Annotated in this window: 62 protein-coding genes and 4 tRNA genes (1 of these 66 cut by a window edge); 57 read left to right on the forward strand and 9 right to left on the reverse strand. The window is 66.4% G+C overall.

Going from position 1 to position 56,662, the window contains the following annotated elements; genetic code table 11:
- The 3 genes from NBW77_RS07435 to NBW77_RS07445 all read left to right on the forward strand — a co-directional run.
- Positions 1-988 (forward strand): NADH-quinone oxidoreductase subunit M (locus NBW77_RS07435; RefSeq protein ID WP_250279483.1); only part of this gene is annotated, 988 nt, incomplete at its 5' end.
- 20 nt (positions 989-1,008) lie between these two features.
- Complete coding sequence (gene nuoN, locus NBW77_RS07440; protein WP_131748648.1) at positions 1,009-2,580, forward strand: NADH-quinone oxidoreductase subunit NuoN; 1,572 nt, start codon at positions 1,009-1,011, stop codon at positions 2,578-2,580.
- 7 nt (positions 2,581-2,587) lie between these two features.
- A complete protein-coding gene (locus NBW77_RS07445; RefSeq protein WP_131748604.1) occupies positions 2,588-3,589 on the forward strand; it encodes a polyprenyl synthetase family protein in 1,002 nt (333 codons plus the stop codon).
- Positions 3,590-3,759: 170 nt separating this feature from the next.
- Here the strand turns inward: NBW77_RS07445 and NBW77_RS07450 are convergent, their stop codons facing one another.
- From NBW77_RS07450 to NBW77_RS07460, 3 genes are all read right to left on the reverse strand, one after another.
- Entirely contained in the window at positions 3,760-4,488 is a 729-nt protein-coding gene (locus NBW77_RS07450) for a hypothetical protein (protein WP_165486287.1), read from the reverse strand.
- A gap of 951 nt (positions 4,489-5,439) precedes the next feature.
- Positions 5,440-6,501 carry a 2-oxoacid:ferredoxin oxidoreductase subunit beta gene (locus NBW77_RS07455; protein ID WP_250279484.1) on the reverse strand — a complete coding sequence of 354 codons (1,062 nt, stop codon included), beginning with the start codon at positions 6,499-6,501 and terminating at the stop codon, positions 5,440-5,442.
- Positions 6,498-8,384, reverse strand: a complete 1,887-nt coding sequence (locus tag NBW77_RS07460; RefSeq protein WP_131748600.1) for a 2-oxoacid:acceptor oxidoreductase subunit alpha — start codon at positions 8,382-8,384, stop codon at positions 6,498-6,500. The genes NBW77_RS07455 and NBW77_RS07460 overlap by 4 nt, the downstream gene beginning before the upstream one ends.
- A 414-nt stretch (positions 8,385-8,798) precedes the next feature.
- Here NBW77_RS07460 and NBW77_RS07465 point away from each other — a divergent pair, with 414 nt between their 5' ends.
- Both NBW77_RS07465 and htpX read left to right on the forward strand, forming a co-directional pair.
- The gene (locus tag NBW77_RS07465) at positions 8,799-9,683 is read left to right on the forward strand and encodes a Rossmann-like and DUF2520 domain-containing protein (RefSeq protein ID WP_250279485.1); all 885 of its coding nucleotides are present in this window, start codon (positions 8,799-8,801) and stop codon (positions 9,681-9,683) included.
- A 202-nt stretch (positions 9,684-9,885) separates the two neighbouring features.
- Complete coding sequence (gene htpX, locus NBW77_RS07470) at positions 9,886-10,767, forward strand: zinc metalloprotease HtpX (protein ID WP_250279486.1); 882 nt, start codon at positions 9,886-9,888, stop codon at positions 10,765-10,767.
- A gap of 162 nt (positions 10,768-10,929) precedes the next feature.
- On the opposite strand, the gene NBW77_RS07475 is transcribed toward htpX, so the two are convergent.
- Complete coding sequence (locus tag NBW77_RS07475) at positions 10,930-11,418, reverse strand: YajQ family cyclic di-GMP-binding protein (RefSeq protein ID WP_131748596.1); 489 nt, start codon at positions 11,416-11,418, stop codon at positions 10,930-10,932.
- A 198-nt stretch (positions 11,419-11,616) separates the two neighbouring features.
- Here NBW77_RS07475 and NBW77_RS07480 point away from each other — a divergent pair.
- Positions 11,617-11,698, forward strand: a tRNA-Tyr gene (locus tag NBW77_RS07480).
- Between the two features lie 159 nt (positions 11,699-11,857).
- A complete protein-coding gene (pyrE, locus tag NBW77_RS07485) occupies positions 11,858-12,385 on the forward strand; it encodes an orotate phosphoribosyltransferase (protein ID WP_131748594.1) in 528 nt (175 codons plus the stop codon).
- 111 nt (positions 12,386-12,496) lie between these two features.
- On the opposite strand, the gene NBW77_RS07490 is transcribed toward pyrE, so the two are convergent.
- Positions 12,497-13,003, reverse strand: a complete 507-nt coding sequence (locus NBW77_RS07490) for a DUF7144 family membrane protein (RefSeq protein ID WP_131748592.1) — start codon at positions 13,001-13,003, stop codon at positions 12,497-12,499.
- 142 nt (positions 13,004-13,145) lie between these two features.
- Complete coding sequence (locus tag NBW77_RS07495) at positions 13,146-14,633, reverse strand: GH25 family lysozyme (protein WP_242606075.1); 1,488 nt, start codon at positions 14,631-14,633, stop codon at positions 13,146-13,148.
- 214 nt (positions 14,634-14,847) lie between these two features.
- Here NBW77_RS07495 and NBW77_RS07500 point away from each other — a divergent pair, with 214 nt between their 5' ends.
- The 6 genes from NBW77_RS07500 (at position 14,848) to NBW77_RS07525 (ending at position 16,755) form a co-directional block, all read left to right on the forward strand.
- Positions 14,848-15,054, forward strand: coding sequence for a hypothetical protein (locus NBW77_RS07500; RefSeq protein WP_165486285.1), 207 nt, complete (start codon positions 14,848-14,850; stop codon positions 15,052-15,054).
- A gap of 39 nt (positions 15,055-15,093) precedes the next feature.
- Positions 15,094-15,166 (forward strand) — tRNA-Thr (locus NBW77_RS07505).
- Between the two features lie 141 nt (positions 15,167-15,307).
- Positions 15,308-15,381 (forward strand) — tRNA-Met (locus NBW77_RS07510).
- A gap of 97 nt (positions 15,382-15,478) precedes the next feature.
- Positions 15,479-15,643 (forward strand): 50S ribosomal protein L33, encoded by a 165-nt coding sequence (gene rpmG, locus NBW77_RS07515; RefSeq protein ID WP_131748588.1) that lies wholly within the window; start codon positions 15,479-15,481, stop codon positions 15,641-15,643.
- A gap of 206 nt (positions 15,644-15,849) precedes the next feature.
- The gene (locus tag NBW77_RS07520) at positions 15,850-16,317 is read left to right on the forward strand and encodes an FAS1-like dehydratase domain-containing protein (protein WP_165486284.1); all 468 of its coding nucleotides are present in this window, start codon (positions 15,850-15,852) and stop codon (positions 16,315-16,317) included.
- 9 nt (positions 16,318-16,326) lie between these two features.
- Positions 16,327-16,755: a MaoC/PaaZ C-terminal domain-containing protein gene (locus NBW77_RS07525; protein ID WP_165486283.1), complete on the forward strand. Its 429-nt coding sequence runs from the start codon at positions 16,327-16,329 to the stop codon at positions 16,753-16,755.
- Positions 16,756-16,921: 166 nt separating this feature from the next.
- Here NBW77_RS07525 and NBW77_RS07530 read toward each other — a convergent pair whose 3' ends face one another.
- Positions 16,922-18,130: a pyridoxal phosphate-dependent aminotransferase gene (locus NBW77_RS07530; RefSeq protein ID WP_131748586.1), complete on the reverse strand. Its 1,209-nt coding sequence runs from the start codon at positions 18,128-18,130 to the stop codon at positions 16,922-16,924.
- A gap of 317 nt (positions 18,131-18,447) precedes the next feature.
- On the opposite strand from NBW77_RS07530, the gene NBW77_RS07535 reads away from it, so the two are divergent.
- From NBW77_RS07535 to NBW77_RS07575, 9 genes are all read left to right on the forward strand, one after another.
- A tRNA-Trp gene (locus NBW77_RS07535) sits at positions 18,448-18,520 on the forward strand.
- A gap of 40 nt (positions 18,521-18,560) precedes the next feature.
- Positions 18,561-18,809, forward strand: coding sequence for a preprotein translocase subunit SecE (gene secE, locus NBW77_RS07540; RefSeq protein WP_131748585.1), 249 nt, complete (start codon positions 18,561-18,563; stop codon positions 18,807-18,809).
- 81 nt (positions 18,810-18,890) lie between these two features.
- A complete protein-coding gene (gene nusG, locus NBW77_RS07545; protein ID WP_131748583.1) occupies positions 18,891-19,691 on the forward strand; it encodes a transcription termination/antitermination protein NusG in 801 nt (266 codons plus the stop codon).
- Between the two features lie 91 nt (positions 19,692-19,782).
- Positions 19,783-20,214 (forward strand): 50S ribosomal protein L11, encoded by a 432-nt coding sequence (rplK, locus tag NBW77_RS07550; RefSeq protein WP_131748581.1) that lies wholly within the window; start codon positions 19,783-19,785, stop codon positions 20,212-20,214.
- A gap of 130 nt (positions 20,215-20,344) precedes the next feature.
- Positions 20,345-21,058, forward strand: a complete 714-nt coding sequence (gene rplA / locus NBW77_RS07555; RefSeq protein WP_131748579.1) for a 50S ribosomal protein L1 — start codon at positions 20,345-20,347, stop codon at positions 21,056-21,058.
- 371 nt (positions 21,059-21,429) lie between these two features.
- Positions 21,430-22,014 (forward strand): 50S ribosomal protein L10, encoded by a 585-nt coding sequence (gene rplJ, locus NBW77_RS07560; protein WP_131748577.1) that lies wholly within the window; start codon positions 21,430-21,432, stop codon positions 22,012-22,014.
- Positions 22,015-22,181: 167 nt separating this feature from the next.
- Positions 22,182-22,571: a 50S ribosomal protein L7/L12 gene (rplL, locus tag NBW77_RS07565; RefSeq protein ID WP_131748575.1), complete on the forward strand. Its 390-nt coding sequence runs from the start codon at positions 22,182-22,184 to the stop codon at positions 22,569-22,571.
- Positions 22,572-23,283: 712 nt separating this feature from the next.
- A complete protein-coding gene (gene rpoB, locus NBW77_RS07570) occupies positions 23,284-26,706 on the forward strand; it encodes a DNA-directed RNA polymerase subunit beta (protein WP_131748573.1) in 3,423 nt (1,140 codons plus the stop codon).
- Positions 26,707-26,925: 219 nt separating this feature from the next.
- Positions 26,926-30,825 (forward strand): DNA-directed RNA polymerase subunit beta', encoded by a 3,900-nt coding sequence (locus NBW77_RS07575; RefSeq protein ID WP_131748571.1) that lies wholly within the window; start codon positions 26,926-26,928, stop codon positions 30,823-30,825.
- 293 nt (positions 30,826-31,118) lie between these two features.
- Here NBW77_RS07575 and NBW77_RS07580 read toward each other — a convergent pair whose 3' ends face one another.
- Positions 31,119-33,071, reverse strand: coding sequence for an ABC transporter ATP-binding protein (locus NBW77_RS07580; protein WP_165486282.1), 1,953 nt, complete (start codon positions 33,069-33,071; stop codon positions 31,119-31,121).
- 109 nt (positions 33,072-33,180) lie between these two features.
- The gene (locus NBW77_RS07585; protein ID WP_131748567.1) at positions 33,181-33,471 is read right to left on the reverse strand and encodes a hypothetical protein; all 291 of its coding nucleotides are present in this window, start codon (positions 33,469-33,471) and stop codon (positions 33,181-33,183) included.
- Positions 33,472-33,874: 403 nt separating this feature from the next.
- Here NBW77_RS07585 and NBW77_RS07590 point away from each other — a divergent pair, with 403 nt between their 5' ends.
- From NBW77_RS07590 to NBW77_RS07760, 35 genes are all read left to right on the forward strand, one after another.
- A complete protein-coding gene (locus NBW77_RS07590; RefSeq protein WP_131748565.1) occupies positions 33,875-34,774 on the forward strand; it encodes an RsmB/NOP family class I SAM-dependent RNA methyltransferase in 900 nt (299 codons plus the stop codon).
- 341 nt (positions 34,775-35,115) lie between these two features.
- The gene (gene rpsL / locus NBW77_RS07595; RefSeq protein ID WP_131748563.1) at positions 35,116-35,490 is read left to right on the forward strand and encodes a 30S ribosomal protein S12; all 375 of its coding nucleotides are present in this window, start codon (positions 35,116-35,118) and stop codon (positions 35,488-35,490) included.
- The gene (gene rpsG, locus NBW77_RS07600; RefSeq protein ID WP_131748561.1) at positions 35,490-35,960 is read left to right on the forward strand and encodes a 30S ribosomal protein S7; all 471 of its coding nucleotides are present in this window, start codon (positions 35,490-35,492) and stop codon (positions 35,958-35,960) included. Before rpsL ends, rpsG begins: the two co-directional genes overlap by 1 nt.
- Before the next feature lie 5 nt (positions 35,961-35,965).
- Positions 35,966-38,062 (forward strand): elongation factor G, encoded by a 2,097-nt coding sequence (gene fusA / locus NBW77_RS07605; RefSeq protein WP_250279487.1) that lies wholly within the window; start codon positions 35,966-35,968, stop codon positions 38,060-38,062.
- Positions 38,063-38,172: 110 nt separating this feature from the next.
- The gene (gene tuf / locus NBW77_RS07610) at positions 38,173-39,366 is read left to right on the forward strand and encodes an elongation factor Tu (protein ID WP_131748559.1); all 1,194 of its coding nucleotides are present in this window, start codon (positions 38,173-38,175) and stop codon (positions 39,364-39,366) included.
- Between the two features lie 163 nt (positions 39,367-39,529).
- Entirely contained in the window at positions 39,530-39,838 is a 309-nt protein-coding gene (gene rpsJ / locus NBW77_RS07615; RefSeq protein WP_013875113.1) for a 30S ribosomal protein S10, read from the forward strand.
- Between the two features lie 16 nt (positions 39,839-39,854).
- Entirely contained in the window at positions 39,855-40,589 is a 735-nt protein-coding gene (rplC, locus tag NBW77_RS07620) for a 50S ribosomal protein L3 (protein ID WP_131748557.1), read from the forward strand.
- Positions 40,586-41,398 (forward strand): 50S ribosomal protein L4, encoded by an 813-nt coding sequence (gene rplD, locus NBW77_RS07625; protein WP_131748555.1) that lies wholly within the window; start codon positions 40,586-40,588, stop codon positions 41,396-41,398. Before rplC ends, rplD begins: the two co-directional genes overlap by 4 nt.
- Positions 41,395-41,691, forward strand: coding sequence for a 50S ribosomal protein L23 (gene rplW / locus NBW77_RS07630; protein ID WP_131748553.1), 297 nt, complete (start codon positions 41,395-41,397; stop codon positions 41,689-41,691). The genes rplD and rplW overlap by 4 nt, the downstream gene beginning before the upstream one ends.
- A gap of 145 nt (positions 41,692-41,836) precedes the next feature.
- A complete protein-coding gene (rplB, locus tag NBW77_RS07635) occupies positions 41,837-42,670 on the forward strand; it encodes a 50S ribosomal protein L2 (protein WP_131748551.1) in 834 nt (277 codons plus the stop codon).
- 73 nt (positions 42,671-42,743) lie between these two features.
- Positions 42,744-43,025 (forward strand): 30S ribosomal protein S19, encoded by a 282-nt coding sequence (rpsS, locus tag NBW77_RS07640; RefSeq protein ID WP_131748549.1) that lies wholly within the window; start codon positions 42,744-42,746, stop codon positions 43,023-43,025.
- Positions 43,018-43,428 carry a 50S ribosomal protein L22 gene (rplV, locus tag NBW77_RS07645; protein WP_131748547.1) on the forward strand — a complete coding sequence of 137 codons (411 nt, stop codon included), beginning with the start codon at positions 43,018-43,020 and terminating at the stop codon, positions 43,426-43,428. Before rpsS ends, rplV begins: the two co-directional genes overlap by 8 nt.
- Positions 43,428-44,387 carry a 30S ribosomal protein S3 gene (rpsC, locus tag NBW77_RS07650; RefSeq protein ID WP_250279488.1) on the forward strand — a complete coding sequence of 320 codons (960 nt, stop codon included), beginning with the start codon at positions 43,428-43,430 and terminating at the stop codon, positions 44,385-44,387. The genes rplV and rpsC overlap by 1 nt, the downstream gene beginning before the upstream one ends.
- Positions 44,388-44,391: 4 nt before the next feature.
- Positions 44,392-44,808 carry a 50S ribosomal protein L16 gene (gene rplP / locus NBW77_RS07655; RefSeq protein WP_131748539.1) on the forward strand — a complete coding sequence of 139 codons (417 nt, stop codon included), beginning with the start codon at positions 44,392-44,394 and terminating at the stop codon, positions 44,806-44,808.
- Complete coding sequence (gene rpmC / locus NBW77_RS07660) at positions 44,808-45,092, forward strand: 50S ribosomal protein L29 (RefSeq protein ID WP_131748538.1); 285 nt, start codon at positions 44,808-44,810, stop codon at positions 45,090-45,092. Before rplP ends, rpmC begins: the two co-directional genes overlap by 1 nt.
- A gap of 5 nt (positions 45,093-45,097) precedes the next feature.
- A complete protein-coding gene (rpsQ, locus tag NBW77_RS07665) occupies positions 45,098-45,406 on the forward strand; it encodes a 30S ribosomal protein S17 (RefSeq protein WP_242606072.1) in 309 nt (102 codons plus the stop codon).
- Between the two features lie 183 nt (positions 45,407-45,589).
- The gene (gene rplN / locus NBW77_RS07670) at positions 45,590-45,958 is read left to right on the forward strand and encodes a 50S ribosomal protein L14 (protein ID WP_131748536.1); all 369 of its coding nucleotides are present in this window, start codon (positions 45,590-45,592) and stop codon (positions 45,956-45,958) included.
- Between the two features lie 2 nt (positions 45,959-45,960).
- The gene (rplX, locus tag NBW77_RS07675) at positions 45,961-46,287 is read left to right on the forward strand and encodes a 50S ribosomal protein L24 (RefSeq protein WP_131748541.1); all 327 of its coding nucleotides are present in this window, start codon (positions 45,961-45,963) and stop codon (positions 46,285-46,287) included.
- An 8-nt stretch (positions 46,288-46,295) separates the two neighbouring features.
- Positions 46,296-46,865, forward strand: a complete 570-nt coding sequence (rplE, locus tag NBW77_RS07680; protein WP_131748534.1) for a 50S ribosomal protein L5 — start codon at positions 46,296-46,298, stop codon at positions 46,863-46,865.
- Positions 46,866-46,923: 58 nt separating this feature from the next.
- Positions 46,924-47,109, forward strand: coding sequence for a type Z 30S ribosomal protein S14 (locus tag NBW77_RS07685; RefSeq protein ID WP_131748532.1), 186 nt, complete (start codon positions 46,924-46,926; stop codon positions 47,107-47,109).
- A 150-nt stretch (positions 47,110-47,259) separates the two neighbouring features.
- Positions 47,260-47,667 (forward strand): 30S ribosomal protein S8, encoded by a 408-nt coding sequence (gene rpsH / locus NBW77_RS07690; RefSeq protein WP_131748530.1) that lies wholly within the window; start codon positions 47,260-47,262, stop codon positions 47,665-47,667.
- A gap of 10 nt (positions 47,668-47,677) precedes the next feature.
- A complete protein-coding gene (gene rplF, locus NBW77_RS07695; protein WP_250279490.1) occupies positions 47,678-48,214 on the forward strand; it encodes a 50S ribosomal protein L6 in 537 nt (178 codons plus the stop codon).
- Positions 48,215-48,225: 11 nt separating this feature from the next.
- Complete coding sequence (rplR, locus tag NBW77_RS07700; protein ID WP_250279491.1) at positions 48,226-48,594, forward strand: 50S ribosomal protein L18; 369 nt, start codon at positions 48,226-48,228, stop codon at positions 48,592-48,594.
- Positions 48,595-48,643: 49 nt separating this feature from the next.
- Positions 48,644-49,252, forward strand: a complete 609-nt coding sequence (rpsE, locus tag NBW77_RS07705) for a 30S ribosomal protein S5 (protein ID WP_250279492.1) — start codon at positions 48,644-48,646, stop codon at positions 49,250-49,252.
- Positions 49,252-49,437, forward strand: a complete 186-nt coding sequence (gene rpmD / locus NBW77_RS07710; protein WP_131748477.1) for a 50S ribosomal protein L30 — start codon at positions 49,252-49,254, stop codon at positions 49,435-49,437. The genes rpsE and rpmD overlap by 1 nt, the downstream gene beginning before the upstream one ends.
- Positions 49,434-49,928: a 50S ribosomal protein L15 gene (gene rplO / locus NBW77_RS07715; RefSeq protein WP_131748475.1), complete on the forward strand. Its 495-nt coding sequence runs from the start codon at positions 49,434-49,436 to the stop codon at positions 49,926-49,928. The genes rpmD and rplO overlap by 4 nt, the downstream gene beginning before the upstream one ends.
- A 263-nt stretch (positions 49,929-50,191) precedes the next feature.
- Entirely contained in the window at positions 50,192-51,484 is a 1,293-nt protein-coding gene (gene secY, locus NBW77_RS07720; RefSeq protein ID WP_250279493.1) for a preprotein translocase subunit SecY, read from the forward strand.
- On the forward strand, positions 51,484-52,137 hold the full coding sequence (locus NBW77_RS07725; RefSeq protein WP_131748473.1) for an adenylate kinase: 654 nt from the start codon (positions 51,484-51,486) through the stop codon (positions 52,135-52,137). The genes secY and NBW77_RS07725 overlap by 1 nt, the downstream gene beginning before the upstream one ends.
- 156 nt (positions 52,138-52,293) lie before the next feature.
- On the forward strand, positions 52,294-53,127 hold the full coding sequence (gene map, locus NBW77_RS07730) for a type I methionyl aminopeptidase (RefSeq protein ID WP_131748471.1): 834 nt from the start codon (positions 52,294-52,296) through the stop codon (positions 53,125-53,127).
- A gap of 179 nt (positions 53,128-53,306) precedes the next feature.
- The gene (gene infA / locus NBW77_RS07735; protein ID WP_006541558.1) at positions 53,307-53,528 is read left to right on the forward strand and encodes a translation initiation factor IF-1; all 222 of its coding nucleotides are present in this window, start codon (positions 53,307-53,309) and stop codon (positions 53,526-53,528) included.
- A gap of 105 nt (positions 53,529-53,633) precedes the next feature.
- Positions 53,634-53,747 (forward strand): 50S ribosomal protein L36, encoded by a 114-nt coding sequence (gene rpmJ / locus NBW77_RS07740; protein ID WP_003956441.1) that lies wholly within the window; start codon positions 53,634-53,636, stop codon positions 53,745-53,747.
- 190 nt (positions 53,748-53,937) lie between these two features.
- Positions 53,938-54,318 carry a 30S ribosomal protein S13 gene (gene rpsM / locus NBW77_RS07745; RefSeq protein WP_131748469.1) on the forward strand — a complete coding sequence of 127 codons (381 nt, stop codon included), beginning with the start codon at positions 53,938-53,940 and terminating at the stop codon, positions 54,316-54,318.
- 87 nt (positions 54,319-54,405) lie between these two features.
- Positions 54,406-54,810: a 30S ribosomal protein S11 gene (rpsK, locus tag NBW77_RS07750; protein ID WP_020463463.1), complete on the forward strand. Its 405-nt coding sequence runs from the start codon at positions 54,406-54,408 to the stop codon at positions 54,808-54,810.
- 136 nt (positions 54,811-54,946) lie between these two features.
- The gene (gene rpsD, locus NBW77_RS07755; RefSeq protein WP_131748467.1) at positions 54,947-55,573 is read left to right on the forward strand and encodes a 30S ribosomal protein S4; all 627 of its coding nucleotides are present in this window, start codon (positions 54,947-54,949) and stop codon (positions 55,571-55,573) included.
- 123 nt (positions 55,574-55,696) lie between these two features.
- Positions 55,697-56,662, forward strand: the 5' portion of a protein-coding gene (locus tag NBW77_RS07760; protein WP_131748465.1) for a DNA-directed RNA polymerase subunit alpha. It continues 84 nt past the right edge of the window; 966 of the gene's 1,050 nt are visible here — the first part of the coding sequence; its start codon is at positions 55,697-55,699; its stop codon lies off the right edge, out of view.

Raw genomic sequence — 56,662 nt, forward strand, 5'->3', positions numbered from 1 at the left:
CCTGTATGTGATCTCAGCCGATCAGCTCGGTACCGGGACCTTCGACTTCGCCACTCTTCGCCAGCTTGAGATCACCCCGGGCGTCCAGAAGCTGCTGTTCCTGGGCTTCTTCGTCGCGTTCGCCATCAAGGCGCCGCTGTTCCCGTTCCACACGTGGTTGCCGGACGCGGGCGCGCAGTCGCCGACCGGCGGCGCGATCCTGCTGGTGGGCGTTCTGGACAAGGTCGGAACCTTCGGGCTGATCCGGTACTGCATCCCGCTGTTCCCGAAGGCCTCGTCGTACTTCGCGCCCATGGTTCTCGCGCTGGCAGTGATCGGAATCTTCTACGGCGCTCTGCTGGCCATCGGCCAGCGAGATATGAAACGCCTGGTTGCCTACACATCGTTGGCGCACTTCGGCTTCATCGCGCTGGGAACCTTCGCGTTGACGTCACAGGGTGGGACCGGCGCGGTCCTTTACATGGTTAACCACGGCCTGTCGACAGGCCTGCTCTTCCTCGTCGTCGGGTTCCTCGTGGCCCGTCGCGGCAGCCGAGATGTCGGTGCCTACGGCGGGATGGCGCAGGTGACGCCGGTGCTGGCCGGGGTCTTCCTCATCGCTGGTCTGTCGTCGTTGGCGCTGCCCGGCCTGAACAGCTTCGTGAGCGAGTTCCTCGTGCTGGTCGGGACGTTCACCCGGTACCGGGCGCTGGCGATCGTGGCGACCTGCGGGATGGTGCTCGCCGCGATCTATATCCTGTACCTCTACCAGCGGACGATGACCGGTCCACTGGTGCACGAGGAGGCCCGAGGCGTGCTCGATCTGAGCGTCCGGGAGAAGATCGTGGTCGCACCGATGGTCGTTCTGATCATTGCGCTGGGTGTGTATCCGAAGCCACTGATCGATATCATCCGGCCGACCGTCACGGCCACCTTCGTCGATGTGGGGCACACCGATCCCGCACCCACCGCCCCCGTGAACGCAAGCCAGGCCGGAGGCCACTCGTGAGCGCCGCACCAACCACCGCCCTGGCCCGGCAACTGCTGGCCGCGGGTCCGCAGGGGCCGATCGACGTCCCCACGATCCAGTATGCGGCGCTGAGCCCGGTTCTCATCGTCTTCGCTGTCGCGTTGGCGGGTGTTCTCGTCGAAGCGTTCGCGCCGGCCAGGGCACGACGGGGTATCCAGCCGTTGCTGGCGGCGGGCGGATTCGTGGCGGCGTTCGTCGCGGTGGTGCTGCTGCACGCGCGGCGGCAGGTGCTTGCGGCCGGGGCGGTGGCCATCGACGGCCCGACGCTCTTCCTGGAGGGCGCGATCCTGCTGTTCGCGGCCCTCGCGGTGCTGCTTGTCGCCGAACGCCGGCTGGATTCCTCCGGTGGCGCGATCGTGGCGTCCGCGGCGATCACCCCTGGCTCGCCGGGAGCGACCGCTCAGCGGACGTCCGTGGGGGTACAGACCGAGGCATACCCGCTGATGGCGTTCTCGGTTGCGGGGATGCTGCTGTTCGTCTCCTCGAACACGCTCCTGATCATGTTTGTGGCTCTGGAGATCCTGTCCCTGCCGCTCTACCTGCTCGCCGGTCTCGCCCGTCGGCGCCGGCTGCTGTCACAGGAAGCGGCGATGAAGTACTTCCTCCTCGGCGCGTTCTCCTCGGCGTTCTTCATCTATGGCGTTGCCTTCCTCTACGGCTACGCGGGCAGTGTCAACCTCGGCCGGATCGCCGATGCGGCGGGGACGGTCGGTGCGAACGACACCTATCTCTATCTCGGCATGGCGTTGCTCGGCGTCGGGCTTTTCTTCAAGATCGGTGCGGCGCCGTTCCACTCGTGGACGCCCGACGTCTACCAGGGCTCGCCGACCCCGATCACGGCGTTCATGGCTGCCGGTACGAAGGTGGCTGCGTTCGGCGCGCTGCTGCGGGTTTTCTACGTCGCCTTCGGTGGACTGCGCTGGGACTGGCGACCGACGGTCTGGGCCGTCGCGATCCTGACCATGGTCGTCGGCGCGGTGCTGGCCCTGACCCAGCGCGACATCAAGCGGATGCTCGCCTACTCAGCAATCGCGCATGCCGGTTTCCTGCTCACCGGGGTGGCCGCCGCGAACAGCGACGGGCTGCGTGGCTCCCTGTTCTACCTGGTCGCCTACGGTTTCACGACGATTGCCGCGTTCGGTCTCGTCACCATGGTGCGGACCGCGGACGGCGAAGCCAGCGACCTGTCCCAGTGGCAGGGGCTCGGGCGGCGGGCTCCGGTTCTCGCGGGCATCTTCGCCTTTCTTCTCCTTGCTCTTGCCGGCATCCCGCTGACCAGTGGATTCACCGGAAAGTTCGCGGTCTTCCAGGCGGCGGTCGCCGGTAACGCGATTCCGCTGGTGGTGGTCGCGCTGGTCACCAGCGCGATCGCCGCGTTCTTCTACGTCCGGGTGATCGTGTTGATGTTCTTCCAGGAGCCGACCATGGAGGGTCCCATCGTCGTCACTCGTCCAACCCTCACCTATGCGGCGGTCGGTGTCGGTGCGATCATGACACTGCTGCTGGGAGTGGTGCCACAGCCTCTGCTCGACCTTGCCGGTACCGCGGCAACGTCCGGTTTCGTACGCTGACGCCTATATGAGCGCAACCGGGCTGGATCTCACGGGGATCAGGGCAGACCCTGATCTCGAACAGGCTGTTCGCCGTGGCCTCGACGAGGTCGAACGGATGCTGCGCCACGCCGTCCGCAGTGACGTCCCGTTCGTCACCGAGACATCACGCCATCTCGTGGACGCCGGCGGTAAACGGTTCCGGCCGATGGTGGTGCTGCTTGCCGCTCAGTTCGCGGACCCGACCGCGGCCGGGGTGGTCCCGGCCGCGGTCGCAATCGAGCTCACCCACCTGTCGACGCTCTACCACGACGACGTCATGGACGAGGCGCCGCTACGTCGGGGAGCGGCATCGGCGAACGTCCGTTGGACCAACACGATCGCCATCCTCACGGGTGACTTCCTGTTCGCGAAGGCCTCGGACATCACCGCGGACCTGGGCCCCGCAGCCACCCGCATTCTGGCCCGCACGATCGCCACGCTGTGCGAGGGACAGATCCGGGAGACTGTCGGGCCGGAGCCGGGCCAGGATCCCGTCGACCACTATCTTCGCGTGGTCAGTGAGAAGACCGCGTCGCTGATTGCCGCGTCCGGTCGCCTCGGCGCCATGCTCTCCGGCGCGGATCCCTTCACCGCGGACACCCTTGCCGCGTTCGGGGAGCGGTTCGGGGTGGCTTTCCAACTTTCGGACGATCTTATTGATGTCGCCTCGGAGGAGGCGGATTCCGGCAAGACTCCGGGAACCGACCTGCGGGAGGGGATTCCCACTCTCCCCGTGCTCTATGCCCTGCAGGAGGAGGACGCGGCCGCGGTCAAGCTCCGCCAGCTCATGGGGGATGGGTTTGCCGGGGACGGGGCGCTCGCCGAGGCTTTGGACCTGCTGCGCGGCCACCCGGCCATGCGGCGGGCACGCGTCGAGGTGGCGCGCTGGGCGCGCGAGGCACGTGACTGTCTCGCGTCCCTGGAGAAGGGCCCGGCCAGGACGGCTCTGGAGACGCTCGCCGACTACGTCGTCGACCGCACCGGGTGATCCGCCGATCGACCTCTCACTCGAAGGCCCCAGCACGGTTCGAGTGGAGGTCGATCGGGCTGATCCCTGCAAAAAATGATCATAATGGTGACCGGGGATAGGGCTGTCCGTCTCGGGAAGCCCTATCCCCGGTGCTTTTACCGGCAGAGTTCCTGGACCGGCAGTGCTCCCTACCGGCTGTGAGGCCACACCGGCGGGACGTCGCGGAGTTCGATCACAGTGTCGGATGGGGGCGGAGGCGGGGAAGCCGCCGGGGGTGAAACTGTCGCATCCGGTACTACCGGCGGTTGTCCGGCCGGGGTCTGCCCGCCGGACGACGTGCCGGACACCGCCGACTGTGCGGTGGTGGCCGTACCGTCCGCGGGCGCTGTTGCACCGGCGGGTGCGTCGGTCGGCAGTCCGGTCGAGGGCGTTGGGCTGGTCACGAGCGTGGTCGGCGCCTGCGACATGCCCGCGGATGGCTCGGCTACCGGCCCGTTGTCGACTGACCCGGTGGTTGCCTGGCCGGTCGATGGCTGATCGACGCCGAGTTCGGCCGCCGGCGGGAGCGGGTTGCCCCCCGCGTCGATGCCGGGGGCGCCGGGGGCGCCGGGGACAACGTCGACGGAGTCGGAAGCTGTGGGGAACCCGCCTTGCGGCTGGTTCGCCTCCGGCCCGCTCAGGCCGCCGGCTGCCGTAGCCGGATCACTCCCGTCTACCCGGCCACCCGAGTCGTTCGACCTCGGGTGGCCGGCGGCCGGAATCAGCCCCGTCAGCGGCGTGCGGTTGATGCTCCGGGACGCGCTCGTGACCAGTGGGCCCGGCACCTGCTGGGACCTGTCTGCGGCCCCGGTGGACGGCGCGGCACCGGTCGTCCCGATCTCGCTGGCCTGGCTGTCGTGCCCGCCGGACAGAGCCATACCTGTCACCAGCGCGGAGATGCTGGCCAGGGAAGCGGTCCCGGCGATGACCAGGCGGCCATGACCCTGCTTGGTAGCGGCTCCCCGCTGAGCTGCACGATGTGTGCCGCGCGGGCGGGCAGTACCTGAGCGGGCAGCACTCGACCGGGTGGTACCCGAGCTCGAAGCACGTGCGTCTAACGCCGACGCCGGCTTCGACCCGCCCGTGGAGCTGGTCGCCCGCGTCCCACGCGGATCCACGTCGGAGGAGCCGCGGACCTCGATCTGACCGGGTCGTACTGCCCGACTGCGCCGCACCGAGGTACTGGCAGAGATCGGCCCGGTCACCGTGTCCAGACCGACCGGGTCCGACAGTTGTTGGCGGGGGGTGAACATCGATCCGGGTTGCGCCGACACCCGGTTGATCGATGTGCTGGTGGCCTGACGGGCGCGGTCGGTATCGGTCTGGCGTGGGCTACCCGCCGCCTGTCGTGAATGCCGGCCAGCGGAATGATTACCCACGGCTGACCTCGAAGGTCACCTGGAGTGTCGTTCGGGAAGAAAACAAGGGAATCTGTAGCGGTCGGGACTGCTGGTGACGGGACGGTTCGTCCTGCACTGCTCCTCCGGATCGGTAGCTGTTGGTAGCCCCCCGAGCCCCACCACCCGCCGGTTCGGCTCACAAAGATCCAGACCGATGGATTCGGGATGCCAGATGAGTTATGACCCTACCTGACCAGCTATGGACATTTATCAGGGGAGTCGGACAATAGCGCATCAAAGTAGCGATCCGGATGACCTGCGACGGGAAGGTTCGGGATCTACGACGAACACGCCCGGCCTATCGGATACCGACGGGCCGGGCGTGTCAGGTGGCTACTCGTGTACCGGTCGCCGGCCGGTCGCCGGCGCCAGGTCTCCTGGAGCCTCCGGCCGCACGAGAAGAACCATGATCGCGCGGCCTTTGGTCAACTACGAAACCGTCCAGGTGTCTCCACTGCCCAGGAGCTTCATCAGGTCGCCTTTGCCCTTGCGGGTCTGCTCGTCCGCGATCTGACTGTTGAGCTGCTCGTCGTAGGTGGGGAGATCCACGTCCCGGAAAACCCCGATCGGGGTGACTTCCGAGGAGCTTCCGGTGAGCCGGGACAGCGCGAACGCCTGGCTCGGCTCCACGGCCTGGGCATCGTGGATCAGTACGCTGTCATCGGTTGCGGCACATACTTCCAACTCGCCCGTGGAGCCGCGCCGGATGCCCTTGTCGTGTTCCGCACCGAAGATCATCGGTTCGCCGTGGATCAGGCGCAGGGTTGCGTCATCCTTGGACGAACGGTCCTTGAGGGTGTCGAAGGCACCGTCGTTGAAGATGTTGCAGTTCTGGAAGATCTCCACGAAGGCGGAGCCCGGGTGGGCGGCGGCCGCGCGCAGCACCGAGGTCAGATGCGCCCGCTCCGAGTCGATCGACCGGGCGACGAAGGAGGCTTCGGCGCCGAGTACGAGCGAAAGCGGGTTGTAGGGCCGGTCGAGTGAGCCGTAGGGGGTCGATTTTGTGATCTTCCCCACTTCCGATGTCGGCGAGTACTGCCCCTTGGTCAACCCGTAGATCCGGTTGTTGAACATCAGAATCTTGATGTTCACGTTGCGTCGCAACGCATGGAGCAGATGGTTGCCCCCGATGGACAGCGCGTCACCATCCCCGGTGACAACCCATACGGACAGGTCCGGCCGGGAGACGGCGAGACCGGTCGCGATAGCTGGTGCCCGACCATGGATGGAATGCATCCCGTAGGTCTTCAGGTAGTACGGGAAGCGGGAGGAACAGCCGATACCCGAGATGAAGGCGATGTTCTCGCGGGCTATCCCGAGCTCGGGCAGAAACCCCTGGACGGTGGCCAGAATCGCGTAGTCGCCGCAGCCGGGGCACCAGCGGATCTCCTGGTCGGACGTGAAGTCCTTGCGGGTCTGCGGGCGGTCGGTGAGCGGTACGAGATCGAGTAGTCGGTTGGTGATACCGGTCTGGTTCGTGGTGACGGTCACTGGTTGATCACGTCCTCCAAGACGCCCGCCAGTTCGGCGGCCTTGAACGGAAGCCCGCGGACCTGGTTGTAGCCGATGGCGTCGACCAGGAACTGCGCCCGGACCATGGACCTGAGCTGACCGAGGTTCATCTCGGGGACCAGAACCCTGTCGTAGGCGCGCAGCACCTCGCCGGTGTTGTCGGGAAACGGAAACAGGTGGCGCAGATGTGCGTGGGCGACATGCAGGCCCTTCGCCCGGACACGTCGGCATCCGGCGGCAATGGGTCCATAGGTCGAACCCCAGCCGAGGACGAGCACCCGGGCCTGCCCGGACGGGTCGTCCACCTCGAGCGGGGGGATGTCGCGCGCGATGCCCTCGATCTTCGCCTGGCGCAGGCGCACCATGCGGTCGTGGTTCGACGGGTCATAGGAGATCGAGCCCGAACCGTCGGCCTTTTCCAGACCGCCGATGCGGTGCTCCAGACCAGGGGTTCCAGGGACGGCCCACGGCCGGGCGAGTGTCTCGCTGTCGCGAAGGTACGGCCAGAACTCGGGACCCTTGTCGCCGGCGTGGTTCGGCTCGGTCGCGAACGCCACCCGCAGGTCGGGGAGATCCGCACGGTTGGGCAGCAGCCACGGTTCCGACCCGTTGGCGAGGTAACCGTCGGACAGCAGGATGACGGGCGTCCGGTACTTCGTCGCCAGGCGCGCCGCCTCGATGGCGGCGTCGAAGCAGTCGGCCGGCGAGCGGGGAGCGATGACAGGCAGCGGCGCCTCACCGTTACGACCGTTCACCGCCATGCTGAGGTCGGCCTGTTCGGTCTTGGTCGGCAGCCCTGTGGACGGCCCGCCGCGCTGGATGTCGACGACGACCAGCGGTAGCTCCAGAGCTACCGCAAGACCGATCGTCTCGGTCTTCAGCGCCAGACCGGGTCCGGACGTGGTAGTCACGCCGAGTGAGCCGCCGAACGAGGCACCCAGGGCGGCCCCGACACCCGCGATCTCGTCCTCGGCCTGGAAGGTCCGTACCCCGAAGCGCTTGTGCTTGCTCAGCTCGTGCAGGATGTCGGAGGCCGGCGTGATCGGATAGGAGCCCAGGAACAGGGGCAACCCGGTGAGCTCGGCAGCGGCGACCAGGCCGTAGGACAGGGCGAGGTTCCCGGAGACACGCCGGTAGTGGCCCGGTTTCATCCGGGCCGGTGCGACCTCGTAGGTCACGGCGAATGTCTCGGTCGTCTCACCGTAGTTGTAGCCGGCCCGCAGCGCGGCGATGTTCGCGGCCGCAATTTCGGGCCGCTTTGCGAACTTCTTCTCAAGAAATGCGACGACGCCGTCGGTGGGGCGTTGGTAGAGCCAGCTCATGAGGCCGAGAGCGAACATGTTCTTCGCTCGTTCGGCCTCCTTCTTGTTGACCGTTCCAGCGCTGCTCTCGAGGGCGTTCACGGCTTCGATGGTCATCGACGAGAGAGGCACCCGATGTACCCGGTATTCGTCGAGTGTGCCATCGGTGAGCGGGTCGGAGGAATATCCGGCCTTCTTCAGGTTTGCGCCGGTGAATGCGTCGGTGTTGACGACGAGGTCAGCGCCGTTCGGCAGGTCCTTCAGATTGGACTTCAGGGCTGCCGGGTTCATGGCCACCAGCATGTTCGGGGCGTCGCCGGGCGTCAGAATGTCATGATCTGAGAAATGGAGCTGAAACCCGGAAACTCCGGCCGGGGTACCGGCTGGCGCACGGATCTCCGCGGGAAAGTCCGGAAGGGTAGACAAGTCGTTGCCGAACGCCGCTGTCTCGCTGGTGAACTGTTCCCCAGTGAGCTGCATCCCATCACCTGAGTCACCGGCGAAGCGGATGACGACTCGGTCGAGTCGATGGATTTGGCGGTCCCTGACCTGGCCTGACACGTTGTGTGACCTCCTCGGGTACCGCTCGAGCCTACCGGTCGGACTATTGAGTCGGGGCTCAACGTCCCGGCGGGGTCATCTCACTGTGATGACTGTGACACATACTGGTGAGAGCGGTCACCGGCGTCCGTGCGGTCGACCGGACCACGGTGCCGTGAATCGGACAGCAGGCCGCTCCTGGGCATGGTCGGCCGGCTGTGACTCATGCCGCGACGCCTGATTTCGATCAGATGTCCGATCGATTTCGCAACCGGCTGCTTCATCCGACTCCCAGCGTCCCGCCGTCCCCTGTCGGTGGCGCCCGGCGGATGCGGCGAAGGGCCGGTCGGCCGGTTCCCGGCAGCGGATGGCGGGGAATATGGCCTGGTGGCACAGGACGGCGGTAGCAGCGAAGTCAGGACCGTAGCGCCCGCGGTGCCGGAATTTCGCATCGGGATCGTTGGCGTCGGGCGGGTGGGGACCGCGCTCGGTACGGCGCTGTCGGACGCAGGTTACCCGGTTGTAGCGTTTCATGCGCGTTCCGTCGCGGCACTGGATCGGGCGCGGACCCGATTTCCGGGCGCGTTTCCCGAGACGCCGGCCAAGGTGGCCGAGGCATCCGATGTGCTATTTCTCACAGTTTCCGACGACATGATTCCGGGCGTCGTCGAGAGCGTCGTGAGCGCCGGTGTCCTACGGGCGGGGCATATTGTCGCGCATGCGAGTGGGCGATACGGAGTAGGCATCCTGCAGGCCGTTCTCGACTGCGGAGCGTTCCGGGCGGCAATGCATCCGATCATGACCCTGAGCGGGTCGGACGACGACCCGCGCCTGCTTTCGGGAGCCGCCTTCGGGGTGACCGCCGACCCGGCTGCCGAGCCGGTCGCGAACATGCTTGTCACCGCCGTCGGTGGTCGGGTCATCGCCGTACCCGAGGAAGCGCGGACGGCCTACCACGCCGCTGTCGTTCTCGGGGCGAACTACCTGGGAACACTGGTCACGGCCATGCTTGGTCTGCTGGAGACCCTGGGTGTGGACGCTGCGGCGGATGCTGTCGCGCCGCTGCTACGGCAGTCGCTGCGAGGCGCCCTCGAGCGTGGGCCCGCCGCGTTGACCGGGCCTGTCCGGCGCGGGGACGCAGGAACCGTACAGGCGCATCTGGAAGCGCTCGCAGTGCTCGACCATGAGGTGATGTCGACATACGCAGCCCTGGCATCCCTCACCGTGGACCAGCTCGAGCGGGCCGGCCTGGCCGGTGGCGAACGAAGTCAGGCCGTTCGGGATGTACTGAAGGCCGTACCCGTGAGCACAGCCGAGTGAGCACAGCGAGGAGCGACGATTCGTAGCGGTGAGGCGGCCGGCACACATGGTGAGAATCTGGGCATGACCTCCGTCGGGCAGGGCACTTCCCCCGACGTGACCCAAGTGGCATACCCAAAACCGTGCGTGGCCGGGAACGTCCCCGGTCGACCCGGGCGTTGACCAGGTCGCAACCTTCGAGACGACAGGACACCCGACCGCCATGTCCCACCGCTACCTCAACGGGCTCAAGACCGCCGTCCTGCTGGGCGTACTGTCCGCGGTGATTCTGCTTGTCGGTTCCCTGTTCGGGAGCCGAGGCCTGGTAATCGCCCTGGTGCTCGCCCTGGGCGTCAACGGGGTCTCGTATTTCTTTTCGGACAAGCTGGCCCTGCGTGCGATGCGGGCATATCCCGTGAGCCAGGTCGAACAGCCTCGGCTGTATGCGATCGTCCAGGAACTCGCGACCCGGGCTCGTATGCCGATGCCGCGCCTCTACATCAGCCCGACCGCGGCCCCCAACGCGTTCGCGACCGGCCGCAACCCGCGTAACGCCGCGGTCTGCTGCACCGCGGGAATCATGGAAATCATGGACGATCGGGAGCTGCGTGGCGTCCTCGGCCATGAACTCAGCCACGTGTACAACAGGGACATCCTGATCGCCTCGGTCGCCGGGGCGCTCGCCAGCGTCATCGTGTACCTGGCACACTTCGCACAGTTCGCGGCGATCTTCGGTGTGGGTCGTGGCCAGGAGGACGACGGTGGTCCGAGCATCCTTGAGATCATGCTGCTCGTCGTGCTGGGACCGATCGCGGCAACGATCATTCAGCTTGCCATCAGCAGGGCACGGGAATACCAGGCGGATGCTTCCGGCGCCACGCTGACCGGCGACCCGCTGGCCCTCGCGAGTGCCCTGCGCAAGCTCGACGCAGGCACGGCCGCCCGACCTCTCCCGCAGCGTTCCGAGCTTGCGCCCGCGTCATCGCTCATGATTGCTAATCCGTTCCGAGGAGGCGGAGTCGTGCAGATGTTCAGCACGCATCCGCCGATGGCCCGTCGGATCGAGCGACTGGAGGAGATGGCCCGGATCGACCCCTACCGTTGAGCCTCCGGAGGGAAGTCGTACTCTGGAAAAGCTCGGCCTTGTGCTCGCGGCGGGGCAAACCCCCCAGGTCCCGCCGTGCAGCGCCCCGCCCGAAACCCCCCATCGGGCGGGGCGCACCCTTTTGTCGGACATGTTGATTTTTGCTGGGTCCGGGGCTGCGACTCAGCGGTAGTTGACAAACTGCAGCGGCAGCCCGAAGTCGCTCTCCTTGAGTATCTGGATGACGCGCTGCAGATCGTCCCGCTTCTTGCCGGTAACCCGGAGCTGATCGCCCTGAATCTGCGCCTGCACGCCCTTCGGGCCGTCGGCTCGGATCTTCTTCGAGATCGCCTTGGCCTTGTCGTCGGCGATGCCCTGCTGGACGGTCACCACCAGCCGGTACTCCTTCCCGGACTGGGCGGGTTCGTCATGTTGCAGGGCCTTGAGCGAGATGCCGCGCTTGACCCATTTCTCCTGCAGCACGTCCAGTGCAGCCTTGACCCGCTCCTCGGTACTCGCGGTAAGCAGGATCGACTCGCCGGACCATGCCGCCGACGTCCCGGTGTCACGAAAGTCGAAGCGGGTCTGGACCTCCTTGTGGGTCTGGTTGATGGCGTTGTCGATCTCCTGGCGGTCGACCTTGCTCACGATGTCGAACGACGGGTCCGCCACGGTGATGCGCCTCCCTGTGCTCTCGGGTACTTGTTGTATGCAGTGCGGATCTTCGCATCCGTGCCTGGCACGCCGGACGTGCCCGCAACGCCTGACCCCGAGTCTGCCCAGCGTTGCGCGTCGCGGCACACCCGTCACCGGACAGCCGTGGGACGGGTCGTTGGACCACTCCGTCCATCCCGTATGCTGTCCACCAACGGCAGGTTGCCCGAGTGGCCAAAGGGAGCGGTCTGTAAAACCGCCGGCTCAGCCTACGTTGGTTCGAACCCAACACCTGCCACGAGGCGTCCAATGGTGTTTGCCGGCCTGCGGTCGGCTGCGCTGTTGCCCGTCATGTCCGCCCAGGGGGACGGCCCCTGGGCGTGTCGGTTGCCGCTGCTTGCCGGCCTGCGGTTGGCATCCATGTTTTGCGTGTCGCCTGAGGCTAGAGTCGGCAAGTGTGGCCGACATCGCCAAACTTGCGTCCCGGGTTCGGGCCGCCTCCCATCTGACCGGGCAGTTCCTGCTGCGGTCAGGTCGGACGAGCAGCGAGTACTTCGACAAGTACCTGTTCGAGGCCGACCCGGTGCTGCTTGCGGACATCGCTGACGCGATGCGTCCGCTGCTGCCCGTGGACGCCGATCTGCTGGCCGGTCTCGAGCTCGGCGGCATCCCGCTCGTGACGCTGCTGTCCCAGCGGACGGGCCTGCCGGCGCGGTTCGTCCGGAAGAAGGCCAAGGAGTACGGGACCTGCCGTACCGCGGAGGGCGGCGACGTCGGGGGTCTGCGGGTCGTCCTTGTCGAGGACGTGGTGACCAGCGGCGGTGCCGTCCTGGACGCGGCGCGGGTCCTGCGCGAGCAGGGTGCGAGCGTCGAACATGTCCTGTGCGTGATTGATCGCCAGGAGGGCGGCCGGGACAACCTCGCCGGCGTCGGTCTGGCCTTGCATCCGGTTCTCACCCGTGCCCAGCTGGACGCCGTCGGATAGTCGGATGAGAGCCGTTGCCGGACCCGGCCGGTGATCGGCCGGCGCACGCCGACGCTCCACCCTGACGGATGGTGGGAACGTCGACATGCGCCGACTGATCGCGCAGACGGCTCAGCCTCGGGCTGACACGTCGGGGCCGGACCGGGAGGACCGGGAGGCTTCGGAGTATTCCGGCCGTTCCGCGCGTGCCCGGGGCCGGTCGGTTTCGGGGTACGGGTCGTAGGACCCGCGGATCGGTGCGTCGTGCCTCGTCAGACCGTAGATGACGGCGACGTCGAGCGCGATGAGGACAACCGACCACACCGGGAAGACCGCGAGGAAGGCGAGCTGGGCGATCGCGTTGAGCCCGCAGATGACGATGGCCAGCCACCGGGCCCACTGCTTGCCGGTGAGGATGGCGGCAGCGGTGACTATCTCGACGATGCCCATGCACACCAGCAGCCAGCCCCAGAAGTCCAGGTCCTGGTAGATGACGGTGCCGCTGCTCGTGACGAGGTAGCTGTAGTTCCTCAGTGCAGCGATTCCATAGATGAGGTTGTGAAAGCCCGCGATGAAGATGATGACTGCCGCGAACACCAGCCATCCACCGCCGGCGCGTACTGACCGTACCGGTTCCATGTGAATCCTCCCCGGAGCGTGGCGGGACGGTTAGCCCCTACCTGGCCATGCCCTCGACATGCCTTGGACATGCCCCCTTGCCCGGACATCCGTACCCGCGAACCGGCTTCGGCCGCGGACCCCACCCTCGTTGGGTGGGGTTTCAGGGACGGACGATCGTGACCGTGCCGGAGCTGGCGTCCCAGCGCAGGGAGCCGAACTGGAACGTGCTTTGTCGCCCGCCCGCCACGGAATACTCGTCACTGACCGGCAGGCCCAGCTCCGAACCGGCAGCGCCGAGCGACAGGTAGTAGCTGAGGATCGTTCCGTGGACCTCGTGCGCACCGGTGAACCGGCTCCAGTAGATCCGGCCTCCCTGGAACACCGACTGCCGGCTGCCCGGCACCTCGGCGTCGATCTCGTCACTGGTGGGTCGTCCCAGGAAACTGTTGCTGCCGCCCAGGATGAGGTATCGCGTGCTGATCCCGCCGTGTACCTCGTGAACGCCGGTTGCCACCGACCAGAAGAGCAGACCCCGCTCGAACTGCCGCCACCGCCCACCACCACCGGCGGGTTCCTCGTCCCGGATGGCTGCCGCAAGTAGCGAGCGAACCAGCGCGTCCGAGTTGTAGCGCCGGTCGATCTCGCTGAGCCTTCCGTCGGCGTTGACGGACAGGGAATCCAGACTGCAACAGAAGCGGCTCATATCCACATATCCGGTGATGCCGCGGACGAGCGCGGACGGTGTGTACTGCCACATGAGCCACTTCGTCCAGCCGCCGGGGAGCGCTCCGGGGGAGGAAGGGCCGCCGGAGGACGACGCTCCGTTGTAGATGGCGAACCACAACGGGTATCCGGAGAACGATGGATTGTTCTGCATCGTGTCGGTCCAGAATGATCGGTAGGTGTAGAGAATGGGCGCACGCCCGGTTCTGGTCTCGACCTCCTCCAGGAAGGTGCGGGTCCACTCGGTGAGCTGGCTGGTTGACAACCCGCCGTCGACCTCGAGGTCGAGAACCGGGGCCAGTTGCTCGTCGGACCGGGTCAGTCCGGTCACGGAGAGAAACCGGTCCGCCTGTTCGACCGCGGTCGCGATCGGCAGGACGGGCCGGGCGTAGTGGTAGGCGCCGACCGCAAGACCGGCCTGGGTGGCAAGGCTGTGGTCAGCGGCGAAGTACGGGTTGGTGTAGCTCTTGCCCTCGGTGGCCTTGATGACGGCGAACCTGATGCCGGCGGAGCGGACCCCGCTCCAGTCGATCCCGGCGCTGCCCGAGTGCTGCCATGAGGAGACATCCACACCTTTCGGCCAACCCGCGGGAATGGCCAGCATCGACCGGGTACCGGCCGGCGTCTCCCCGGTAGGGGTCGTCGTGGTGGTGCCCGCGACCGGAAGGACGTCGACGTCGGTTCCCGCCGTGGGGGTGTCGATGGCGACGTCGGTATTTCGGGTGCTCGCCATGGCCGGGTGCCGGGTGGCTGGGGCTGTCGGGCCGCTTGCTCCATCACCGGGGACGGTCGCGACCGTGATGAACATCACTGCGGCGGCGGTGGTGCCGGTGTGGAGAAGGGCCTGCCTGCGACGCCGTGGGCGGCCGCGCCGGCCGGGTCCCGGATCGTCGTCCTGGCATGCGGTTGAAGGCGTGACGTGCACGGGAGCTCCCATGGCAGATGCGGGTGGGCTGGCCAAGGGGTGATCTCAGGTGGCGGCCCCGTCGACCGTCGACTACGTTAAGCAATATCTAGGACACGTACAGCTACATAGACGGGCATGGGATGGACTTTGTTGTTACTCACAGTTCTTGTTCGTCGCAATCGGATGCAATGTCGTAGCACAAAGTAGCGATACTGCTGGAGCGCTTCGTGGTTTGCGACGAAGACCCGCGCGTGTCGGGTCGATCATGGTTGTCGGCTGCGGCCATGTCCAGGTGCGCCGCTGCGTGGTCGGACCCGCGATGGCTGCGGTGGCGAACTGGCGCCGAGCCGCGGACGGAAGCGGCGATCCGGGTGGCAATGCCGGTGGTGACACGGGCGAGGGCGCGGCGGTGGTCGCAACGAGGAGACCCCGCGGCTGAAGTGTCGTGCTGTCGTGTAGCCTTAGCTGGCGAGAACGTGCCCCTTTAGCTCAGTCGGCAGAGCGTCTCCATGGTAAGGAGAAGGTCTACGGTTCGATTCCGTAAAGGGGCTCTGTGGCTGCGGTCGGTGGCCGGGCGACCGGCCGTCGACCGGCGTGTCGTCGACTTGATGTTCTGTCGATGACACGGATCCACTAAGAGCGTCAGGGGTGGGGCGTCGTGACCTGGCAGTCCCACTCCTCGGCCGCTCTGAGGCGGTGTAGCTCAGCCAGGCAGAGCAAGCGGCTCATAATCGCTGTGTCGCCGGTTCAAATCCGGCCACCGCTACCGGTCGGGTCGTGACCCGACGAGGACGACTCGTCGTCCCGCATGTCCAGCAGCTTTGGTTTGTTCTTGTCCCACCTGCAGGAAGAGGCACAGCACCGTGGCCGCCACCGATGTCCGTCCGAAGATCACCATGGCGTGTCAGGTGTGCAAGCACCGCAACTACATCACGCGCAAGAATCGCCGCAATGACCCCGACCGCCTGGCGCTGCAGAAGTTCTGCCCGAACTGCCGGCAGCACACCGAGCACCGCGAGACCCGCTGACCGCGGCGGCGTTTCTCGCGGGCGGTGACGGTTGTGCTCGCCACCAGGCATGTCGGCGTAGTCTTCACAGCGCACAGCGTTAGGCTTTGTGTCTCCGGGTGATTGTTCTCCCCGGGTAGACGCTGGATCGTCGTGGTCGAGTTGCCTGCTGTCCAGGTGAACGGTACGGAACTCCAACCACCACGACGGTGAGATCGGAGCATGCGATGCCGCTCAACCGGGAGTTCATCGGGCGCAGCTTTGTGGCTGACACCCCGTTCCTGGTCGGCCGCGAGCACATCCGGCAGTTTGCGCTTGCGGTCGGTGAACACAGTCCGTTGTGTCATGATCTCGATGCCGCCAAGGCTGCCGGCTACGTCGACCTTGTCGCACCGCCCACCTTTCTGACGGCTCCTGGCATGTGGCGACCGGTCGTACCGACCCACGACCCTGAGCTCGGTCTCGACTACTCGCTGGTGGTACACGGCGAGCAGCGGTATGCGCTGCGTCGTCCGATCATTGCCGGTGACGAGATCGTGGTTTCCGCCACGATCACGGACATTCGCAACGCCGGGCGCAACGAGTTGCTGATCACCGAGTTCGAGTTCGTCACGACCGGCGGCGAGTTGGTGGCAACGGGTCTGTCCTCGTTGGTCTCCCGCGGGACTGCCGCCACCGCAACCCGGAAGGGCTGAGGAGCTCGGATGTCTACCACCGTTGGTTATGACGATGTCGAGGTCGGTACCCGGATCCCGGAGCGGGAGTTCCGGATCCGACGCAGCGATCTTGTTCGCTACTGCGGGGTCTCGGGGGACTTCAACACGATCCACTGGAACGAGCGGGCGGCCCGGGATGTCGGACTCCCCGGTGTGATCGCTCACGGGATGTACACCATGGCCACCGCGGCCAGGCTCGTCACCGACTGGGCAGGTGATCCCGGCGCCGTTGTCGACTACGGCGTTCGCTTCTCCTCCCCGGTGCCGGTACCGGACGACGACGAGGGCGCGGCGGTCGTGGTGAGCGGCGTCGTCGCGAAGAAACTCGATGGCAACCAGGTGGTGGTGAACCTCACCGTGCGGTGCGATGGGGCCAAGGTTTTGATGGCCTCACGCGCCACCGTCCGCCTCACCTGACCACTTTTCGTCCGAGAGCCACTGAGAGCGCCCCTCGGAGCGGGTAGCGGGAGTGCCTGGTAGCGGTTCGCTACCAGCGGTCCCATCACAGCCGTGACGGTGTGTCCGACAGCCACAGTTGCCCGACACACCGTCCGTCGGTTGATGACGACCGGTGGCGGGTTGGTCAGTCCGCCTCGGCCAGCAGGTCGGACATCCGCTGCACACCCGTTGCCAGGTCTTCGTCGCCGAGCGCGTAGGACAGTCGGGAGTAACCAGGGGTTCCGAACGCCTCGCCCGGCACGATAGCTACGCCGGCCTCCTCAAGGATGAGGGTCGCCAGTTCCGCCGAGGTCGCCGGGGTGCGTCCCCGGATCGTGCGGCCGATGACGCCCAGCATCGACGGGTAACAGTAGAAGGCGCCTTCGGGTAGCGGGCACACCACTCCGGGTGTGTCGGAGAGCATCCGGTGCATGGTCTGGCGGCGCCGGTCGAAGGCGACCCGCATCTGCGCGACGGCGTCCAGCGGCCCGGACACCGCTGCCAGGGCCGCTGCCTGCGCCACGTTGGAGACGTTGGACGCGGCGTGGGACTGCAGGTTGGTGGCCGCCTTTACAGCGTCGGCCGGCCCGATCAGCCAGCCGACCCGCCACCCGGTCATGGCGTAGGTCTTGGCGACGCCGTTGACCACGAGACACCGGTCGGCGATCTCGGGGACCTCGACCGGCAGGGAGGCGAAGCGGGCGTCGCCGTACACCAGGTGCTCGTAGATCTCGTCGGCGATCACCCAGAGCCCGGCCTCGGCTGCCCAGCGCCCGATCGCGCGGACCTCCTCGGGGGAGTGCACGGCCCCGGTCGGGTTGGACGGCGAGCAGAACAGCAGCACCTTCGTGCGGGGGGTGCGAGCGGCTTCCAGCTGCTCCACCGTGACCCGGTAGCCCTGCTCGGGCGAGGTCACGACGTTCACCGGGATGCCACCGGCAAGACGAATCGATTCAGGGTAGGTCGTCCAGTAGGGGGCGGGCAGCAGTACCTCGTCGCCGGGGTCGAGCAAGGTCGCGAACGCGATGTAGACGGCCTGCTTGCCGCCGTTGGTGATGAGTACCTGGCCTGCCGGTACATCGAGCCCCGAGTCGCGGCGGGTCTTGTCCGCCACGGCCTCCCTGAGCTCCGGCAGCCCGGCTGCTGGTGTGTATCGGTGCATCCGCGGGTCGCTGCAGGCCTTCTCGGCTGCGGCGACGACATGGTCGGGTGTGGGAAAGTCCGGCTCGCCGGCACCAAAGCCGATCACGTCCCGGCCGGCCGCACGTAGCGCCTTCGCGGTCGCGTCCACGACAAGGGTTGCCGAAGGGGCGATACCGCCGACGCGGTGAGAGATCCGGGTCATGCCCGTCATGCTGCCACGTGTACGGGGTTCTCCGCCCGATCATTCCCGCGGTCCGCCGCGATCCCGGCCCGGCTCACGCCACTGCGGGCCCGGGTCCGGGCGACGTGCCGGTGGTTGGGCTGCTGTGCGGTTGACTCGTCATGCGGTTGACTCGTCATGCGGTCGGGGAGGGATCCGGATCGTGGGTTCGCGGGTGTGGCCGGCGTAGGGAGTATGGTGGACGCGCTTGGGCTGTCGTCCCGGCATGTAGCGATGCGGATGGTCGTTGGATCTTGTTCATAGGATCTCGATCTACGTTCGTTGTGTCGGCGACGGTCATCACGCTTAGGGGCGTGGCTCAATTGGTAGAGCACCGGTCTCCAAAACCGGCGGTTGCAGGTTCGAGTCCTGTCGCCCCTGCTGTATCCGACGACCAGGTAGGACCAGGTAGGTGGAGTGAGTGGCGACCGACACACGTGATGCGGCACCGCGGGCCGGCCGACCGGCCCGGTCCGCAGGCCGGCGCCGTACGACGCCGCTGCGGTTCTACCGCGAGGTCGTCGCCGAGCTTCGGAAGGTCATCTACCCGGGCCGGAACGAACTGATCACCTATGTGGCGGTCGTGCTCGTGTTCTGTTCGGTCATGGTGGCCTTCGTCGCCTCGCTGGACTTCGGTCTCACCAAGGCGGTGTTGGCGATCTTTGGTTGACGCGAACCGCGTCCCGCTGGTTCGTGTCTCCCCAGGTCCACACAGCTCACAGAGCACGGTCAAGAGAGAAGGAACGTCCGCGTGTCCCAGTTTCCCGAGCACGTCTCCTCCGAACAGGGGGAGGCCCTCGACGGTCTCGACCCGCTGGCGGCATTCGCGCGCGACGAGGTGGTAAGCACGGAGGCCGGTGCGCTGCCGCAGGACGGCGAGAGCGGTGACGGTTCCACCGGCACCGATACCGGGCCCGGTTATCTCACCGTGGACGTGCCGGACGTCACTCAGCCCGCTGTCGACGATGACGATGATGACGACGACATCGACGACGTCCGACGGGCTCTGGAGGAAGCACCGGGCGAGTGGTATGTCGTCCACTCGTACGCCGGCTATGAGAACAAGGTCAAGACAAACCTTGAGACCCGGATCTCCAGCCTCAACATGGAGGACTACATCTTCCAGATCGAGGTCCCGACCGAGGAGGTCCCGGTCATCAAGAACGGCAAGCGTCAGCTGGTGCAGCAGAAGAAGTACCCCGGATACATCTACGTCCGCATGGATCTCACGGACCAGTCGTGGTCGGCTGTTCGCAACACGCCGGGCGTGACCGGCTTCGTGGGTCTGACCAACAAGCCGTCGCCGCTGCGGACGGAGGAGGTCCTGTCGATTCTCGCGCCGCCGGCACCGCGCGAGAAGAAGGTCGAGACGGTCCGGGTACAGGAATTCGAGGTCGGAGAGTCGGTGACCGTCATGGACGGTCCGTTCGCGACCCTTCCTGCGACCATCAGCGAGATCAACCTCGATGCGCAGCGGCTCAAGGTGCTGGTGTCCATCTTCGGCCGCGAAACGCCGGTCGAGCTTCAGTTCAACCAGGTCGCGAAGATCTGACCCGTCCAGCTTCTAGTTGGCCGAAGGCCGCGCGATCACAGTTCGCCTCGCGCGGCCACAGGCCTCAAGGGACCCCAGAGAGAAAGACGCCATGCCTCCCAAGAAGAAGATTGCGGCCATCATCAAACTCCAGATCAATGCCGGTGTGGCCACGCCGGCGCCCCCGGTCGGCCCCGCGCTCGGCCAGCACGGCGTCAACATCATGGAGTTCTGCAAGCAGTACAACGCGGCCACCGAGTCGCAGCGCGGGAACGTCGTCCCGGTTGAGATCACGGTCTATGACGACCGCTCGTTCACCTTCGTCACGAAGACACCGCCGGCGGCACGGCTCATCCTCAAGGCCGCGGGCGTGGAGAAGGGCAGCGGTGTTCCGCACCGGACCAAGGTCGCGAACCTGACCGCGGAGCAGGTCCGCCAGATCGCCCAGACGAAGTTGCCCGACCTCAACGCCACCACTCTCGAAGCCGCGGAAAAGATCATTGCTGGCACCGCCAGGTCGATGGGTATCACCGTCAGCGACTGACGGGCTCAGCGACTGACGGGCCCGTCGGGGCGCCAGTGCCAAGAAGGTCGTTCCGTGATCGGAACGGCTGTGGGAGGGCCCCCGATCATGTGGATCGGGTTCGGCCCGCCATGACCACGAGGAGACGTCCGTGAAGCGCAGCAAGGCATACCGGGCCGCCGTAGAGAAGATCGAGGCGGACCGCCTGTACACACCGCTGGAAGCCGTTCGGCTGGCCCGGGAGACCTCCACCACCAAGTACGCCGCGACCGTCGAGGTCGCGTTGCGCCTCGGAGTCGACCCGCGCAAGGCGGACCAGATGGTCCGTGGCACCGTGAACCTGCCGCACGGAACCGGCCGGTCTCCTCGGGTGGCTGTTTTCGCCGCCGGGGAGAAGGCTGCCGAGGCTTCTGCCGCCGGTGCGGACATCGTCGGCAGCGACGACCTTGTGCAGCGGATCCAGGAGGGATTCCTGGACTTCGACGCGACCGTCGCGACGCCCGACCAGATGGCGAAGGTCGGCCGCATCGCCCGGATCCTGGGGCCGCGCGGGCTCATGCCGAACCCCAAGACCGGTACGGTCACCCTCGACATCGCCAAGGCGGTCCGCGACATCAAGGGCGGAAAGATCAATTTTAGGGTCGACAAGCAGGGCAACCTTCACATCGTCATCGGCAAGACGGTCTTCACGGACGAGCAGCTGATCGAGAACTACGGTGTCGCACTGGACGAGATCGTCCGGGTGAAGCCGTCCGCGGCCAAGGGTCGATACCTGAAGAAGATCACATTTGCCACGACGATGGGTCCGGGGATCCAGGTCGACCCGAGTCGTACCCGCGACCTGCTCGAGGATGCGGTGGTCTGACGTCCGTAGTCGCCACCGACCGCGTCGCAGCCCGCGAGGCCGACACTGGTGGAAAGGGTGCCCGCCCTGGGTGCTCTTTCCACCGCCGGGCGTTGGTGGCTGTAGGATCGACAGTGCCCGCCCGTACGGCTGACATCTACTTCAGCCGTGTATTATCTGAGAAGAACCAAACCGAAGACCGCTGGTCGTCGTCCCGAATCGGGATGATCGAAGGTTCCGGACTATCCGGTCGGCCCGCGCAGGTGAGGGAGCGTTGCCCCGCAGTCGGCCCAGTGCCGTCTCCGGCACTTCAGCCCCGTGCGCCTGCGCCGGGGCGTTCGTTGTTTTCCGGCATCTTCTGGGCGACTGGCCAAACCCCATGAAGGAGCCCGATGGCGAATCCGGAAAAGGTCGCCGCGGTTACGGAGATCGCAGACTCGTTCCGCGGTGCGTCCGCGGCGGTGCTGACCGAGTACCGCGGGCTGACGGTGAGCCAGCTCACCGAACTGCGCCGTTCGCTCGGGACGGGCACTCAGTACGCGGTGATCAAGAACACCCTCACCAAAATTGCGGCCGAGCAGGCGGGCGTCGCGGGCCTGGACGAACTGCTCGTCGGCCCGACCGCGGTCGCCTTCGTCACCGGTGATCCGGTGGAAGCGGCCAAGGGCCTGCGCGACTTCGCCCGCGCCAACCCCGCTCTGATCGTCAAAGGCGGGATCGTCGAGGGCAAGACGATGTCGGCGGACGAGATCCGCAAGCTGGCCGATCTCGAGTCTCGTGAGGTGTTGCTGGCCAAGCTTGCCGGTGCGCTGAACGGCTCGCTGGTCAAGGCCGTCGGACTGTTCGCCGCTCCGTTGTCGCAGGCGGTCCGCTTGGCCGAGGCGCTGCGTGCCAAGCGCGAGGAGGAAGCCGCCGTATCGGAGGTCCCCGCCGCCGAAGCAGCCGCGGACGCTCCCGCCGAAGCAGCCGCGGAGTAGTTCCACCGCTCGCTTTTCCGGGCCTCCGGTGAGGCGAGAAAAGCGATGACCGCAAAGTTTTCGGTTCGGCCGGGACCGTCCGCCGGGCCGGGAATCGCGTCGCACGCTCAAACCAGACCAGGTACCACGACAAACGGCATACCACCATGAACGGAAGGATCGCCACCATGACGAAGCTGTCGACCGACGAGCTGCTGGACGCGTTCAAGGAAATGACGCTGCTGGAGCTGTCGGAGTTCGTGAAGCAGTTCGAGGACACCTTCGGCGTGACCGCGGCCGCCCCGGTCGCGGTTGCGCTGCCCGGTGCCGGTGGTCCGGCCGCGGAGGCGCCGGCGGTCGAGGAGCAGGACGAGTTCGACGTCATCCTCACCGCTGTCGGCGACAAGAAGATCCAGGTCATCAAGGAGGTCCGTGCGCTGACCAGCCTGGGCCTGAAGGAGGCCAAGGACCTCGTCGACGGCGCACCCAAGCCGGTCCTGGAGAAGGCGACGAAGGAAGCCGCGGAGAAGGCCAAGGCCGCTCTCGAGGGTGCCGGCGCTACGGTGACCGTCAAGTAGTCACGGTAACCGGGCCGCCGTCCCCCGACCCCGCGGCGGGTGGGGGACGGCGGCCCGACCGCTTGCATGGTCATCGGGGGCGGCTCGGCCTTCTCCAGGGGTGCCGGCACGCACGCGTAGGGTTGCCAGGTAACGTCGGCAATGGCCGGAACGGCGTCGAAGCCCGACCCGGCGTCGGGCTGTCGCGGTCCAGGCACACGGACTTCCTGGTTGGGGTTGACGACCTTACCCAGGACGGAGTTCCATCATCCGGAAGCGGTGAGACATACCTGTCGAGCAGCCTTGCCAGCAGTGCGGCCATCGGCTACACTGCTCGTTTGGGCTGTCCTTTCGTCGTGTGTCCGCTGTTCCTTCGGTGCTCGCGACGGTCAAGCCCCCGCGCACCTGTGCCCTTGGGCGCGGTCGTCCAGACGCCACGACCGAGGTAATCCGAGCCAGACCGTTGACCGCAACCCGCCACCGAAACGCCGCCGCGCCACCAGCCCGGGATGACCCTCCCACACAGGTGTCCCTCTCCGGAAGATGTCGTGACGGACTACTCGTCAGTGCGCGGGCGTCGTCTGCCCGCATCGCGGGGTGGCTGCGCCCTCTGCTGGACTACCCCCATCGACACTCCGCACAACCGTAGCGAGACACTGATCACCCGACCATCCCCCGCCGGATTGTTCTAGAGCACCACCAGCCCGACGATCAGGCCACCGGAAGGACCACCTTGGCCGCCTCGCCTACCTCCTCCCGCATCTCGTTCGCAAAGATCATCGAGCCTCTCGAGGTCCCGGATCTTCTCGCCCTGCAGACACAGTCCTTTGACTGGCTGATCGGCAATGAGGCGTGGGCGGAACGGGTCCAGGAAGCCATCGACTCCGGTCGTGACGATGTACCCGTCACGTCGGGTCTCGAAGAGGTCTTTGAGGAGATCTCGCCGATCGAAGACTTCTCGGGTTCGATGTCACTGTCGTTCCGGGACCACCGTTTCGAACCACCCAAGTACTCCGTCGAGGAGTGCAAGGACAAGGATATGACGTACTCGGCCCCCATGTTCGTCACGGCCGAGTTCACCAACAACACCACTGGTGAGATCAAGAGCCAGACGGTTTTCATGGGCGATTTCCCGCTCATGACCCCGAAGGGCACATTTGTCATCAACGGGACCGAGCGGGTCGTCGTCAGCCAGCTCGTCCGTTCTCCCGGGGTCTATTTCGAGAAGACCATCGACAAGGTGTCCGACAAGGACCTGTTCTCCTGCAAGGTCATCCCGTCCCGGGGTGCCTGGTTGGAGTTCGAGGTCGACAAGCGTGACACCGTCGGTGTCCGCATCGACCGCAAGCGTCGCCAGTCGGTGACCGTGCTGCTCAAGGCGCTCGGTTGGGACGAGGCGCGCATCCTTGAGCGGTTCGGTGATTTCCCGTCGATGCGGGTGACCCTGGAGAAGGACCACACGTCCAGCCAGGATGACGCGCTGCTCGACATCTACCGCAAGCTGAGGCCGGGCGAGCCCCCGACGCGTGAGTCGGCCCAGACGCTGTTGGAGAACCTCTTCTTCAACCCGAAGCGCTACGACCTGGCCAAGGTCGGCCGTTACAAGGTCAACAAGAAGCTCGGCGTCGACGTTCCCCACGATGTGGGTGTGCTGACCGAGGACGACGTCGTCCGCACGATCGAGTACGTCGTACAGCTGCACGCGGGCAAGGACCCGGCGTACGACGTGGACGACATCGACCACTTCGGTAACCGGCGGCTGCGCACGGTGGGTGAGCTGATCCAGAACCAGGTGCGGCTCGGTCTCGCCCGGATGGAGCGGGTCGTCCGGGAGCGGATGACCACCCAGGACGTCGAGGCGATCACGCCCCAGACGCTCATCAACATCCGGCCGGTCGTCGCCTCCATCAAGGAGTTCTTCGGGACCAGCCAGCTTTCCCAGTTCATGGACCAGACCAACCCGCTGGCCGGCCTCACACACAAGCGGCGCCTGTCCGCGCTCGGCCCCGGTGGTCTGTCCCGGGAGCGGGCGGGCTTCGAGGTTCGCGACGTCCACCCCAGCCACTACGGCCGGATGTGCCCGATCGAGACCCCGGAAGGCCCGAACATCGGCCTGATCGGTTCGCTGTCGACGTTCGCGCGGGTCAACCCGTTCGGCTTCGTGGAGACGCCCTATCGCAAGGTCGTCGCCGGCAGGGTCAGCGACCAGATCGACTACCTCACCGCCGACGAGGAGGACCGGCACGTCATCGCACAGGCCAACGCGCCGCTGACCGCCGACGGTTCCTTCGCCGAGAACCGCGTCCTGGTTCGACGAAAGGGCGGCGAGGTCGAGTTCATCCCGCCGGACGAGGTCGACTACATGGACGTCTCACCGCGCCAGATGGTGTCGGTGGCCACGGCCATGATCCCGTTCCTGGAGCACGACGACGCGAACCGTGCCCTGATGGGCTCGAACATGCAGCGCCAGTCCGTCCCGCTGCTGCGCAGTGAGTCACCGCTGGTCGGCACCGGCATGGAGGCCCGTGCGGCCAAGGATGCCGGCGATGTCGTGGTCTGTGTGCAGGCCGGCGTGGTCGAGGACCTCTCCGCCGACTACATCACCGTCATGCACGACGACGGCACCCGGCGTACCTACCGGATGGCGAAGTTCCGCCGTTCCAACCAGGGCACCTGCATCAACCAGAAGCCGATCGTGGACGAGGGCGACCGCGTCGAGGCCGGCCAGGTGATCGCGGACGGTCCGTGCACCGACAACGGTGAGATGGCGCTCGGCAAGAACCTGCTGGTGGCGTTCATGCCCTGGGAGGGCCACAACTACGAGGATGCGATCATCCTCTCCCAGCGGCTGGTCCAGGACGACGTCCTGTCCTCGATCCACATCGAGGAGCACGAGGTCGACGCCCGCGACACCAAGCTCGGGCCCGAGGAGATCACCCGGGACATCCCGAACGTCGCCGAGGAGGTCCTCGCCGACCTCGACGAGCGGGGCATCATCCGGATCGGTGCCGAGGTCTCACCCGGTGACGTGCTGGTCGGGAAGGTCACGCCCAAGGGCGAAACCGAGCTGACCCCGGAGGAGCGGCTGCTGCGCGCGATCTTCGGTGAGAAGGCCCGGGAGGTCCGTGACACCTCGCTCAAGGTGCCGCACGGTGAGTCGGGCAAGGTCATCGGCGTCCGGGTGTTCTCCCGGGAGGACGGCGACGAGCTTCCGCCCGGAGTGAACGAGCTGGTCCGGGTGTACGTGGCCCAGAAACGTAAGATCACCGATGGTGACAAGCTGGCCGGCCGGCACGGTAACAAGGGTGTCATCGCGAAGATCCTCCCGGCTGAGGACATGCCCTTCCTCTCCGACGGCACGCCGGTGGACGTCGTGCTGAACCCGCACGGCGTGCCCCGCCGAATGAACATCGGCCAGATCCTGGAAACCCATCTTGGCTGGGTCGCCAAGACCGGATGGCAGGTCGACGACGGAGCCGAGGACTGGAAGGAACGCCTGCGTGGCATCGGCGCGGACCAGGCGCCGCCCGACACCAACGTGGCGACACCGGTGTTCGACGGCGCACGTGAGGAGGAGATCACCGGCCTGCTCTCCTCGACGCTGCCGAACCGTGACGGAGTCCAGCTGATCGGTGCCAGTGGCAAGGCGAAGCTCTTCGACGGCCGGACCGGCGAACCCTACCCGTACCCGGTGGCGGTCGGCTACATCTACATCCTCAAGTTGCTCCACCTGGTCGACGACAAGATCCACGCTCGTTCGACCGGCCCCTACTCGATGATCACCCAGCAGCCGCTGGGTGGTAAGGCGCAGTTCGGTGGACAGCGCTTCGGTGAGATGGAGGTGTGGGCGCTTGAGGCGTACGGCGCCGCCTACGCCCTCCAGGAGCTGCTGACCATCAAGTCGGACGACGTTCTCGGTCGCGTCAAGGTCTACGAGGCCATCGTCAAGGGCGAGAACATCCCCGAACCCGGCATTCCGGAGTCCTTCAAGGTACTCATCAAGGAAATGCAGTCACTGTGCCTGAACGTGGAGGTTCTTTCCAGTGACGGTGTTTCCATCGAAATGCGCGACACCGACGAGGACGTCTTCCGCGCCGCGGAGGAACTCGGGATCGACCTGTCCCGGCGCGAGCCGAGCAGCGTTGAGGAGGTCTGACGAATAGTGGTCGCCGGCCGTGAGTACCCGCGGCTCCGTGAGTACCTGCAACTCACGGCCGGCGACCACGCGGCAGGGACACGGCGTCCGGTAACCCTGACCGTGTCCCGGCGTCCGCGCCGACCTTGTAACAACTGACGGCAGAAGCCCACAGTCGCCGCCATCTTTGCGAAGCCCGCCGGCGACGGAGGGCGGCCAGACGGCAGAGAGAGAAGACACGTGCTCGACGTCAACTTCTTCGACGAGCTGCGCATCGGCCTCGCCACGGCGGACGACATCCGCCAGTGGTCACACGGCGAGGTCAAGAAGCCGGAGACAATCAACTACCGCACCCTCAAGCCGGAAAAGGACGGACTCTTCTGCGAGAAGATCTTCGGTCCGACCCGGGACTGGGAGTGCTACTGCGGTAAGTACAAGCGTGTCCGTTTCAAGGGCATCATCTGTGAGCGGTGTGGCGTCGAGGTCACCCGTGCCAAGGTGCGCCGTGAGCGGATGGGCCACATCGAGCTGGCCGCTCCGGTCACCCACATCTGGTATTTCAAGGGTGTGCCGAGCCGGCTCGGTTATCTCCTCGATCTGGCGCCGAAGGATCTTGAAAAGGTCATCTACTTCGCCGCCTACATGATCACTGGCGTGGACACCGACGCGCGCCACCGCGATCTGCCCACCCTCGAGGCTCGTATCTCCGTGGAGAAGCAGCATCTCGAGGACAAGAAGAACGCCGACGTCGAGACGCGGCAGAAGAAGCTTGAGGCGGACCTCGCGCAGTTGGAGGCCGAGGGCGCGAAGGGCGACGCCCGGCGGAAGGTGCGGGAGGCCGCCGAGCGCGAGATGCGCCAGATCCGCGACCGTGCACAGCGGAAGATCGACGATCTGGGCCGGGTGTTCGACCGTTTCAAGAGCATGAAGGTCCAGGATCTTGAGCCCGACGAGCTGCTCTACCGTGAGCTGCGCGACCGGTTCGGCCAGTACTTCACCGGCGGCATGGGTGCCGAGGCGTTGCAGCGCCGGCTCATCGACTTCGACCTGGCCGCGGAGGCCGAGTCGCTGCGGGAGACGATCCGCAGCGGCAAGGGGCAGAAGAAGGCCCGGGCGCTGAAGCGTCTCAAGGTCGTTTCGGCGTTCCTGAACACCCGCAACTCCCCGAACGGGATGGTGCTCGACTGCGTTCCGGTGATCCCGCCGGACCTGCGCCCGATGGTGCAGCTCGACGGTGGCCGGTTCGCCACGTCCGACCTCAACGATCTCTACCGCCGTGTGATCAACCGTAACAACCGGCTCAAGAGGCTGCTCGACCTCGGTGCACCCGAGATCATCGTCAACAACGAGAAGCGGATGCTGCAGGAGGCCGTCGACGCGCTGTTCGACAACGGCCGGCGCGGCCGACCGGTCACCGGACCGGGTAACCGTCCGCTCAAGTCGTTGTCGGACATGCTCAAGGGCAAGCAGGGCCGTTTCCGTCAGAACCTGCTCGGCAAGCGCGTCGACTACTCCGGCCGTTCGGTCATCGTGGTCGGCCCGCAGCTGAAGCTGCACCAGTGCGGCCTGCCCAAGCAGATGGCGCTTGAGCTGTTCAAGCCGTTCGTGATGAAGCGGCTGGTCGATCTCAACCACGCGCAGAACATCAAGTCAGCGAAGCGCATGGTCGAGCGGGCACGGCCCGTCGTCTGGGACGTGCTGGAAGAGGTCATCACCGAGCACCCGGTCCTACTCAACCGCGCACCGACCCTGCACCGTCTCGGTATCCAGGCGTTCGAGCCGCAGCTCGTCGAGGGTAAGGCCATCCAGATCCATCCGCTGGTCTGCACCGCCTTCAACGCGGACTTCGACGGTGACCAGATGGCCGTGCACCTGCCGCTGTCGGCAGAGGCGCAGGCCGAGGCCCGCATCCTGATGCTGTCGAGCAACAACATCCTGTCGCCGGCGTCCGGGCGTCCGTTGGCCATGCCGAGCCTCGACATGGTCACCGGGGTCTTCCACCTCAGCCGGCTGTCCGAAGGCGCGATCGGTGAGGGGCGGGCGTTCTCCAGCGTGTCCGAGGCCCAGATGGCCTTTGACGCGCGGGAGATCGACCTGCAGGCGAAGATCAGAGTTCGGCTCCGTGACACCACCCCGCCGCTGGACTGGACCCCGCCGGCCGGTTGGGTCGTCGGGGATCCGTTCATCCTGGAGACCACCTTCGGCCGCTGCCTGTTGAACGAGGCGCTGCCAGAGGGATACCCGTTCCTCAACTACGTGATGAACAAGAAGGCCCAGGCTGTAATCGTCAACGACCTGGCCGAGCGCTACCCGAAGATCCAGGTGGCCGCGACGCTGGACGCGTTGAAGAGCGCGGGTTTCTACTGGGCCACCCGTTCCGGGGTGACGGTCGCGATCGAGGACGTGGTCGCGCCGCCGAACAAGAAGCAGATCCTCGACGAATACGAGCAGCGGGCCGAGCGGGTGCAGAAGCAGTTCGACCGCGGCTTCCTGTCCGACGACGAGCGCCGCGGCGAACTCGTGCAGATCTGGAACGAGGCCACGAACAAGGTTGCCGAGGCGATGGAGGCCAACTTCCCGCCGACCAACCCGGTCGCGGTGCTGGTCAACTCCGGGGCCGCCGGAAACATGATGCAGATCCGGCAGCTCGCCGGGATGCGTGGGCTGGTCGCCAACCCGAAGGGTGAGATCATCCCGCGTCCGATCAAGGCGAACTTCCGTGAAGGGCTGAGTGTGGTGGAGTACTTCATCTCCACGCACGGCGCCCGTAAGGGTCTGGCTGACACGGCGCTTCGGACCGCGGACTCGGGATACCTGACCCGGCGTCTGGTCGACGTCAGCCAGGACGTCATCGTCCGCGAGGACGACTGCGGCACCGAGCGGGGTATCGGTACCCGTATCGCCCGCAAGGGAGCGGACGGAGTGCTCGTCCGTGACCGGTATGCGGAGACCGCGGCCTACGCCCGCACGCTCGCCTCCGACGCGGTGAACGCCGCCGGCGATGTGGTCGTGCCCGCCGGTGCGGACCTCGGTGACGTCGTCATCGGCCAGATCATCGATGCCGGTATCGAGTCGGTGAAGGTGCGTTCCGCACTTACCTGCGCCGCTCGGATGGGTGTGTGCGCGCAGTGCTACGGTCGGTCGCTGGCAACCGGGAAACTGGTGGATGTCGGCGAGGCTGTCGGTATCGTCGCCGCCCAGTCGATCGGTGAGCCCGGCACGCAGCTCACCATGCGTACCTTCCACAGCGGTGGCGTCGCGGCCGGCGATGACATCACTCAGGGTCTGCCGCGTGTGGTCGAGCTCTTCGAGGCCCGGACCCCCAAGGGCAAGGCCCCGATCAGCGAGGTCGCCGGGCGGGTGCGCATCGAGGAGACCGAGAAGACCCTCAAGATTGTCATCGTCCCTGACGACGGCGGCGAGGAGATCGCCTACCCGGTCTCCCGCCGTTCGCGCCTGAAGGTCGAGGAAGGCCAGCACATCGCTGTCGGCCAGAAGATCGTCGACGGTGCGGTCGACCCGCACGAGGTGCTGCGGATCCTCGGCCCGCGCCAGGTTCAGCTCCACCTGGTCGATCAGGTCCAGGATGTGTACCGCTCGCAGGGTGTGTCGATCCATGACAAGCACATCGAGATCATCATCCGCCAGATGCTCAAGCGGGTGAACGTGCTGGAGTCGGGGGAGACCACCCTCCTGCCCGGCGAGCTGGTCGAGCGGGCGCGCTTTGAGGAGGAGAACCGTCGGGTGGTCGAATCCGGCGGTCAGCCGGCTTCGGCCCGTCCGGTCCTCATGGGCATCACCAAGGCGTCGCTGGCGACGGAGTCGTGGCTGTCGGCCGCATCCTTCCAGGAGACGACCCGGGTGCTCACCGACGCCGCGATCAACGCCCGGTCGGACTCGCTGGTCGGACTGAAGGAGAACGTCATTATCGGCAAGCTCATCCCGGCGGGTACGGGGATCGCCCGGTACCGCAACATCCGGGTCGAGCCGACCGAGGAGGCGCGGGCGTCCATGTACTCGGTGGGCGGCGGGTACGAGGACGGTGCAACCGTGGAGTACGGAGCCTTCGGTAGCGGCAGCGGCCAGGCGGTTCCGCTGGATGACTTCGACTACCGCAGCACCGGGGGCGACTACCGGTAGAGCCACCTCCGCGAGGTCTGCGGCGGACAGTCGCGGCCCTGAACCAACAGACGGCCCGTATGGTCATGTCCGTGAGGACAGGCCATACGGGCCGTCTGTCGTTCCGGGGCGGGTCGAGGTCATGGGTGGTCCTGGCTGCTGCGGCACCGGTGCCGGCCGGGCCGGAACAGAAGCTACCCGGACCCGCCCTGGTCGGCGGTCCGGGTAGCTTTTCAAACGGTTATATATATGTGTATTCCGTGGGTTGCTCCAGATCGCCCGGTTCACCCGGTCGGGCGAGCCCGGTCGGATCATCAGCCGGCGGGGCGGGGCGCGCCGCCGTTCTTTTCCTTCTTCGGTGCCTTCTCCACCCGTCCCCGGATCAGCTGGGCGTAGATTCCGCCGGTCTTGACGAGTCGGCTGTGGGGCCCGGCCTCCATGACCGTTCCCTTTTCCAGCACGTAGATCCGGTCGGCCGCTACTGTCATCGTCGCCCGATGGGCCACCACCAGGCAGCTGCGATCGGAGAGAAGACGTTCGACGGACGTACGGACGAGTTCCTCGGTGAGGGTGTCGAGGTTCGACGTGGCCTCGTCGAGAATGACCGTCCGTGGATTCTGGACGAGCACCCGAGCAATGGCCAGCCGTTGCTTCTCACCACCTGAGATCTGGTAGCCGTTACTTCCCACCGGAGTGTGGATCCCGGCCGGGAGTGAACGGACCAGGGCGACCATGCCGGTCGCGTCGAGGGCGGACCACAGTTCGTCGGCGGTTGCCGCCGGATTTCCGAACTGGAGGTTCTCGGCGATGGTGCGGCGCTGCATGAACGGTTCCTGGGAGACCAGTCCGACCGCGGCCCGTGCCTGTTCCGGGGAGAGCTCTCCGGCATCACGACCGCCCAGCAGGACGCGTCCGGTGGTGGGAGCGAGTAGCCCGCTCGCGAGATAGCAGAGCGTGCTCTTTCCTGCGCCGCTGAATCCGACGACGGCCACCATCTCGCTCTTGCGTACGACTAGGTCGACGGACCGGACGGCCCAGGTAGGTTCCGGCATGTCGGGGGCGTAGGAGTACGACACGTTCTCCAGGACGAGATCGCCGTGAACGGGCATTCTTGGAACGTTTTCCGGGGAGGACACCGCCGGGTCGGTCTGCGACACGATGTCCTCGGACGGCCGGGGACGATCGATGACGGCCAGCGGCCTGACGTTGCTGCGGGCAGGTACGGGGAGTGGGGCCAGCGGGGTGTCGAGAAAGGCCAGAATGCGGGTCAGGGAGGACTCGCCCTCGAAGAGGCGGGTGCGCAGGTCGGCGAATCCGGCGATGGAACGAAATGCCAGGAGCAGCACGCTGAGAAACGCCACGAACGTGCCCGTCGTCATCACCTGTTCCAGCGACAGCCACACGCCGAACCCGATCGCGGTCATGGTGGCGAGCATCGTGCTGCCGGTGGAGATGAACTGCAGGCGGGCGAAGACCTGGACCCGGGTACGCGCGGCCGTCGCGATCGCGGAGTCCAGCCGTTCGAACTCCTCCCGGCCGGGGCCTTCCGCACGGAAGGCCCGTAGGTGCAGTGCTCCCACCGGTCCGGTCAGCTCGATGACATGATCAACCATTCGTGTGTGCCGCTCGATCTCCACTCGGCTGATTGCCCGGACACGGTTTCGGACCAACCGCAGCAGGACGAGCGGGATCACCCCGATCACGGCTACCGCGAACGCAAGCCGCCATTCCAGGATGAACGCGACCACTCCGGCGACGACAAGCTCGACCGCCATGGTCGCGATCGCGGGCAGGCAGACGGCAGCGGCGATCTGTACCCTGGCCGTGTCGACGGTGAAGAGATTGACGACGTCCCCTTGTCGGGTCTGCACGAAGTAGGGGAACGGCAGTGCAAGCGCGTGCTGGTGCAGGTCGCGGCGGATCCGAAAGGCAAGCCTTTCGCTGAAATAGCCGATCAGTATGTACCGCAGGGTTGAAGCGACGGCACTGAGCACAAATGCGCCGAGGATGAGGAAAACTGGTAGAAGTATGCCGCTTGTCCGCAGCTGCAGGAGCCAGTCGTCGATCAGTCCGCGGATCGCAAGGGGAGCAACGATCAGTGCGGTAGAGCCGAGGACCGAGAGTCCGGCGTGTGCGACGGCCGCTCTGTTCTGGTCTCTGATGAAGCGCTCGACGCGGGCGGCGTCCGGATTCCCGGTGAGCCAGGCGAACAGTCGTCCGTACAGCCAGGAAATAGTGGCGGTTGTCTTCAGGAAAGCCGTCTTCACTGAGCTTTGCTGGTGGTTCGGGCGTCCGAGCCACCAGCTGGTGTCAGTGGACGACCTACGAGGTGTCGTCATGGTGTGAGCCGCTTGCCCGGTGTTTGGTCCGGAATACTCAGCCGTCGCTGCACTGGATTTCTGATGCAGCTGAGGCATCGTCGCCTTCTTCCGTGGAGTGGCGGGCGCCGCCCACGCGGATGCTCAGGAGTTCGTGGTCGTAGTCGTAATCCTCCTCGGCAACCGGGGCACGGGTGACCAGCGATGCGAGGACCAGGTTCCCAGCGGCTTCTTCCGTGTTGGTGAAAACGGAAATCCTCACGTCCTCCGAGACCTCGATGACCAGCCCGAAAGTGCTCGACGGGATGATTTCATGATTGTGGTCGAGAGGCATGAAAGAAGTGGGCACGAGTCCTCCATCGTAGTCATCCGAACTGACGGTGACAAAGCCGAAGTTATCGGGGCGAGGATTACCGGGCAAGGTCCAACATCATGACTCGGATCACATCGTCCGGTGGGACCGGGTATTTAGTCTTGAAGGCGACAGGCTTGGAGTGGCCAACACCTCGATACTGTTGAGGATTTGCTTGTCGACACACCCGTCCGGACCGTTTCGGCGGGTACTGGAGGAATCGGGGCCGCGGCCCCCTTCTCGCGGCGGGGGGCGATGCCGGGACCAGGGCGGTTGTCCACCTCGTCGGCCCGGACGGACCCGGTTGGGTAGTGTCTCGCTGGTGTCCGGAGGTGCGCGGGTCGGAGGGGGAAGCCGCAAACGCACGGTGTTCGTGAGACGCCTCTGCGAGATCTTCGGCATGAGTGAGGGCGACGTTGTCGCCCGTCTGTCACTCGACCGTCGGACCGGCGTCCGGGTCAACCGGCTTTCGCCACTCGGGGTGGACGCGGTACACCGTGCCATCGCCGACCTTGGTCTCACGCTCGAGCCGCTCGGCTGGTGTCCCGACGGCTACCTCCTCGGCGGCGAGAAGCGGGTGCTGTCGGCCTCCGACGTCTTCGGCGGTGGCCATGCCTACATCCAGAACATCTCCAGCCTGGTGCCCGCGCTGGCCCTGGGTCCCCTGCCGGGGGAGTCGATCCTCGACCTGTGCGCGGCGCCGGGCGGCAAGACGGCCCACATCGCCGCGCTCGTCGGCAACGGCGCGAGCGTCTGGGCGAACGACGGCATCAAGCCCCGGCTGGAGAAGCTGCGCGAGGTGACACGGCAGTTCCACGTCAGTCTCGCCGCGGCCACCTGCCACCCTGCCCAGTACGCCGACAAGTTCGTCGAGGCGCGCTTCGACCGGGTGCTGCTGGACGCTCAGTGCAGCGGTGAGGGCCTGGTCGACCTGCGCGATTCCGCCGCGCTGCGGTACTGGAGCGAACAGCGGGTGACCAACTACGGCTGGCTGCAGCGCAAGATGCTCGTCGCGGCCTGCCGGTTACTGCGTCCGGGTGGGACCCTGGTCTACTCGACCTGCACGTTCGGGCCGGAGGAGAACGAGGCACCGCTGAGCCACCTCCTGCGCCACCACCCCGTCGAGGTGTGCCCGATCGACGTCGACATCGACCGCCACGCGCCGGGTGCGTGGCGTCCGGGCCTGCGGCACTGGGGTGCCGAGACCTACGACCCGGCGCTGGCCGGCGCCCGGCGGATCCTTCCGGGCGAGGAATTCGAGGGATTCTTCGTCTGCAAGCTGCGCAGGCTGCCAGACTGAGCCGACCGGACGGGCGTACCGGGTGTACCGGGCATGACCCGCCGCGGCGACCCCGATTCGACATACCCGCTGCCGGGTCTGTAGTCTCCTTTCCTGCGGCGCTATGCGTTGCAAGTTTGACCTGTGTCTTGCGCCATCCCCTGGCGCCGTGGCCCGTCCTGCGGGGCCGGCGGTGACTTCGGACGGCCCGGCCTCACGAAGGCGGGCGGGCGTATTCCCATGGCAGACCGTCGGGCTTACCGGAGGTTCCCAAGGGGGTGCGACACACCCGACCGCGTGGGTCGGACACAGCCGACATAACGGCAGGTACAGGCAGGGACGGAAGAGGAACGGGAGCGGCGTTGCCGACGATCCAGCAGTTGGTCCGCAAGGGCCGGCAGGACAAGGTCGAGAAGACCAAGACCCCGGCGCTCAAGGGGAGCCCGCAGCGTCGTGGCGTGTGCACCCGCGTCTACACGACCACGCCCAAGAAGCCGAACTCGGCGTTGCGTAAGGTCGCCCGTGTCCGGCTCCACAGCGGGATGGAGGTCACCGCCTACATCCCCGGGGTGGGGCACAACCTGCAGGAGCACTCGATCGTCCTGGTTCGTGGCGGCCGAGTGAAGGACCTTCCGGGCGTCCGTTACAAGATCGTCCGCGGGACGCTGGACACCCAGGGTGTCCGCAACCGTAAGCAGGCACGCAGCAAGTACGGAGCGAAGAAGGAGAAGGCCTGATGCCACGCAAGGGCCCGGCTCCCAAGCACGCCGTCGTCATCGATCCGGTCTACGGCTCACCGCTGGTGACAGCGTTGGTCAACAAGGTTCTTCTGAGCGGCAAGAAGTCGCTGGCCGAGCGGATCGTCTACGGCGCGCTCGAGGGTGCTCGGGAGAAGACCGGTAACGACCCCGTGGTCACGCTGAAGCGTGCCCTCGACAACGTCAAGCCGACCCTGGAGGTGCGCAGCCGCCGGGTCGGTGGCGCGACCTATCAGGTCCCGGTCGAGGTGCGGGCGAGCCGGAGCACGACACTCGCGTTGCGCTGGCTGGTGGGCTATGCCCGGCAGCGGCGTGAGAAGACCATGACCGAGCGCCTCATGAACGAGCTGATCGACGCGAGTAACGGTCTCGGCGCGAGCGTGAAACGGCGTGAGGACACCCACAAGATGGCGGAGTCCAACAAGGCCTTCGCCCACTACCGCTGGTAATCGACATGTCTGCTGACATACATGCCGCGTTGGCCTCCACCCGCAACATCGGGATCATGGCCCATATCGACGCGGGCAAGACCACGACCACCGAGCGGATCCTGTTCTACACCGGCGTCAACTACAAGATCGGTGAAGTCCACGACGGCGGCGCCACCATGGACTGGATGGAACAGGAGCAGGAGCGGGGGATCACCATCACCTCCGCAGCCACCACCTGTACGTGGCGGGACCACACCATCAACATCATCGATACCCCGGGCCACGTCGACTTCACGGTCGAGGTGGAGCGTTCGCTGCGGGTCCTCGACGGTGCCGTCGCGGTTTTCGACGCGGTGGCCGGCGTGGAGCCGCAGAGCGAGACCGTCTGGCGCCAGGCCGACCGCTACAACGTCCCGCGGATCGCGTTCGTCAACAAGATGGACCGGGTCGGCGCAGAGTTCCACCGCTGCGTGGACATGATGGTCGACCGGCTTGCCGCGACCCCGGCCGTCATCCAGCTCCCGTGGGGCGTCGAGGCGGACTTCAAGGGCATCATCGACCTGGTCACGATGAAGGGTCTGCTCTGGCACACGGAGGACAAGGGCGCGTCCTTCGAGACCGTCGAGATCCCGCGTGACCACCTTGAGGCTGCCCAGGAGTGGCGGGACAAGCTCGTCGAGACCGTCGCCGAGAACGACGACAGCCTGATGGAGCTCTACCTCGAGGGTGAGGAGCCTTCCGAGGAGCAGCTACGGGCGGCGCTGCGTCGGGCGACCCTGTCCGGTGCGGTGAATCCGGTCCTGTGCGGGTCGGCGTTCAAGAACAAGGGCGTGCAGCCCATGCTCGACGCCGTCGTCGACTTCCTCCCGAGCCCGATGGACATCGGCACCACCGTCGGCCACGCGATGGGCAGCGAGGAGACCGAGGTCTCCCGGGAACCAGTCGAGAACGAGCCGTTCTCCGCGCTCGCCTTCAAAATCATGACTGACCCGTACGTCGGAAAGCTGACCTACATCCGGGTCTACTCGGGACGTCTCACCGCCGGCTCCCCGGTGCTGAACTCGACGAAGGACCGCAAGGAGCGGATCGGCCGCATCCTCCAGATGCACGCCAACCACCGTGAGGACCGCGAGGGTGCCGGCGCCGGTCAGATCGTGGCCGTCGTGGGCTTGAAGAACACCACGACCGGTGACACGCTCTGCGACCCGAACAGCCCGATCATTCTTGAGTCGATGACCTTCCCGGCCCCGGTCATCAGTGTCGCGATCGAGCCGAAGACCAAGGCCGACCAGCAGAAGTTGGGCACCGCCATCGGCCGCCTCGCCGAGGAGGACCCGACCTTCCAGGTCCGGACCGACGAGGAGACCGGTCAGACGATCATCGCGGGCATGGGCGAGCTGCACCTTGACGTGCTCGTCGACCGGATGCGCCGCGAGTTCGGGGTCACCGCCAACGTCGGTAAGCCCCAGGTCGCCTACCGGGAGACCATCCGGCGCAAGGTCGAGAAGGTCGACTACACCCACAAGAAGCAGACCGGTGGCTCGGGGCAGTACGCCCGGGTGATTATCAATCTTGAGCCTTCCGGCGGTGACGGCGGTGGTTACGAGTTCGCGAACAAGGTCACCGGTGGTCGCATCCCGCGTGAGTACATCCCGTCGGTCGATGCTGGGTGCCAGGAGGCGATGGAGTTCGGCGTGCTCGCCGGCTACCCCCTCGTCGACGTGAAGGTGACCCTCACCGACGGGCAGTACCACGATGTCGACTCGTCCGAGCTCGCCTTCAAGATCGCCGGTTCGATGGCCTTCAAGGAGGCGGCACGCAAGGCCGACCCGGTGCTGCTTGAGCCGATGATGGCGGTCGAGGTCACCACACCCGAGGACTACATGGGTGATGTGATCGGCGACCTGAACTCGCGGCGTGGGCAGATCCAGGCCATGGACGAGCGGTCCGGCGCGCGCATCGTGAAGGCGATCGTCCCGCTGTCGGAGATGTTCGGCTACGTCGGAGACCTGCGCTCGAAGACATCGGGCCGGGCTGTCTATTCGATGCAGTTCGACTCCTATGCCGAGGTTCCGGCGGGAGTCGCCAAGGAGATCATCGCGAAAGCACGCGGGGAGTGACGGGTGGTCCGGGGGATTGCATCAGGAAGGTCTCCCGGGCCCGACCCGACCACTGATCACTAGTAGGCCACTAGCACGGCACGACACCACCCGTCCTTGGAGGGACACCCGTGGCGAAGCAGAAGTTCGAGCGGAACAAGCCGCATGTCAACATCGGCACCATCGGTCACATCGACCATGGCAAGACCACGCTGACCGCGGCGATCACCAAGGTCCTGCACGACGCGCACCCGGAGCTGAACCCCTTCACGCCGTTCGACCAGATCGACAAGGCGCCGGAGGAGAAGGCCCGCGGGATCACGATCTCGATCGCTCACGTCGAGTACCAGACCGACAACCGGCACTACGCCCACGTCGACTGCCCCGGCCACGCCGACTACATCAAGAACATGATCACCGGTGCCGCCCAGATGGACGGCGCGATCCTGGTCGTGTCGGCGACCGACGGTCCGATGCCGCAGACCAAGGAGCACGTGCTGCTCGCCCGCCAGGTCGGCGTGCCCTACATCGTCGTGGCGCTGAACAAGGCCGACATGGTCGACGACGAGGAAATCCTCGAGCTCGTCGAGCTGGAGGTCCGTGAGCTGCTGAGCTCGTATGAGTTCCCCGGCGACGACGTGCCGGTCGTGCGCGTCTCGGCGCTCAAGGCGCTTGAGGGCGACAAGGAGTGGGGCGCGAAGCTCCTGGAGCTCATGCAGGCTGTCGACGACTCCATTCCGGAGCCGGAGCGTGACATCGACAAGCCCTTCCTCATGCCGATCGAGGACGTCTTCACGATCACTGGCCGTGGCACTGTTGTCACCGGCCGCGTGGAGCGCGGTGTCGTCAAGGTCAGCGAGACCGTTGAGATCGTCGGTATCCGGCCGGATGTCACCACGACGACCGTCACCGGTGTCGAGATGTTCCGCAAGCTGCTCGACGAGGGGCGCGCCGGAGACAACGTCGGCCTGCTCCTGCGCGGTGTGAAGCGCGAGGACGTCGAGCGTGGCCAGGTCGTCACCAAGCCCAAGTCGATCACGCCGCACACCAACTTCGAGGCGCAGGTCTACATCCTCAGCAAGGACGAGGGTGGTCGCCACACGCCGTTCTTCAATAACTACCGTCCGCAGTTCTACTTCCGGACGACCGACGTGACCGGCGTGGTGACCCTTCCTGAGGGCACCGAGATGGTCATGCCGGGCGACAACACCGAGATGACGGTCGAGCTCATCCAGCCGATCGCCATGGAGGACGGCCTGCGGTTCGCCATCCGTGAGGGTGGCCGGACCGTCGGCGCCGGTCGCGTCACCAAGATTCTGAAGTAGTCGCCGCGAGCGGCGGGCTTGACGATCCACAAGGATGCGGCTCGCCGCTCGCGCGGTGCACGGACTTGACAACAAGCGGTACATCCGGCGGCAGCTCCGGCCAGGAACGGACCCGGCAGGGCCAGCGAGCCGGACGAGACAGACAGGACAGGCGAAGCCCACCATGGCGGCACAGAAGATCCGCATCCGGCTCAAGGCCTACGACCACGAGATCATCGACAGTTCGGCGCGAAAGATCGTCGAGACGGTGACGCGGACTGGTGCGCAGGTCGCGGGACCGGTGCCGCTGCCGACGGAGAAGAACGTCTACTGCGTGATCCGGTCTCCGCACAAGTACAAGGACAGCCGCGAGCACTTCGAGATGCGCACGCACAAGCGGCTGATCGACATTCTTGACCCGACGCCGAAGACGGTCGACTCGTTGATGCGGCTCGACCTTCCTGCCGGTGTCGACATCGAGATCAAGCTTTAAAGGGGCCGGCGCAGTCATGCTCAATCGCAACTACAGGGGGCTCCTGGGCACGAAGCTCGGGATGACCCAGGTATGGGACGCGAACAACCGTATCGTCCCGGTCACGGTGATCCAGGCCGGGCCGAACGTGGTGACGCAGATCAGGACACCGGATTCGGACGGTTACTCGGCAGTTCAGCTCGGCTACGGTGAAGTCGACCCGCGCCGGGTGACGCAGCCTCTGCGTGGTCACTTCGCGCGGGCCGGGGTACCGCCGCGCCGCCACCTGGTGGAGCTGCGCACGGCGGACGCCGGTAACTACCGGCCCGGCCAGGAGCTGACCGGCGACGTCTTCGCCGCGGGTGCCGTGGTGGACGTGACCGGCACATCCAAGGGCAAGGGTTTCGCCGGTGTGATGAAGCGTCACGGCTTCAAGGGACTGGGCGCAGGCCACGGCGTCGAGCGTAAGCACCGCTCGCCGGGTTCCGTCGGCGGTTGCGCCACCCCGGGCCGCGTCTTCAAGGGCCTGCGGATGGCCGGGCGGATGGGGCACGAGCGGGTCACCACTCCCAGCCTCACGGTGCACGCCGTCGACACCGAACGCGGCTTTCTGCTGATCAAGGGTGCGGTGCCTGGTCCCGACGGTGGTCTGGTGCTCGTCCGCAGCGCGGCGAAGCGCCCCGCGCCGGTGGACTTCGAGCCTGTCACCGAGACGCCCAGCGCCAGCGCCAGCGGCGACGCCGCGACGTCCAGTGAGGAGGTATCGGCATGAGCGCTGCGACAGCGTCGGCGCGCACGCGATCCCGGGATGCCGGGGACGACATCGCGGTGCCGGAGACCCGCACGGTCGTCGTTCACGCTCCCGCGGGCGGCGAGACCGGCAGTGTCGAACTGCCCGGGGCGGTGTTCGATGTCGCGGTGAACGTGCCGCTCATCCATCAGGTGGTGGTGGCTCAGCTCGCCGCGGCGCGACAGGGCACCCACTCCACGCTGACCCGCGGTGAGGTCCGCGGCGGTGGGCGCAAGCCATACCGGCAGAAGGGCACCGGCCGGGCCCGGCAGGGCTCGCTGCGTGCCCCGCAGTTCACCGGTGGCGGCGTCGTCCACGGCCCCAAGCCCCGTTCGTACGACCAGCGCACGCCCAAGAAGATGAAGGCCGCCGCGCTGCGCGGTGCCCTCTCCGACCGGGCGCGCCACAACCGGGTGCATGTCGTGTCCTCACTCGTGGCGGGCGAGACCCCGTCGACGAAGACGGCGCTCACGGCCCTGCGGGCGATCGCGGATACCCGTCACGTGCTGGTGGTCGCGGTCCGAGAGGACGAGCTCACCTGGAAGAGCCTGCGCAACGTTCCTGTTGTGCACCTGCTCGACCCCGGACAGCTCAACACCTACGACGTACTCGTCAGTGACGACGTCGTGTTCACCGAGGGTGCCCTGGCTGCCTTCCTGGCTCGCGCACAGGCGCCGGCCGGGCGCGGGTCGGAAACCACCGACCTCGCCGCCGCGGTGGACATCCTGGGAGCCCAGGAGCCCGCGGCCGGATCCGATGACGACGCGGAAGCCGAGGAGGAAGCCAAGTGATCCCCGACCCGCGTGACGTGATCATCAAGCCGGTCGTCTCCGAGAAGAGTTACGGCCTGCTGGACGAGAACGTCTACACGTTCATCGTCCGCCCGGACGCGAACAAGACCGAGATCAAGATTGCGGTCCAGCAGATCTTCAACGTCCGGGTGACCCGGGTGAACACCATCAACCGTCCGGGCAAGCGCAAGCGCACCAAGGGCGGTTGGGGTCAGCGCAGGTCCACCAAGCGGGCCATGGTCAGCCTGGCGGCCGGGGACTCCATTGAGATCTTCGGAGGCCCCAATGCCTGACGGAATCTCCGGCGTGATCGCGTTTGGCTCGCCAATCACCACGCCGGGATCCAGTGGGATGCCGGGGACGACACAAGCCGACGAGAACGCCGCCAGGCGCCCGCTGGACCTGGCGCGTCGTAGCTCGGATACGGGTAGGTAAACGATGGGTATACGTAGGTACAAGCCGACCACACCGGGACGCCGCGGCTCGAGCGTGGCCGACTTCGTCGAGATCACACGTGACCACCCGGAGAAGTCGCTGGTCCGCCCGCTGCACTCCAAGGGCGGTCGCAACGTCCATGGGCGCATCACCACGCGCCACCAGGGCGGTGGCCACAAGCGCGCCTACCGTCTGATCGACTTCCGGCGGGACAAGGACGGCGTGCCGGCCAAGGTCGCGCACATCGAGTACGACCCGAACCGGACCGCCCGGATCGCCCTGCTCCACTACGCCGACGGCGAGAAGCGTTACATCCTCGCGCCGGTGAAGCTCAAACAGGGTGACACGGTCAGCTCCGGTACGACCGCCGACATCAAGCCCGGCAACGCGCTCCCGCTGCGCAACATCCCGACCGGCACGGTGGTGCATGCCATCGAGCTGCGGCCGGGCGGTGGCGCGAAGATCGCACGCAGTGCGGGCACCAGCGTTCAGCTGGTGGCCAAGGACGGTCCCTTCGCCCAGCTGCGGATGCCTTCGGGTGAGATCCGTAACGTCGACGTCCGCTGCCGCGCCACGGTCGGCGAGGTCGGCAACGCCGAGCAGAGCAACATCAACTGGGGTAAGGCCGGCCGGATGCGCTGGAAGGGTCGTCGTCCCACCGTCCGCGGTGTGGCGATGAACCCGGTCGACCACCCGCACGGTGGTGGCGAGGGCAAGACCTCGGGTGGTCGCCACCCGGTGAACCCGGCCGGTAAGCCCGAGGGCCGCACCCGCAGGACCCGCAAGTCGAGCGACGCGCTGATTGTCCGTCGTCGGAAGCAGAACAGGCGGCGGTAATCATGATGATCCCCACCCGGTGTCACGCGACGCCTGTCCATCGGATCTGAGCAGGAAGGAGGAGACACACGCCATGCCACGTAGCCTTAAGAAGGGCCCGTTCGTCGACGACCACCTGCTCAAGAAGGTGGACCTGCAGAACGCCAAGGGCACGAAGAACGTCATCAAGACCTGGTCGCGGCGCTCGACGGTGATCCCGGACATGCTGGGACACACCATTGCCGTACATGACGGCCGCAAGCACGTCCCGGTGTTCATCACCGAGGGGATGGTCGGTCACAAGCTCGGCGAGTTCGCGCCGACCAGGACGTTCCGCGGTCACATCAAGGAAGACCGGAGGTCACGCCGTGGCTGACGATCTCGTCGACGGGCTCACCCGGTCCGGGTTGTCCGGCGCGAAGGCGTCGGCCCGCTACGTCCGGGTGTCGCCGACCAAGGCGCGCCGGGTCGTCGACCTGGTCCGTGGCCGGTCGGCCGGCGAAGCCCTCGACATCCTCCGGTTCGCCCCGCAGGCAGCCAGCGAGGACGTCTTCAAGGTGGTCGCGAGCGCGGTGGCGAACGCCGAGCACAACCACGGCCTGGACCCGTCCACGCTCTGGGTGGGTGAGGCCTATGTCGACGAGGGGCCGACGCTCAAGCGCATCCGTCCGCGGGCACAAGGCCGTGCCTATCGCATCCGCAAGCGGACCAGCCACATCACGGTCGTCGTGGAGAGCCGGCAGCCGGTTGCGACGCAGAGTGCAGGGAGGGCCCGGTAGTGGGACAGAAGGTCAACCCGCACGGGTTCCGGCTCGGGATCACTTCGGAGTTCACTTCCCGCTGGTACGCCGACAAGCAGTACAAGGCGTACGTCGGCGAGGACGTGAAGATCCGTAAGATGATGTCCCGGGGTATGGAGCGTGCGGGAATCAGCCGGGTCGACATCGAGCGCACCCAGGGACGGCTGCGGGTGGACATCCACACCGCCCGTCCCGGGATCGTCATCGGACGCCGTGGCGCCGAGGCCGACCGCATCCGCGGTGACCTCGAGAAGCTGACCGGTAAGCAGGTCCAGCTCAACATCCTCGAGGTGAAGAACCCTGAGGTGGACGCCCAGCTTGTCGCGCAGGGCGTGGCGGAGCAGCTGTCCAGCCGGGTGAGTTTCCGGCGGGCGATGCGCAAGGCCATGCAGTCGGCGATGAAGGGCGGCGCCAAGGGCATCCGGGTGCAGTGCTCGGGACGCCTCGGCGGTGCCGAGATGAGCCGGTCGGAGTTCTACCGCGAGGGTCGGGTGCCGCTGCACACGCTGCGCGCGGACATCAACTACGGGTTCTACGAGGCCCGGACGACCTTCGGTCGTATCGGGGTCAAGGTCTGGATCTACAAGGGCGACGTCGTGCAGAGCCGCGCGGAGCGGGAGGCGCAGGAGGCACTTCAGCGCCAGCACCGCCGGGAGCGCCCACGCCGTGGGCCGCGTTCCGGATCGTCGGGTACCACCACGGGTGGCACCGACGCCGGTCGTGCCGCGGCGCGGCAGGGCGAGCGGCGTGGCCGCGGCGGCGGTGGCGGCGGGGGCGGTGGCGGTGGGGAAACGGCTGGGAGCACTCCCGCTGAGGTTCCTTCCGCGCCGGGTACCGCTGCCTCCACGCCTGAGGACGTCGTCCCCGCGGCACCGGTTGCGGCTCCGGCCGACACCGCCACGGCCGCTGGTGGGGCCGCGCAGGAGACGGAGGGCTAGGACGATGCTGATTCCCCGCAAGGTCGCACACCGCAAGCAGCACCACCCCGGTCGTGGCGGTGCGGCCAAGGGCGGCACCAGGCTCGCGTTCGGCGAGTTCGGTATTCAGGCGCTCGAGCCCGCCTATGTGACCAACCGGCAGATCGAGTCGGCGCGTATCGCGATGACCCGTCACATCCGTCGTGGTGGCAAGGTCTGGATCAACATCTATCCGGATCGTCCGCTGACGAAGAAGCCGGCCGAGACCCGGATGGGTTCCGGCAAGGGCTCGCCCGAATGGTGGATCGCCAACGTCAAGCCGGGACGCATGATGTTCGAGCTGTCCGGTGTGACCGAGCCGGTCGCACGGGAGGCGATGCGGCGTGCCATCCACAAGCTTCCGATGAAATGCCGGTTCGTGACCCGCGAGGGAGGTGCGTGATGGCGACCGCGACCGCGGACGAGCTACGGGCACTGTCCGGGCAGGACCTGGTGGACAAGCTGCGCGAGGCCAAGGAGGAGCTGTTTAACCTCCGTTTCCAGGCAGCGACCGGTCAGCTCACCAACAACCGTCGCCTGCAGGCGGTCCGCCGCGACATCGCGCGCATCTACACGGTGCTGCGCGAGCGTGAGCTGGGCCTCACCGACGATCCGGAACTCGTCGGCGCCGGCGTGGCGGTGGCAGTTGACGGCGTCGAGCAGCCGCAGACAACGGAACGGGCGTGAGTGGGATGACAATGGACGACACCCCGAAGGCGGACGGCGCGGCGACGGCGGGCGAGACGACCGGTCGTGGCTTCCGTAAGGTCCGCGAGGGCCTGGTGGTCAGCGACAAGATGGCCAAGACGGTCGTGGTCGCAGTGGAGGACCGGGTCCAGCACCCGCTCTACAGGAAGACGATCAGGCGCACCAAGAAGGTCAAGGCGCACGACGAGAACAGCACCACCGGTGTCGGCGACCGGGTCCTGCTCATGGAGACCCGACCGTTGTCGGCGACGAAGCGCTGGCGCGTGGTGGAGATCCTGGAGAAGGCCAAGTAGGCGGCGCAGGGAGCAGAACGGCCGAGGGCGGCGTTGCGCATTAGTTCTGCGCCGCCGGAGGCCCCGAGAAGAGCAGGACGGCCAAGGGCGGCGCAATCATCTTTTGCGTCGCAGGCACGCCTGGTAGTGGTCTAGCGAGCCGGCCGCCGGCAGGCGGGCGCCGACGCAGTTCGGGAGCGGGAAGTGATCCAGCAGGAGTCGCGACTTCGGGTCGCCGACAACACGGGTGCCAGGGAACTGCTGTGCATCCGGGTACTCGGTGGTTCGGGGCGTCGTTATGCCGGTATCGGCGACATCATCGTCGGGACCGTGAAGGATGCCCTGCCCGGGGCCGGCGTCAAGCGCGGTGACGTGGTCAAGGCGGTCGTCGTACGTACTACCAAGGAGCGCAGGCGTCCCGACGGTTCCTACATCCGTTTTGACGAGAACGCCGCCGTGCTCATCCGGGACGGCGGCGACCCTCGGGGCACGCGCATCTTCGGGCCGGTTGGCCGCGAGCTGCGTGACAAGAAGTTCATGAAGATTATTTCGCTGGCGCCGGAGGTGCTGTGACCGTGGCCGGAATGAAGATCAAGAAAGGTGACACGGTCCAGATCGTGACGGGCAAGGACCGCGGTCTCAAGGGGAAGGTCATCAAGGCGTTCCCCACGGAGAACAAGGTGCTCGTCGAGGGCGCGAACCGGATCACCAAGCACACCCGGGTGAACACCTCCGCCCGTGGCTCGCAGTCCGGTGGGATCATCACCCAGGAAGCGCCCATCCACGTCAGCAATGTCATGATTGTGGACCCGTCAGACGGCCGTCCGACCCGGATCGGCTACCGCATCAACGACGACGGCACGAAGGTGCGGATTTCCCGCCGTACCGGCGCCGAGCTGTAGGGATCGAAATGACTACTACCACCGAATCCCGCCCGCTTCCGAGGCTCAAGCAGCGGTACCGCGAAGAGATCGCGACGGGCCTGCGCGATCAGTTCAAGTACGCCAACGTGATGCAGATCCCGACCGTGGTCAAGGTCGTCGTCAACATGGGCGTCGGTGACGCGGCTCGGGACGCGAAGCTGATCGACGGGGCGCTGCGGGACCTGACCTCGATCACGGGTCAAAAGCCGGCTGTCCGGCGGGCCAAGAAGTCCATCGCGCAGTTCAAACTGCGGGAGGGAATGCCCATCGGCGCGAAGGTCACCCTGCGCGGCGACCGGATGTGGGAGTTCCTGGACCGGCTGGTCTCGGTCGCGCTCCCACGCATCCGCGACTTCCGCGGGCTGGCCCCGAAGCAGTTCGACGGCTCGGGCAACTACACCTTCGGCGTGATCGAGCAGTCGATCTTCCATGAGATCGACATCGATCGTATCGATCGGATCCGCGGCATGGACATCACGGTTGTCACGACCGCTACCACCGATGACGAGGGCCGGGCGCTGCTGCGGGCGCTGGGCTTCCCCTTCCGGGAAAGCTAGGGAACAAAGGCGGTGGGGGGATTTCCCCCACCGCCGGAGGCCGGGAGAGACAAGGCAGATGGCGAAGAAAGCACTTATTGAGAAGGCGATCCGTAAGCCGAAGTTCGGCGTCCGCGGATACACCCGTTGCCAGCGCTGCGGACGTCCGCGGTCGGTCTACCGGGCGTTCGGCCTGTGCCGGGTCTGCCTGCGGCAGATGGCGCATCGCGGCGAGCTTCCGGGCGTCACGAAGAGCTCGTGGTAGCCGAACCAGCACCCCGCCAAAGACGGTGCGATCATGGTTTTTCGCACCGTCGGAGGCGATCGGTAACGTGAAACATGCTCACATCCACCCGTTCGCGGCAGGCCCTGTACCGGTGGTCCGGGGAACCGTCGCGAGGAAGGCTTCAGCCCCATGACGATGACAGATCCGATCGCGGACATGCTGACCCGTGTCCGCAATGCCAACCGGGCATACCACGACCGGGTGGTGATGCCGAACAGCAAGATCAAAACACATATCGCGGAGATCCTCCAGCAGGAGGGTTACATCGCCGGATGGCACGTCGAGGAGGCGCCGGAGGGCGTCGTCGGCGCGTCCCTCATCGTGGAGCTGAAGTACGGACCAAATCGGGAGCGGTCCATCGCCGGGGTGAAGCGCATCAGCAAGCCCGGGCTGCGGGTCTACGCAAAGGCGACCAACCTGCCCAAGGTGCTCGGTGGTCTCGGCGTGGCGATCATCTCCACCTCCTCGGGTCTGCTGACCGACAGGCAGGCCCACAAGCGCGGAGTAGGCGGGGAAGTCCTCGCCTTCGTCTGGTAGGGGTTGCGCGATGTCACGTATCGGACGTCTACCGATTCCGGTGCCCAGCGGCGTGGATATCTCTGTCGAGGGCTCCGAAATCGTCGTCAAGGGCCCGAAGGGCACTCTCAACCACTCCGTGGTCGAACCAATCATCGTCAGCACCGAGGACGGGCAACTGATTGTCAGCCGTCCGGACGACGACCGGCGCTCGCGAGCGTTGCACGGCCTCACCCGGACGCTGGTCGCGAACATGGTGACCGGTGTGACAGCGGGCTACTCCAAGACTCTTGAGATCGTCGGTGTCGGTTACCGCGTGCAGGCCCGGGGCTCGGACCTGGAGTTCGCGCTCGGCTTCAGCCACCCGGTCCCGGTGAAGGCGCCGGACGGTATCCGGTTCGAGGTCCAGACACCGACCCGTTTCGTTGTCCACGGGATCGACAAGCAGCAGGTCGGTGAGGTGGCAGCCAAGATCCGACGGCTCCGCAAACCCGATCCGTACAAGGGCAAGGGCGTGCGGTACCAGGGCGAGGTCGTCCGCCGCAAGGTCGGCAAGTCCGGGAAGTAGGGGAACGGATCATGGCTGTCAGTGTCAGCGCCCAGCGGCGCACGGCGAAGCTTCGCCGGCACACGCGGGTACGCAAGAAGGTGTCGGGCACGCCCGCCCGCCCGCGGCTCGTGGTCACCCGCTCGGCCCGCCACATCTACGCCCAGGTCGTGGACGACCTCGCCGGCCACACTCTCGTGTCAGCGTCCACGTTGGACGCCTCGCTGCGGACCGAGGACGGCGACAAGACCGCACACGCGAGGGCTGTCGGCCAACTGGTCGCGGAGCGTGCCCGGGATGCCGGGATCACCGCGGTGGTGTTCGACCGTGGTGGTCGGACCTACCACGGGCGGATCGCGGCGCTCGCGGACGCCGCCAGGGAAGGTGGGCTCGACTTCTGATGTCCCGACTTCTCATGCGCGGAAACTCAACGAACAGGGAGATTCACTGATGCCAGGCCAGCAGCGCCGCGGAGGCGGCTCCGGCGGCTCGGACCGTCGGGAACGCCGCGACCGCCAGGGCGGCGGTCCGGCGCAGGACAAGAACGCCTACGTCGAGCGTGTCGTCGCCATCAACCGGGTGGCGAAGGTGGTCAAGGGCGGTCGGCGGTTCAGCTTCACGGCGCTCGTCGTGGTCGGGGACGCGGACGGGACCGTAGGTGTCGGGTACGGCAAGGCCAAGGAGGTGCCGGCCGCCATCGCCAAGGGGGTGGAGGAGGCCAAGAAGCACTTCTTCAAGGTGCCGCGGATCGGTTCGACCATCCCGCACCCGATCCAGGGCGAGGCCGCGGCGGGCGTCGTCCTGCTCAAGCCGGCCTCGCCGGGTACCGGGGTCATCGCCGGTGGTCCGGTTCGCGCGGTGCTGGAGTGCGCGGGCGTCCACGACGTCCTGTCGAAGTCGCTCGGCTCGTCGAACCCCATCAACATCGTGCACGCCACCGTCGCCGCGCTGCGCGGCCTGATGCGGCCCGAGGAGATCGCGGCTCGCCGTGGCCTGCCCATCGAGGATGTGGCGCCGCCGGCGATGTTGCGAGCCCGAGCCGCCGGGGCCGGTGTGTGATGACTCGCCTGAAGATCACACAGATTCGGTCCGGGATCGGTGGGACACGCAACCAGCGGGAGACGCTGCGCACCCTCGGTCTGCGTCGGATCAATGCAACGACCGAACGTGATGACCGTCCGGAAGTGCGTGGCATGATCGCAACCGTGACGCATCTCGTCAAGGTCGAGGAGGTGAACGAATGAGCAACCCGACCAGGGAAGTCGATGCCGAGGCGTCCGACGCCCCGCGTGGGCGCGGTCTCAAGGTCCACCACCTGAAGCCCGCGCCGGGTGCGCACAAGGCCAAGGCCCGGGTGGGCCGTGGCGAGGGCTCCAAGGGTAAGACCGCGGGTCGTGGCACCAAGGGGTCCAAGGCGCGCAAGCAGGTCCCGGTCCGCTTCGAGGGTGGGCAGATGCCGCTGCACATGCGGGTGCCCAAGCTCAAGGGGTTCAGGAACCGGTTCCGCACCGAGTACCAGGTTGTGAACGTCGCCACTCTTGCCGAGCTGTTCCCGGCCGGTGGCGCGATCGGCGTGGACGAGCTGGTGGAAGCCGGCGCGGTCCGCCGCAAGACCCTGGTGAAGGTCCTGGGCGACGGGGAGATCGGTGTGGCCCTGACCGTAAGCGCTCATGCGTTCTCCGCTTCCGCGCGGGAGAAAATCCTCGCGGTCGGCGGCAGCGTCGTCGAGATCTGAGCGCTACCGCCAGGCTACCCCTGACCCTGACCATAGCTCCCCGACATGTCGGGGAGCTATGTCCGTGATACTGCCGGCTCCGGAGGTGGACGACGGTCCTACCACCTCCGGAGCCCTGATGTCGGACGCTGCCGCGGGTCCATGTCGGGACGAGTGGACCGTCTCTACTGTTACAGTCGGCACACCGCGCACCGCCGGTCCTATGTTCGGTCGGGACAGTTGTCCACCGAGTGCGTTTGCCGTGACGATCAGCAGGAGGAGTCGTGCTCACCGCCTTCACACGGGCCTTCCGCACGCCCGACCTGCGTAAGAAGCTGCTCTTTACGTTCGGGATCATCGTTCTCTTCCGGTTCGGCAGCGTAATGCCGTCGCCCGGGGTCTCGACTGCCGCGGTCAACAAGTGCCTGTCGTCCGCGAGTGCCGCCAGCAGCAACGTCTATTCGCTGATCAATCTTTTCAGCGGTGGCGCCCTTCTGCAGCTCTCCATCTTCGCGCTGGGCATCATGCCCTACATCACCTCCAGCATCATCATCCAGTTGCTGGTGGTGGTCATTCCGCGTCTCGAGCAGCTGAAGAAGGAAGGCACCTCCGGCGAGCAGAAGCTCACGCAGTACACCCGCTATCTGACGATCGCCCTGGGCGTGCTTCAGGCGACCGGCATCGTTGCGCTGGCCCGCAGTGGCAATCTCTTCCCGGGCTGCTCCTCGGCGATCATTCCGGATACGAGCCTGTTCCGGATCTCGGTCATCGTCATCACGATGACCGCTGGCACCGCGGTCATCATGTGGTTGGGCGAGCTGATCACGGGTCGCGGTGTCGGTAACGGAATGTCCATTCTGATTTTCACTTCGATCGCGGCGGCACTGCCCTCCCAGGGGACCCGGATCCTCCAGGTCGCAGGTGGTGTGGTCTTCACCCTCATCTGCCTGCTGGGGCTCGCGATCGTGGTGTTCGTGGTGTTCGTCGAGCAGTCGCAGCGACGTATCCCGGTGCAGTACGCCAAGCGCCTTATCGGTCGCAGGATGTACGGCGGTACGTCCACCTATCTGCCGATCAAGGTCAACCAGGCCGGCGTCATCCCGGTGATCTTTGCATCCTCGCTGCTCCAGCTCCCGCAACTGCTCGGACAGGTCTGGAAGAACACCACGTTCCAGGACTTCGAACAGCGCTACCTTGCTCGTGGCGATCATCCGCTGTACCTCATCATCTATGCCGGTCTGATCATTTTCTTCACCTACTTCTACGTGGCCATCACTTTCAACCCGACGGAGGTGGCGGATAACATGAAGAAGTACGGCGGCTTCATCCCCGGCATCCGACCCGGCCGACCGACCGCGGAGTACCTCGACCGGGTCCTGTCCCGGATCACCCTTCCCGGTTCGCTCTTCCTCGGCGTCATTACCGTCCTGCCGCTGGCGCTGCTCAACCTCACCAAACAGCAGCCGTTCCCGTTCGCAGGCACATCGGTTCTGATCATCGTGGGTGTGGGGCTGGAGACCGTCAAACAGATCGAAAGCCAGCTCATGCTCCGCAATTACGAAGGTTTTCTGCGGTAGTGCGCCTCGTACTGGTCGGACCGCCGGGTGCCGGCAAGGGCACCCAGGCCGCGTTCATCGCCCAGGCGCGGTCGATTCCGAAGATCTCAACCGGAGACATATTTCGGGCGAACGTACGCGAAGGCACCGAACTGGGAGTGCTCGCGAAGCGTTTCATGGATGCCGGTGATCTTGTTCCTGACGAGATCACCATCGGCATGGTGCGCAACCGGCTGGCCGAGGAGGACGCAGCCAAGGGCTTCCTGCTTGACGGGTTCCCCCGCAACGTGCCCCAGGCCGAGGTCCTCGGCCAGATGCTGGAGGGGATGGGAACCCGCCTCGACGTCGTTCTGGAGCTTGTTGTCGACGACGACGAGGTGGTCCGGCGCCTGTCCGGTCGGCGGACGTGCCGCAACTGTGGCCACATCTGGCACGTCGACTTCGATCCACCCGCACTGGAAGGCATTTGCGACCGCTGCAGCGGCGACCTCTTCCAGCGGGACGACGATCGTTCGGAGACGGTCCGCCACCGTCTTGAGGTGTATGCCGAGCAGACCTCGCCCCTGGTCGCCTACTACGCCGCGAAGGGCCTGCTGATCGGTCTCGACGCGACAGGCCCGGTGGACAACGTCACGGACCGGGCTCTCGACGCCCTGCGGCATTACGCAAGCTGACGAGGGGCATCCCATGTCCGGGATGCATCCGGTCTGCGGACATGCCGCCTGTCCGACAGGCAGACTTGGGCGATGCGGTGCGATCGGATTTTCCGCGCGTCGCCGGCGGCTTAAAAGGGTTATAGGGCACTAGGGATACGGACCGGGGCGACGAGCGTGGCGCGACGAGAGCATGTCCAGATCAAGACCGACAGTGAGATCGCGAAGATGCGGGTGGCGGGACTCGTCGTCGCGCGCACCCTGGAGAAGCTGCGCGCGGCGGTCGAACCCGGTATCAGCACGGCTGATCTCGACGCCGTCGCGGAGAAGGCGATCCGGGACGATGGCGCCATCCCCTCCTTCAAGGGCTACCAGGGTTTCCCGGCCACGATCTGCACATCCGTGAACAACGAGGTCGTACACGCCATCCCGCGGCGCAAACGGGTGCTTCGTGAGGGAGACCTCATCTCCATCGACTGCGGCGCGATCGTGGATGGCTGGCACGGCGATGCCGCGATCACAGTTCCGGTGGGTGCGGTACCTCAGCAGCTCCTCGACATGACCGAGGCGTGCGAGCAGGCGCTCTGGCGGGGTCTGGCAGCCGCCCAGCTGGGCGGGAAGCTCACCGACATCTCGGCGGCGGTGGAACGCTACGTTCGTCCGCAGGGGTACGGGATTGTGGACCACTACGGCGGTCACGGGATCGGAACCGAGATGCACCAGCCGCCGCACGTCCTCAACCACGGTCGACCCGGCCGGGGGATCCGCCTGGTCGAAGGCGTTGCGCTGGCGATCGAACCGATGATCACAATGGGTCGGCCGGATACCGCGGTTCTTGAGGACGACTGGACCGTGGTCACCGCGGACGGCTCCTGGGCCGCCCACACCGAGCACACGGTCGCGGTGACCACGCGGGGGCCATGGGTGCTGACGGCGTTGGACGGCGGCGCCGGGAAGTTCGCCGAGCTGGGCGTTGCCTGCGGCCAACCTGCTCAGACCTCCGCAGCCTGATCGTCGGCCGGCCGGTTCGATCATTCGCCGGTGTGGCGGGGCCAACGATCGGGTCGGGGGATGGAGCCAAGTTGGCCCTTGACGTAAGGGCCACGTACACTCAGGAGCCGACGGTTAGCGGGCGTTGAGGTTCGTCCGTGTCCACCGTTGGATACCCCGAAGGCAGGACAGCGGAGGACATGCCGAAGAAGGACGGGGCCATCGAGATCGAGGGCCGAGTTGTGGAGCCACTCCCGAACGCGATGTTCCGGGTTGAGCTTCAGAACGGTCATCGGGTTCTGGCCCACATCAGTGGCAAGATGCGTCAGCACTACATCCGAATCCTTCCGGAGGACCGGGTGGTCGTCGAGCTGTCGCCGTACGACCTGTCCCGCGGTCGGATCGTCTACCGCTACAAGTAACCGACCTGGTCAACGACGACGCGACCTGCGTCGCGTCGTCGGCGCCAGGGATCCCAGCCATCCGCACGCGCGCCCCAGCGGCTGCGCAAGGAGGTTCGTGCAGCCGTGAAGGTCAAGCCGAGCGTGAAGAAGATCTGCGACAAGTGCAAGGTGATCCGTCGCCATGGTCGAGTGATGGTCATCTGCGACAACCTGCGCCACAAGCAGCGCCAGGGCTGACGGTTCCACTCCACGGCAGGCAGGGACGTTTCCGGCCGGCGGGGTATCCGAACACGCTCATCAAAGCGTCACCAGGCCGCGTTACGTGGCAGTCACCCCCGGTCGGAGGCCGGGGCCCGCTCCGGCGAACACCTCGCCGTGACGGGACGGGGACGCTCAAGACCTCCGGTACAGGAAGGAAACACCTGGTATGGCACGCCTCTCCGGCGTAGACCTCCCCCGCGAGAAGCGGATCGAGGTCGCTCTCACCTACATCTTCGGAATCGGCCGGAGCCGTTCTCTGGAGACCCTCGCCGCGACCGGGGTCAACCCCGATACACGGGTTCGTGACCTGGCCGACGAGGAGGTCGTCAGGCTCCGGGAGTGGATCGACGCGAACTACCGGGTCGAGGGTGACCTGCATCGGGAGGTGCGTCAGGACATCCGCCGGAAGATGGAGATCGGTTGCTACCAGGGCCTGCGGCACCGGCGGAACCTTCCCGTCCACGGTCAGCGGACCCACACCAACGCGCGTACCCGCAAGGGCCCGCGTCGTGCCATCGCGGGCAAGAAGAAGGCCGGTAAGAAGTAGTCAGCGGCCTCCGGCCGGTGTAGCCAGTACTGGTTGTCACCACCGGGCCCTGACCGACTACCTCGCAAACGGAGATCACGAACACATATGCCACCAAAGACGCGTGCCGCCGGAGTCAAGAAGGTCCGGCGCAAAGAAAAGAAGAACGTCGCGCACGGCCACGCCCACATCAAGAGCACCTTCAACAACACGATCGTGTCGATCACCGACCCCAGCGGGAATGTGATCTCCTGGGCGAGTGCCGGGCATGTCGGGTTCAAGGGCTCCCGGAAGTCGACTCCATTCGCCGCGCAGATGGCGGCGGAGAACGCCGCCCGTAAGGCGCAGGAGCACGGAATGCGCAAGGTCGACGTCTTCGTCAAGGGCCCGGGTTCGGGTCGGGAGACGGCGATCCGGTCGCTGCAGGCTGCCGGCCTTGAGGTCGGAGCCATCCAGGACGTGACCCCGACCCCGCACAACGGCTGCCGGCCGCCCAAGCGACGGAGGGTGTGATAGTTGGCGCGAAGAGCGTCATAGTCACGTCACCTTTGGTTGGGTTCGCGCCAGCAGAACAAGGGCTTAGGCCTCGGGTGGCGCGAGAAAAATCATCATCGCGCCATCTTTGGCCGAAAGGGAGAGAAGGACAAGCATGGCCCGCTACACCGGCGCGGACTGCAAGCGCTGCCGCCGTGAGAAGACGAAGCTGTTCCTCAAGGGCAGCAAGTGCGAGTCGCCGAAGTGCCCGATCGAGATCCGGCCGTACCCCCCGGGTGAGCACGGACGTGGCCGGACCAAGGACTCCGAGTACCTGCTGCAGAAGCGTGAGAAGCAGAAGTGCGCGCGCATCTACGGCATCCTGGAGAAGCAGTTTCGCGGCTACTACGACGAGGCGAACCGCCGCACCGGCAAGACCGGTGACGAACTGCTGAAGATCCTGGAGTCGCGGCTCGACAACGTCGTGTACCGCGCCGGCTTCGCGCCGTCCCGGGACGCCGCGCGCCAGGCTGTCCGCCATGGCCACATCGTGGTCAACGGCGGGAAGGTCGACATCCCCAGCTACCGGGTGAGCGAGAACGACATCGTCGAGATCGCACCCAAGGCACGGGAACTGACCCCGTTCGTCATCGCGCGTGAGACCGCGGGCCAGCGCACCGTCCCGGCCTGGCTGGAGGTCATCCCCAGCCAGCTTCGGGTGCTGGTGCACTCCCTGCCGGCCCGCCAGGTGATCGACACGCAGGTCCAGGAGCAGCTCATCGTCGAGTTGTACTCCAAGTAGTCCAGACTGGAACCGAAGTAGGCACGACGTGGGCGGGGTGGACAGAGGCCCCGCGCACGGGCTCCGTTCGGAGCCGAAGCCACGGCGTCATATGGCGGTCGCCGTGTTGGGAAGGATGTAACGATGCTCATCGCACAGCGTCCGACGCTGGTCGAGGAACCGATCTCGGAGTTCCGCTCGCGGTTCATCATTGAGCCGCTTGAGCCGGGATTCGGCTACACCCTCGGCAACTCGCTGCGGCGCACCCTGTTGTCCTCCATCCCCGGTGCGGCGGTCACCAGCATCCGCATCGACGGGGTGCTGCACGAGTTCTCCACCGTCCCCGGTGTCAAAGAGGACGTCACCGACCTGATCCTGAACCTGAAGGAACTGGTCGTGAGCTCCGAGAACGACGACCCGACCGTGATGTACCTGCGCAAGCAGGGCCCGGGAGTCGTGTCGGCGGCCGACATCGCGCCGCCGGCAGGTGTGGAGGTCCACAGCCTGGATCTGCTGCTGGCAACCCTCAACGAAAAGGGCAAGCTCGAGATCGAGCTGACCGTCGAGCGGGGTCGGGGCTATGTCAGCGCCACCCAGAACAAGCAGCCGGGTCAGGAGATCGGTCGGATCCCGGTGGACTCGATCTACTCTCCGGTACTCAAGGTCACTTACAAGGTCGAAGCGACCCGTGTCGAGCAGCGGACGGACTTCGACCGGTTGATCGTGGACGTGGAGACCAAGCAGTCGATTTCCCCGCGGGACGCGATGGCCAGCGCAGGTAAGACCCTGGTCGGGCTGTTCGGGCTCGCGCAGGAACTGAACGCCGAGGCGGAGGGCGTCGACATCGGCCCGTCCGCGGCGGACGCGGCGCTCGCCGCGGATCTGGCGTTGCCGATCGAGGAGATGGACCTGACCGTCCGCTCCTACAACTGCCTCAAGCGTGAGGGCATCCACACGATCGGTGAGCTGGTGTCCCGCAGCGAGGCGGACCTGCTCGACATCCGTAACTTCGGGCAGAAGTCGATCGACGAGGTCAAGACGAAACTCGCCGCGATGGGTCTGCAGCTCAAGGACTCCCCGCCCGGCTTCGATCCGCGACAGGCCGTCGAC

Source organism: Frankia sp. Cppng1_Ct_nod, from assembly GCF_920656135.1.
GTDB classification, from domain to species: domain Bacteria; phylum Actinomycetota; class Actinomycetes; order Frankiales; family Frankiaceae; genus Protofrankia; species Protofrankia meridionalis.

Excerpts from the sequence above, each read along its gene's own strand:
- NBW77_RS07445 (WP_131748604.1), top strand. The coding sequence starts at position 2,588 with ATGAGCGCAACCGGGCTGGATCTCACGGGGATCAGGGCAGACCCTGAT.
- NBW77_RS07450 (WP_165486287.1), bottom strand. The coding sequence starts at position 4,488 with ATGGCTCTGTCCGGCGGGCACGACAGCCAGGCCAGCGAGATCGGGACG.
- htpX (WP_250279486.1), top strand. The coding sequence starts at position 9,886 with ATGTCCCACCGCTACCTCAACGGGCTCAAGACCGCCGTCCTGCTGGGC.
- NBW77_RS07490 (WP_131748592.1), bottom strand. The coding sequence starts at position 13,003 with ATGGAACCGGTACGGTCAGTACGCGCCGGCGGTGGATGGCTGGTGTTC.
- NBW77_RS07520 (WP_165486284.1), top strand. The coding sequence starts at position 15,850 with ATGCCGCTCAACCGGGAGTTCATCGGGCGCAGCTTTGTGGCTGACACC.
- NBW77_RS07525 (WP_165486283.1), top strand. The coding sequence starts at position 16,327 with ATGTCTACCACCGTTGGTTATGACGATGTCGAGGTCGGTACCCGGATC.
- NBW77_RS07530 (WP_131748586.1), bottom strand. The coding sequence starts at position 18,130 with ATGACGGGCATGACCCGGATCTCTCACCGCGTCGGCGGTATCGCCCCT.
- rplK (WP_131748581.1), top strand. The coding sequence starts at position 19,783 with ATGCCTCCCAAGAAGAAGATTGCGGCCATCATCAAACTCCAGATCAAT.
- rplJ (WP_131748577.1), top strand. The coding sequence starts at position 21,430 with ATGGCGAATCCGGAAAAGGTCGCCGCGGTTACGGAGATCGCAGACTCG.
- rplL (WP_131748575.1), top strand. The coding sequence starts at position 22,182 with ATGACGAAGCTGTCGACCGACGAGCTGCTGGACGCGTTCAAGGAAATG.
- NBW77_RS07590 (WP_131748565.1), top strand. The coding sequence starts at position 33,875 with ATGAGTGAGGGCGACGTTGTCGCCCGTCTGTCACTCGACCGTCGGACC.
- rpsG (WP_131748561.1), top strand. The coding sequence starts at position 35,490 with ATGCCACGCAAGGGCCCGGCTCCCAAGCACGCCGTCGTCATCGATCCG.
- fusA (WP_250279487.1), top strand. The coding sequence starts at position 35,966 with ATGTCTGCTGACATACATGCCGCGTTGGCCTCCACCCGCAACATCGGG.
- rpsJ (WP_013875113.1), top strand. The coding sequence starts at position 39,530 with ATGGCGGCACAGAAGATCCGCATCCGGCTCAAGGCCTACGACCACGAG.
- rplC (WP_131748557.1), top strand. The coding sequence starts at position 39,855 with ATGCTCAATCGCAACTACAGGGGGCTCCTGGGCACGAAGCTCGGGATG.
- rplD (WP_131748555.1), top strand. The coding sequence starts at position 40,586 with ATGAGCGCTGCGACAGCGTCGGCGCGCACGCGATCCCGGGATGCCGGG.
- rplB (WP_131748551.1), top strand. The coding sequence starts at position 41,837 with ATGGGTATACGTAGGTACAAGCCGACCACACCGGGACGCCGCGGCTCG.
- rpsS (WP_131748549.1), top strand. The coding sequence starts at position 42,744 with ATGCCACGTAGCCTTAAGAAGGGCCCGTTCGTCGACGACCACCTGCTC.
- rplP (WP_131748539.1), top strand. The coding sequence starts at position 44,392 with ATGCTGATTCCCCGCAAGGTCGCACACCGCAAGCAGCACCACCCCGGT.
- rpmC (WP_131748538.1), top strand. The coding sequence starts at position 44,808 with ATGGCGACCGCGACCGCGGACGAGCTACGGGCACTGTCCGGGCAGGAC.
- rpsQ (WP_242606072.1), top strand. The coding sequence starts at position 45,098 with ATGACAATGGACGACACCCCGAAGGCGGACGGCGCGGCGACGGCGGGC.
- rplE (WP_131748534.1), top strand. The coding sequence starts at position 46,296 with ATGACTACTACCACCGAATCCCGCCCGCTTCCGAGGCTCAAGCAGCGG.
- NBW77_RS07685 (WP_131748532.1), top strand. The coding sequence starts at position 46,924 with ATGGCGAAGAAAGCACTTATTGAGAAGGCGATCCGTAAGCCGAAGTTC.
- rpsH (WP_131748530.1), top strand. The coding sequence starts at position 47,260 with ATGACGATGACAGATCCGATCGCGGACATGCTGACCCGTGTCCGCAAT.
- rplF (WP_250279490.1), top strand. The coding sequence starts at position 47,678 with ATGTCACGTATCGGACGTCTACCGATTCCGGTGCCCAGCGGCGTGGAT.
- rplR (WP_250279491.1), top strand. The coding sequence starts at position 48,226 with ATGGCTGTCAGTGTCAGCGCCCAGCGGCGCACGGCGAAGCTTCGCCGG.
- rpsE (WP_250279492.1), top strand. The coding sequence starts at position 48,644 with ATGCCAGGCCAGCAGCGCCGCGGAGGCGGCTCCGGCGGCTCGGACCGT.
- rpmD (WP_131748477.1), top strand. The coding sequence starts at position 49,252 with ATGACTCGCCTGAAGATCACACAGATTCGGTCCGGGATCGGTGGGACA.
- rplO (WP_131748475.1), top strand. The coding sequence starts at position 49,434 with ATGAGCAACCCGACCAGGGAAGTCGATGCCGAGGCGTCCGACGCCCCG.
- infA (WP_006541558.1), top strand. The coding sequence starts at position 53,307 with ATGCCGAAGAAGGACGGGGCCATCGAGATCGAGGGCCGAGTTGTGGAG.
- rpsM (WP_131748469.1), top strand. The coding sequence starts at position 53,938 with ATGGCACGCCTCTCCGGCGTAGACCTCCCCCGCGAGAAGCGGATCGAG.
- rpsK (WP_020463463.1), top strand. The coding sequence starts at position 54,406 with ATGCCACCAAAGACGCGTGCCGCCGGAGTCAAGAAGGTCCGGCGCAAA.
- rpsD (WP_131748467.1), top strand. The coding sequence starts at position 54,947 with ATGGCCCGCTACACCGGCGCGGACTGCAAGCGCTGCCGCCGTGAGAAG.